The sequence below is a fragment of the Vallitalea maricola genome (assembly GCF_036985595.1).
Taxonomy (GTDB): domain Bacteria; phylum Bacillota; class Clostridia; order Lachnospirales; family Vallitaleaceae; genus Vallitalea; species Vallitalea maricola.
In genome coordinates this window covers 1-50,280 of the sequence record NZ_BTPU01000079.1, presented here as the reverse complement: position 1 = coordinate 50,280, position 50,280 = coordinate 1, and the positions used below count along the sequence as shown (strand labels likewise).

Annotated in this window: 49 protein-coding genes and 2 pseudogenes; 44 read left to right on the top strand and 7 right to left on the bottom strand. The window is 29.7% G+C overall.

Features of this window, described 5'->3' with window-relative positions; genetic code table 11:
• The 7 genes and pseudogenes from AACQ14_RS20295 to AACQ14_RS20265 all read left to right on the top strand — a co-directional run.
• A pseudogene (locus tag AACQ14_RS20295) lies at nucleotides 1-299 on the top strand (16S rRNA (cytosine(967)-C(5))-methyltransferase RsmB); the annotation flags it as partial.
• A 25-nt stretch (nucleotides 300-324) separates the two neighbouring features.
• Nucleotides 325-1,374 carry a dual-specificity RNA methyltransferase RlmN gene (gene rlmN / locus AACQ14_RS20290; RefSeq protein WP_339365407.1) on the top strand — a complete coding sequence of 350 codons (1,050 nt, stop codon included), beginning with the start codon at nucleotides 325-327 and terminating at the stop codon, nucleotides 1,372-1,374.
• A gap of 39 nt (nucleotides 1,375-1,413) precedes the next feature.
• Nucleotides 1,414-2,136 carry a Stp1/IreP family PP2C-type Ser/Thr phosphatase gene (locus tag AACQ14_RS20285; RefSeq protein WP_339365406.1) on the top strand — a complete coding sequence of 241 codons (723 nt, stop codon included), beginning with the start codon at nucleotides 1,414-1,416 and terminating at the stop codon, nucleotides 2,134-2,136.
• An 11-nt stretch (nucleotides 2,137-2,147) separates the two neighbouring features.
• The gene (pknB, locus tag AACQ14_RS20280; protein WP_339365405.1) at nucleotides 2,148-4,061 is read left to right on the top strand and encodes a Stk1 family PASTA domain-containing Ser/Thr kinase; all 1,914 of its coding nucleotides are present in this window, start codon (nucleotides 2,148-2,150) and stop codon (nucleotides 4,059-4,061) included.
• The gene (rsgA, locus tag AACQ14_RS20275) at nucleotides 4,061-4,939 is read left to right on the top strand and encodes a ribosome small subunit-dependent GTPase A (RefSeq protein WP_339365404.1); all 879 of its coding nucleotides are present in this window, start codon (nucleotides 4,061-4,063) and stop codon (nucleotides 4,937-4,939) included. The genes pknB and rsgA overlap by 1 nt, the downstream gene beginning before the upstream one ends.
• 1 nt (nucleotide 4,940) lies before the next feature.
• A complete protein-coding gene (rpe, locus tag AACQ14_RS20270) occupies nucleotides 4,941-5,597 on the top strand; it encodes a ribulose-phosphate 3-epimerase (protein WP_339365403.1) in 657 nt (218 codons plus the stop codon).
• A 2-nt stretch (nucleotides 5,598-5,599) separates the two neighbouring features.
• Nucleotides 5,600-6,241: a thiamine diphosphokinase gene (locus AACQ14_RS20265; protein ID WP_339365402.1), complete on the top strand. Its 642-nt coding sequence runs from the start codon at nucleotides 5,600-5,602 to the stop codon at nucleotides 6,239-6,241.
• Between the two features lie 322 nt (nucleotides 6,242-6,563).
• On the opposite strand, the gene rpmB is transcribed toward AACQ14_RS20265, so the two are convergent.
• Nucleotides 6,564-6,749 carry a 50S ribosomal protein L28 gene (rpmB, locus tag AACQ14_RS20260; protein WP_113674750.1) on the bottom strand — a complete coding sequence of 62 codons (186 nt, stop codon included), beginning with the start codon at nucleotides 6,747-6,749 and terminating at the stop codon, nucleotides 6,564-6,566.
• Between the two features lie 279 nt (nucleotides 6,750-7,028).
• On the opposite strand from rpmB, the gene AACQ14_RS20255 reads away from it, so the two are divergent.
• From AACQ14_RS20255 to AACQ14_RS20225, 7 genes and pseudogenes are all read left to right on the top strand, one after another.
• A complete protein-coding gene (locus AACQ14_RS20255) occupies nucleotides 7,029-7,382 on the top strand; it encodes an Asp23/Gls24 family envelope stress response protein (protein WP_339365401.1) in 354 nt (117 codons plus the stop codon).
• 35 nt (nucleotides 7,383-7,417) lie between these two features.
• Nucleotides 7,418-9,094 carry a DAK2 domain-containing protein gene (locus AACQ14_RS20250; RefSeq protein ID WP_339365400.1) on the top strand — a complete coding sequence of 559 codons (1,677 nt, stop codon included), beginning with the start codon at nucleotides 7,418-7,420 and terminating at the stop codon, nucleotides 9,092-9,094.
• A 232-nt stretch (nucleotides 9,095-9,326) separates the two neighbouring features.
• Nucleotides 9,327-11,381, top strand: coding sequence for an ATP-dependent DNA helicase RecG (gene recG, locus AACQ14_RS20245; protein ID WP_339365399.1), 2,055 nt, complete (start codon nucleotides 9,327-9,329; stop codon nucleotides 11,379-11,381).
• Between the two features lie 188 nt (nucleotides 11,382-11,569).
• Nucleotides 11,570-11,761, top strand: a complete 192-nt coding sequence (locus AACQ14_RS20240; protein ID WP_281818979.1) for an alpha/beta-type small acid-soluble spore protein — start codon at nucleotides 11,570-11,572, stop codon at nucleotides 11,759-11,761.
• Between the two features lie 206 nt (nucleotides 11,762-11,967).
• Nucleotides 11,968-12,540, top strand: a pseudogene (gene rsmD, locus AACQ14_RS20235) (16S rRNA (guanine(966)-N(2))-methyltransferase RsmD); the annotation flags it as partial.
• Nucleotides 12,541-12,566: 26 nt separating this feature from the next.
• Nucleotides 12,567-13,055, top strand: a complete 489-nt coding sequence (gene coaD, locus AACQ14_RS20230; RefSeq protein ID WP_339365398.1) for a pantetheine-phosphate adenylyltransferase — start codon at nucleotides 12,567-12,569, stop codon at nucleotides 13,053-13,055.
• Between the two features lie 25 nt (nucleotides 13,056-13,080).
• Complete coding sequence (locus tag AACQ14_RS20225; RefSeq protein WP_339365397.1) at nucleotides 13,081-13,602, top strand: hypothetical protein; 522 nt, start codon at nucleotides 13,081-13,083, stop codon at nucleotides 13,600-13,602.
• A gap of 6 nt (nucleotides 13,603-13,608) precedes the next feature.
• On the opposite strand, the gene AACQ14_RS20220 is transcribed toward AACQ14_RS20225, so the two are convergent.
• Nucleotides 13,609-14,562: a hypothetical protein gene (locus AACQ14_RS20220; protein ID WP_339365396.1), complete on the bottom strand. Its 954-nt coding sequence runs from the start codon at nucleotides 14,560-14,562 to the stop codon at nucleotides 13,609-13,611.
• Nucleotides 14,563-14,647: 85 nt separating this feature from the next.
• A complete protein-coding gene (locus AACQ14_RS20215) occupies nucleotides 14,648-15,910 on the bottom strand; it encodes a nucleotidyltransferase (protein WP_339365395.1) in 1,263 nt (420 codons plus the stop codon).
• A 324-nt stretch (nucleotides 15,911-16,234) separates the two neighbouring features.
• Between AACQ14_RS20215 and pta the strand changes: the two genes are divergently transcribed.
• The 29 genes from pta to AACQ14_RS20070 all read left to right on the top strand — a co-directional run bounded on the left by pta (nucleotide 16,235) and on the right by AACQ14_RS20070 (nucleotide 43,142).
• Entirely contained in the window at nucleotides 16,235-17,227 is a 993-nt protein-coding gene (gene pta, locus AACQ14_RS20210; RefSeq protein WP_339365394.1) for a phosphate acetyltransferase, read from the top strand.
• A gap of 42 nt (nucleotides 17,228-17,269) precedes the next feature.
• The gene (locus tag AACQ14_RS20205) at nucleotides 17,270-18,460 is read left to right on the top strand and encodes an acetate/propionate family kinase (protein WP_339365393.1); all 1,191 of its coding nucleotides are present in this window, start codon (nucleotides 17,270-17,272) and stop codon (nucleotides 18,458-18,460) included.
• Between the two features lie 134 nt (nucleotides 18,461-18,594).
• Nucleotides 18,595-19,095: a YceD family protein gene (locus AACQ14_RS20200; RefSeq protein ID WP_339365392.1), complete on the top strand. Its 501-nt coding sequence runs from the start codon at nucleotides 18,595-18,597 to the stop codon at nucleotides 19,093-19,095.
• Between the two features lie 12 nt (nucleotides 19,096-19,107).
• The gene (rpmF, locus tag AACQ14_RS20195) at nucleotides 19,108-19,284 is read left to right on the top strand and encodes a 50S ribosomal protein L32 (protein ID WP_113674763.1); all 177 of its coding nucleotides are present in this window, start codon (nucleotides 19,108-19,110) and stop codon (nucleotides 19,282-19,284) included.
• A 189-nt stretch (nucleotides 19,285-19,473) separates the two neighbouring features.
• Nucleotides 19,474-20,475, top strand: coding sequence for a phosphate acyltransferase PlsX (gene plsX / locus AACQ14_RS20190; protein WP_339365391.1), 1,002 nt, complete (start codon nucleotides 19,474-19,476; stop codon nucleotides 20,473-20,475).
• Nucleotides 20,476-20,508: 33 nt separating this feature from the next.
• The gene (gene acpP / locus AACQ14_RS20185) at nucleotides 20,509-20,745 is read left to right on the top strand and encodes an acyl carrier protein (protein WP_113674765.1); all 237 of its coding nucleotides are present in this window, start codon (nucleotides 20,509-20,511) and stop codon (nucleotides 20,743-20,745) included.
• 89 nt (nucleotides 20,746-20,834) lie between these two features.
• Nucleotides 20,835-21,521 carry a ribonuclease III gene (gene rnc / locus AACQ14_RS20180; RefSeq protein WP_339365390.1) on the top strand — a complete coding sequence of 229 codons (687 nt, stop codon included), beginning with the start codon at nucleotides 20,835-20,837 and terminating at the stop codon, nucleotides 21,519-21,521.
• A 190-nt stretch (nucleotides 21,522-21,711) separates the two neighbouring features.
• Complete coding sequence (gene smc / locus AACQ14_RS20175) at nucleotides 21,712-25,272, top strand: chromosome segregation protein SMC (RefSeq protein ID WP_339365389.1); 3,561 nt, start codon at nucleotides 21,712-21,714, stop codon at nucleotides 25,270-25,272.
• Between the two features lie 289 nt (nucleotides 25,273-25,561).
• Nucleotides 25,562-26,509, top strand: coding sequence for a signal recognition particle-docking protein FtsY (ftsY, locus tag AACQ14_RS20170; protein ID WP_339365409.1), 948 nt, complete (start codon nucleotides 25,562-25,564; stop codon nucleotides 26,507-26,509).
• A 136-nt stretch (nucleotides 26,510-26,645) separates the two neighbouring features.
• The gene (ylxM, locus tag AACQ14_RS20165) at nucleotides 26,646-27,017 is read left to right on the top strand and encodes a YlxM family DNA-binding protein (protein ID WP_339365388.1); all 372 of its coding nucleotides are present in this window, start codon (nucleotides 26,646-26,648) and stop codon (nucleotides 27,015-27,017) included.
• 27 nt (nucleotides 27,018-27,044) lie between these two features.
• Entirely contained in the window at nucleotides 27,045-28,388 is a 1,344-nt protein-coding gene (gene ffh, locus AACQ14_RS20160; protein WP_339365387.1) for a signal recognition particle protein, read from the top strand.
• A 64-nt stretch (nucleotides 28,389-28,452) separates the two neighbouring features.
• On the top strand, nucleotides 28,453-28,698 hold the full coding sequence (rpsP, locus tag AACQ14_RS20155; RefSeq protein ID WP_113674771.1) for a 30S ribosomal protein S16: 246 nt from the start codon (nucleotides 28,453-28,455) through the stop codon (nucleotides 28,696-28,698).
• Nucleotides 28,699-28,716: 18 nt separating this feature from the next.
• Nucleotides 28,717-28,947 carry a KH domain-containing protein gene (locus tag AACQ14_RS20150; RefSeq protein WP_113674772.1) on the top strand — a complete coding sequence of 77 codons (231 nt, stop codon included), beginning with the start codon at nucleotides 28,717-28,719 and terminating at the stop codon, nucleotides 28,945-28,947.
• A 50-nt stretch (nucleotides 28,948-28,997) separates the two neighbouring features.
• Nucleotides 28,998-29,507, top strand: a complete 510-nt coding sequence (gene rimM, locus AACQ14_RS20145) for a ribosome maturation factor RimM (protein ID WP_339365386.1) — start codon at nucleotides 28,998-29,000, stop codon at nucleotides 29,505-29,507.
• A complete protein-coding gene (gene trmD, locus AACQ14_RS20140; RefSeq protein WP_339365385.1) occupies nucleotides 29,504-30,235 on the top strand; it encodes a tRNA (guanosine(37)-N1)-methyltransferase TrmD in 732 nt (243 codons plus the stop codon). Before rimM ends, trmD begins: the two co-directional genes overlap by 4 nt.
• Before the next feature lie 89 nt (nucleotides 30,236-30,324).
• Entirely contained in the window at nucleotides 30,325-30,675 is a 351-nt protein-coding gene (gene rplS, locus AACQ14_RS20135) for a 50S ribosomal protein L19 (protein WP_293755243.1), read from the top strand.
• Between the two features lie 206 nt (nucleotides 30,676-30,881).
• Entirely contained in the window at nucleotides 30,882-31,418 is a 537-nt protein-coding gene (lepB, locus tag AACQ14_RS20130) for a signal peptidase I (protein WP_273323002.1), read from the top strand.
• Between the two features lie 98 nt (nucleotides 31,419-31,516).
• A complete protein-coding gene (ylqF, locus tag AACQ14_RS20125; RefSeq protein ID WP_339365384.1) occupies nucleotides 31,517-32,368 on the top strand; it encodes a ribosome biogenesis GTPase YlqF in 852 nt (283 codons plus the stop codon).
• Between the two features lie 129 nt (nucleotides 32,369-32,497).
• Nucleotides 32,498-33,202, top strand: coding sequence for an HD domain-containing protein (locus AACQ14_RS20120; protein WP_339365383.1), 705 nt, complete (start codon nucleotides 32,498-32,500; stop codon nucleotides 33,200-33,202).
• Nucleotides 33,203-33,277: 75 nt separating this feature from the next.
• A complete protein-coding gene (locus AACQ14_RS20115) occupies nucleotides 33,278-34,039 on the top strand; it encodes a ribonuclease HII (protein WP_339365382.1) in 762 nt (253 codons plus the stop codon).
• 44 nt (nucleotides 34,040-34,083) lie between these two features.
• A complete protein-coding gene (locus AACQ14_RS20110) occupies nucleotides 34,084-35,649 on the top strand; it encodes a hypothetical protein (protein WP_339365381.1) in 1,566 nt (521 codons plus the stop codon).
• 22 nt (nucleotides 35,650-35,671) lie between these two features.
• Complete coding sequence (locus AACQ14_RS20105) at nucleotides 35,672-35,944, top strand: EscU/YscU/HrcU family type III secretion system export apparatus switch protein (protein WP_212691790.1); 273 nt, start codon at nucleotides 35,672-35,674, stop codon at nucleotides 35,942-35,944.
• Between the two features lie 52 nt (nucleotides 35,945-35,996).
• Nucleotides 35,997-36,353 carry a YraN family protein gene (locus tag AACQ14_RS20100; protein ID WP_339365380.1) on the top strand — a complete coding sequence of 119 codons (357 nt, stop codon included), beginning with the start codon at nucleotides 35,997-35,999 and terminating at the stop codon, nucleotides 36,351-36,353.
• A 37-nt stretch (nucleotides 36,354-36,390) separates the two neighbouring features.
• Nucleotides 36,391-37,218, top strand: a complete 828-nt coding sequence (pgeF, locus tag AACQ14_RS20095; protein ID WP_339365379.1) for a peptidoglycan editing factor PgeF — start codon at nucleotides 36,391-36,393, stop codon at nucleotides 37,216-37,218.
• A gap of 26 nt (nucleotides 37,219-37,244) precedes the next feature.
• Nucleotides 37,245-38,558, top strand: a complete 1,314-nt coding sequence (locus AACQ14_RS20090; protein ID WP_339365378.1) for a DUF512 domain-containing protein — start codon at nucleotides 37,245-37,247, stop codon at nucleotides 38,556-38,558.
• Between the two features lie 13 nt (nucleotides 38,559-38,571).
• Complete coding sequence (gene der / locus AACQ14_RS20085; protein ID WP_339365377.1) at nucleotides 38,572-39,903, top strand: ribosome biogenesis GTPase Der; 1,332 nt, start codon at nucleotides 38,572-38,574, stop codon at nucleotides 39,901-39,903.
• Nucleotides 39,904-40,515, top strand: a complete 612-nt coding sequence (gene plsY / locus AACQ14_RS20080) for a glycerol-3-phosphate 1-O-acyltransferase PlsY (protein ID WP_339365376.1) — start codon at nucleotides 39,904-39,906, stop codon at nucleotides 40,513-40,515. It begins immediately after the preceding gene.
• A 30-nt stretch (nucleotides 40,516-40,545) separates the two neighbouring features.
• The gene (locus AACQ14_RS20075; RefSeq protein WP_339365375.1) at nucleotides 40,546-41,544 is read left to right on the top strand and encodes an NAD(P)H-dependent glycerol-3-phosphate dehydrogenase; all 999 of its coding nucleotides are present in this window, start codon (nucleotides 40,546-40,548) and stop codon (nucleotides 41,542-41,544) included.
• 164 nt (nucleotides 41,545-41,708) lie between these two features.
• Nucleotides 41,709-43,142, top strand: a complete 1,434-nt coding sequence (locus AACQ14_RS20070; RefSeq protein ID WP_339365374.1) for a hypothetical protein — start codon at nucleotides 41,709-41,711, stop codon at nucleotides 43,140-43,142.
• 123 nt (nucleotides 43,143-43,265) lie between these two features.
• Here the strand turns inward: AACQ14_RS20070 and AACQ14_RS20065 are convergent, their stop codons facing one another.
• Genes AACQ14_RS20065 through AACQ14_RS20050 form a run of 4 tightly spaced genes read right to left on the bottom strand, consistent with a single transcriptional unit; the run spans nucleotide 43,266 to nucleotide 48,374 of the window.
• Nucleotides 43,266-44,720: a M56 family metallopeptidase gene (locus tag AACQ14_RS20065; protein ID WP_339365408.1), complete on the bottom strand. Its 1,455-nt coding sequence runs from the start codon at nucleotides 44,718-44,720 to the stop codon at nucleotides 43,266-43,268.
• A 42-nt stretch (nucleotides 44,721-44,762) separates the two neighbouring features.
• On the bottom strand, nucleotides 44,763-47,120 hold the full coding sequence (locus tag AACQ14_RS20060) for a DUF3160 domain-containing protein (protein WP_339365373.1): 2,358 nt from the start codon (nucleotides 47,118-47,120) through the stop codon (nucleotides 44,763-44,765).
• 41 nt (nucleotides 47,121-47,161) lie between these two features.
• Nucleotides 47,162-47,983: a hypothetical protein gene (locus tag AACQ14_RS20055; protein ID WP_339365372.1), complete on the bottom strand. Its 822-nt coding sequence runs from the start codon at nucleotides 47,981-47,983 to the stop codon at nucleotides 47,162-47,164.
• Between the two features lie 16 nt (nucleotides 47,984-47,999).
• The gene (locus tag AACQ14_RS20050; protein WP_113674793.1) at nucleotides 48,000-48,374 is read right to left on the bottom strand and encodes a BlaI/MecI/CopY family transcriptional regulator; all 375 of its coding nucleotides are present in this window, start codon (nucleotides 48,372-48,374) and stop codon (nucleotides 48,000-48,002) included.
• Nucleotides 48,375-48,606: 232 nt separating this feature from the next.
• Between AACQ14_RS20050 and spoIVA the strand changes: the two genes are divergently transcribed.
• On the top strand, nucleotides 48,607-50,088 hold the full coding sequence (gene spoIVA, locus AACQ14_RS20045; protein WP_339365371.1) for a stage IV sporulation protein A: 1,482 nt from the start codon (nucleotides 48,607-48,609) through the stop codon (nucleotides 50,086-50,088).
• Nucleotides 50,089-50,280: the final 192 nt, after the last annotated feature.

The window sequence follows — 50,280 nt, the reverse complement described above, 5'->3', positions numbered from 1 at the left end:
ATGTAGAAAGAAAAGATATAGATGATTTGATTGACATTCAAAGGAATATATTAAAAGTTGTTTGCAAATATGTAAAAACAGGTGGTATACTTATGTATAGCACATGTACTGTTAATCCAGAAGAAAACATAAAGAATGTTAAGTGGTTCACTGATAATTTCCCTTTTGAATTAGTTGATTTTGAGGATAATTTACCTAATACAATCAATAATAATAACAAGGGGTATATTCAATTATTACCTGGATTTTATGACACAGATGGTTTCTTCATAGCTAAGCTAAGAAGAATTGGTAATTAGAACATAATGGAAGGAATATTAGAATTTGAATGATAAGGTTGATATTTTATCAATGTCCATGGATGAATTGATAGAATTTATGGAAAAAATAAGTGAAAAGAAATTTAGGGCTAAGCAGATATATGGATGGTTACATGAAAAAAGAGTATCCTCTTTTTCTCAGATGACCAATATATCTAAGGCATTACAAGATAAATTAGCTGTTAACTGTGATATAGTAACGCTTCGTGAAGTTAAAAAATTAGAGTCAAAAGATGGAACTAGAAAGTATCTGTTTGAATTAAATGACCATCATGTAGTTGAGAGTGTTTTCATGTCTTATAAGCATGGTAATTCAGTATGTATATCTTCTCAGGTTGGATGTAGGATGGGATGTAAATTCTGTGCATCAACTATTGGGGGATTAAAAAGGAATTTGACAGTTTCTGAGATGCTCGGACAAGTATATGAAATAAACAGAATAAGCGGTAATAGAATATCTAACATAGTTATTATGGGGACAGGTGAGCCTTTAGATAATTATGATGTTCTGATAAAGTTTATTAAGATTATAAACTCAGAAGAAGGAATGAATATTAGTCAAAGAAACATTACTGTATCTACTTGTGGTATCATTGAAAAGATTAATGAGATAGCCGATGAAAATTTAAAGATCACTTTGGCTATATCATTACATGCTCCCAATAATTCAATTAGAAAAACCATGATGCCTATTGCTAATGCATATGACTATGATTTATTAATTGAGGCATGTAAAGATTATGTTAAGAAAACAAAGAGAAGAATTACATTTGAATATAGTTTGGTAAAAGGTGTTAATGATGGGATTGAATGTGCTAAGGAACTATCAAAAGTGTTAAAAGGAATTTTATGTCATGTCAATCTAATACCAATTAATCAAGTAGAAGAAAGAAGCTATAGACATAGCAGCAAAGACACTATACTAGCGTTCAAAAATGTATTGGAAAAACATAAAATACCTACTACTATTAGACGAGAATTGGGAAGCGACATTGATGCAGCATGTGGACAGCTTAGAAGAAGTTACACCAAAGACAAAAATAAGGAAGTATAAATTTATTTTAATAAACTGGTAATACTTATAGGAGGTTATATGAAAGCTATAGGGAAAACCCATAAAGGGAAAATAAGGAATATTAATCAAGATAGTTTTTACATTTCTAATGAAAAAATTGGAAACCTTCCTAATCTTTATATAATTGCTGATGGGATGGGAGGACATAAAGCAGGAGAGTATGCTTCTATGTGTGCTGTTGAAGAATTTGTTAGTTATGTTAAAACAAATGAATACCCACATATTTCAGATACTTTTATTAATGGTATAAATTACATAAATGAAATAATTCATAATAAATCATTGGCAGATGAGAATTTTTTCGGTATGGGCACAACATTTATTGTATGTTCAGTTGAAGATAATAAATTATTTGTTGCCAATGTTGGAGATAGTAGATTATATTTAATCAATAATGCTATTAATCAAATAACAGAAGATCATTCGTTAGTTGAAGAAATGATTAAATGTGGTAAACTTTCAAGAGGTCAAAGTAAAAATCATCCAAATAAAAATATTATTACTAGAGCTGTTGGTGCAGATGAAACTGTAAAATGTGATATATTTACCTTGAACATAACTAGTGAGGAATTTATCCTAATGTGTTCAGATGGTTTGACCAATATGTTAGAAGATGATACAATTCTCCAAGTGGTTGGTTCTGATAAAAAACTTGATGAAAAGCTTGATGAACTGATTGAACTTGCTCTTCATAATGGAGGAACTGATAATATAGCAGCTGTATTAATAAAAGGGGAATGAGGTGACATGGTATGTTGCAGCCAGGAGTAATTTTAAGTGGTAGATATAAAATAATTGAAAAAGTTGGTTCAGGCGGTATGTCTATTGTATATAAAGCTAAATGTAATAAACTAGAGAGATTTGTAGCCATAAAAGTTTTGAGAGATGAATTTTGCTTGGATGAAGAATTCGTTAGAAGATTCAAAGTGGAGGCTCAATCAGCAGCTAGTTTATCACATCACAATATTGTTAATATATATGACGTAGGAAATGATAAAAATATTTATTATATAGTAATGGAATTATTAGAAGGAATTACCCTAAAGGAGTATATTAAGAATAATGCTCCATTATCTGATGCTGAGACTATCAAAATTGCTGCATCTATTGCTTCAGCGTTAGAGCATGCACATGAAAATCATATTATACATAGGGACATCAAGCCACAAAATATCATCATTACAAAAGATGGTATTGCAAAAGTAGCTGATTTTGGTATTGCCAGAGTAGCTACAGATAAGACTATTGTAGCCCCTACTAATGCAAGTGGTTCAGTTCACTATATTTCTCCAGAACAAGCTAGAGGCGGTTTTTGTGACGAAAAAAGTGACTTGTACTCATTAGGTATCACTATGTATGAAATGGCTACAGGAACATTACCTTATCAAGCTGAAAGTCCAGTTTCAGTAGCTCTTCTTCATATAAATGAAGATTTACCAAGTCCAAGAGAGAAAAATCCTAATATTACTAAATGTCTGGAATCAATAATAATCAAGGCTACTTTAAAGAAAACTGAATTCAGATATTCCAGTGCAGATGAGTTGATGGAAGATCTAAAGAAAGCGAATATATCACCTGAAGAAGATTTTGTTGATATAAAGATAGTTGATGATTCACCTACGCTCTTTATGTCTGATAATGATATGAAAAAAATATGGAAAGAAAAAGAAAATAATTCTATTACCGAGAAAAAATCCAATCTTGAGAAAGTTGTGGTTTTTCTAGGAGTGGTTTCAGCTATTGTTTTGGTGTCAATAGTTTCTTATTTTGTATTTAATAGTATAAAAGCCAGATTGCAGCCAGTAGAAGTGTTAATACCTGATGTACAGGGTATGTTGCTGTCTGATGCAAAAAAATTGTTGGAAGACAAGCATTTAACAATTGATGTTACAGAAAGAACATATGATGATACTTATGATGTGGATAAAATTATTTCACAAATTCCAGAAGAAAATACAGTTGCTGAAAAAAACCAGATTGTAAAATTAACTGTAAGCAAAGGAATAGAGACTTTTGAAGTTCCTGATGTTCTGAGTGTAAAATTTACTACAGCACAAAGTATTATACAGGGAAGAAATCTTACTTATAAGATAGAAAGAGAATATCATGATTCTATACCTCTTGGTATTGTCATTAGGCAATATCCAGATAAGGGAACCAAATTAAAAAAAGGTGAAGTTGTCACTATCTTTGTAAGTAAAGGTAAAGAAGAAAAAACAGTTTTTGTACCTAATTTGAAGGACTTAACTGAACAGCAAGCCAGAAATAAGTTAACCGAGGCTAATCTAGAAATAGGAAATGTAACTAAAATTAATCATGATACAGTGGCTAAAGGTAAAGTTATCAGTCAGACTGTTGATCCAGGGGAAGAAGTAAAGGAAAATTATGTTATAGATATTGCTGTAAGTCTAGGCAAAAAAGTTAGTTTTTTCCATACTGAAACTATAAATAATATATTTGACCCTGATCAGACTGAAGGGCAGTTAAAAGCAGTTCTAGTTATTAAAGACAGGGAAAGTGTTGTGTTCAATAAATTGGTTAAAAGTGAAGATTTCCCATTGCCAATTATTGTTTCTGGTGAGGGAGATGCAATCATTAAGATTTACCTTAATGATGTGTACCAGTATGAAAACCCTTTTGTTTTTACTAAAGAGGAGGCTAATTAATGGTAGGTAAAATCATTAAAGGAATTGCAGGATTTTACTATATACACGTACCTGAAAAGGGTATATATGAATGTAAGGCCAGAGGTGTTTTTAGAAATAAGAAAATAAAGCCTCTTATTGGCGATAATGTGGAGATTGATATATTAGAAAATGAAGATATGAAGGGGAATATATTAGAGATTCTACCTAGAAAAAATAGTTTGATTAGACCTACAGTCGCTAATATTGATCAAGTTGTTATTGTTTTCGCAGTGGAGAATCCAAAACCCAACTTTCATTTACTTGATAAGTTTTTAATAATGGCAGAAAGAGAAAATATAAGTGTAGTCATATGTTTTAATAAGGTTGATACTGTATCTGATGAAGACTTAGATGATATAAAAAGCATCTATAAAGATACTGGATATGATGTGTTATTGACTAGTGCAACAAAAGATATAGGAATATCACCACTGAGAGAAATATTGTATGATAAAACAACAGTGTTTGCTGGACCTTCAGGTGTAGGAAAATCATCTATACTTAATCTGATTCAATCAGTGGAGATGCTTGAAACTGGTGAAGTCAGTGAAAAAATCAAAAGAGGTAAGCATACTACCAGACATGCGACCCTTTTAGCTTTTGATAAGGATAGTTATGTTGTTGATACACCTGGTTTCAGTTCTTTATATATCGATGAGATTGAAAAAGATGATCTAAAGAATTATTTCATTGAGTTTAAAAAGTATGAAGATAACTGTAAATTCTATGGGTGTAATCATATAAGTGAACCTGATTGTGCAGTTAAACATGCATTAGAGAATGGTGAAATCAGTAAACTTAGATATGAAAGTTATAAAATGCTATATGATGAATTAAAAGATATTAGGAGATGGTAAAATGATTAAGATAGCACCTTCAATTTTGGCAGCGGATTTTGCAAATTTAGGACAAGATATTAAAAGAATTGATGAAGCAGGATGTGATTATGTACACATTGATGTCATGGATGGGTCATTTGTTCCTAATATTTCATTTGGTGTACCTATTATCAAGAGCATAAGAGAGTATACTGATAAAGTATTTGATGTTCATTTGATGATTGATGAACCAAGCAGATATATAAGAGATTTTAAAGAAGCAGGAGCAGATATAATAACAGTACATGCAGAAGCATGTAAACATCTTCACAGTACTATTTCTTTAATTAAGAGTTATGGTCTTAAGGCAGCGGTATCACTAAATCCTGCTACTTCTATCAACGCTTTGGAATATATTATCGATGAGCTTGATATGGTGTTGGTTATGTCAGTAAATCCAGGTTTTGGTGGTCAAAAGTTCATAGAATCCTCACTACACAAAATAAGTGCCATCAAAGATGTTATTTGTGGTAGAGGGTTAAAATGTGATATTCAAGTAGATGGTGGAATATCCTTGGATAATGTGAAAAAAGTTGTTAATGCTGGAGCTAATGTGATTGTTGCAGGTTCAGCAATATATAATTCAGAAGATATAAGTAGTACAATTAAAGCTTTTAGAGAGGTTTGTGAGAATTAGATATGAAAACACTAATTGTTACAGGGGGAACTGTAGATTTAGCTTTTCTGAAGAGTTTTATCACTTGTAACGAATATGATTATATAATAGGTGTAGATAAAGGAGCACAGTACTTGTCTGATGCAGGGATACAACCTAATCTGATAGTTGGAGATTTTGATTCAATTAGTCCTGTAGTTATTAATGAATTGACTAAGGATTCTAGGATAAAAGTGAATAGATTTATTGCGGAAAAGGATGAAACCGATACTCATCTAGCAATAATGGAAGCAATTGATATGGGGAGTACCCATATTGATTTATTTGGTGGAATTGGCACTAGAATTGACCATACTATAGCAAATATTCATATTCTGATGATACCCCTTGAAAAAAGAATCAAATGCAGGATTATAAATAATAATAATATCATAAGTCTTATTGACAAGACTACTTGTTTTCAGAGAAATGATTATAAATACATATCATTGATTCCATTAACCAGTACAGTTACAGGGATATCCACCCAAGGATTAAAGTATGAACTTAATGGCTATACTATGAGACAAGGGATTTCAATAGGAATTAGCAACGAATTTATCAAGGATAAGGCTACGGTTAGTCTTACTGATGGTATTTTGATGGTAATACGTTCGAGAGACTAATAATATATAATACTGCATTGACTATACTGCATTGACTATTTTTCCCAGAGATAATTGATAAGTTAATACAGTATTTTAGTTATCAAATATATATTTTAAACATATAATGTAATAATAAGTTATGTATGGTGAAAGAAATGTGCTTCCGAACTAAATTGATAGGAGTAATTCTAGTATCTATATCTTTAGGAATGCTTTTAATATCTATATTACCTAAAGGAGCTGTAGGTGTTATTCTTTCACTTACTAGTTTATGTATAGGTATTTGGTTGTTAAAATGTTAAAATAAAATAAAAAAAATAATCCCCTATTGGGGATTGTTTTATGCACGTTCTACCGCACCAGATTTTAAACACTTAGAACAAACATTAAGTCTTTTTGGTTGACCATTAACAATTGCTCTAACTCTTCTAATATTAGGTTTCCACATTTTATTAGCTCTTTTATGGGAATGGCTTACTTGAATTCCAAAAGAAACGCCTTTATCACAAATATCACACTTAGCCATACTTGCACCTCCTTATATACGTACATGTTTACAACAAAACAATTTTAACAAAAAAGTGGACATAATGCAAGCATTAGATTATAATAATTTAAAGAAAAGAAAATAATATTGTAATAATAGTATAAAAAATGGTATAATGCTTAGTGATTTAATCAATAGATTAATTAACAATTATATTATGTGAAAGCATGTTTTAGGTTATTATTAAACTATCAAAATACTTTATTAAGGATTAATAAGGGAAATTAAAATATATAATATAAAAAGGAGGTTTGTTTTATGACTGGAAGATTCGGAACGAATATTGGTGATATTACCATTGATAACGAAGTAGTAGCTAAAGTTGCTGGATTAACAGCTATCGAATGCTATGGGATAGTTGGTATGGCTTCAATAAATGTAACTAACGGTTTTGTTAGATTGCTTAAGAGAGAGAGTTTGACAAAAGGTATAAAAGTAGATATAGAAAATAATGTTATTACAATAGATTTTCATGTAATTATTGAATATGGAATTAATATAAGAGCAGTTGCAGATAATTTAATTAGTACTGTAAAATATAAAATTGAAAAATTTACTGGAATGGATGTTGGAAAGATTAATATCTTTGTAGAAGGCGTTAGAGTTGAGTAAGCCTTATGGAAGTATTATATTAAGGAGGAAAAGTTGTGGCTATAGAATATATTGATTCAAGTACTTTAAAGAAAATGTTTGTTTCTGGAGCTAAGCATTTAGAATCTAAGAAAGCATATGTAGATAAATTAAATGTTTTTCCAGTTCCAGATGGAGATACAGGTACAAACATGTCTTTAACAATATTATCAGCAGCTAAAGAAGTAAGTAATTCTAATTATAATAATATGAAAGAGGTAGCGGGGGCAATTTCATCTGGTTCATTAAGAGGAGCTAGAGGAAACTCAGGGGTTATCTTATCACAATTGCTCAGAGGTTTTGCTAAGGTGATTGCAGAACATGATAAGATAGATACCTTAATACTTGCTAAGTCTTTCCAAAAAGGCGTTGAAACGGCATATAGGGCTGTTATGAAACCTAAAGAGGGTACTATCTTGACAGTAGCAAGAGAGACTGCAGAAAGAGCCGCTATGCTGGCAATTGATTCAAATGATATTGAATTTGTTATTAGCGAGAGTATCAATTATGCAAAAGAAGTTCTTGAAAAGACTCCAGAAATGTTAGATGTATTAAAACAAGCAGGTGTTGTTGATGCAGGTGGTCAAGGATTATTATATATTTTTGAAGGTGCATTCATGTCACTTCAAGCTGGAGTAGAATTAGATTTTGATGTAGTTACTGATATTGATGCAGATGATGAAGTAGATAATTCAAATCTAGCAAAAATCCCAACAGAAGATATAAAATTCGGTTATTGCACAGAATTTATTATAAACGTTAATAACCCAGATACTACTGAAGAAGATAGTCTAGTTTTTAGAAATTACTTAGAGACTATTGGTGATTCAATTGTTGTAGCAGGTTATGATGATATTATTAAAGTCCATGTACATACTAATGATCCAGGACTTGCAATTCAGAAAGCTTTAGAGCTTGGAGAATTAGTAAACATGAAGATTGATAATATGAGACAACAGCATACATCAAAGGTGATTGCAGAACAGAATGATGTTAGTGCCCATAATAACAAAGATGTATCAGAAGAGCCAAGAAAAGAAGTTGGTTTTGTCGCTGTTTCAATTGGTGATGGCTTAAAAGATATTTTTAAGAGCCTTGGTGTAGATTATATAATCCAAGGTGGACAAACAATGAATCCAAGTACAGAGGATGTATTGAATGCAATAAAACAAGTAAATGCTGATAATGTATTTGTTCTTCCAAATAATAAAAATATTATATTAGCTGCTAAACAAGCAAGCGAATTATGTGAAGATAAAAATGTAATAGTTATCCCTTCGAAATCAATTCCTCAAGGTATATCAGCTATGATTAGCTATGAACATGAAAATAGTGTTGATGATAATATAACTAATATGGAAGATTCAATGACGGATGTTTCAACTGGTCAACTTACTTTTGCTGTAAGAGATACCAGCATTGATGAGAAAGAGATCAAAGAAGGAGATATACTTGGAATAGGTAATGATAAAATCCTCACTGTAGAAAAAGAATTAGATACTGCTGCAAAAGAATTGGTGGAGCAGTTGGTTGATGACAATAGCGAATTAGTTATTATTTATTACGGTGAAGAAGTTGATGAAAACGTAGCAGATAATTTTGGTAAATATATAGAGGAAAAATTTGAAGACTGTGATGTTGAAGTGCATTACGGTGGTCAACCTTTATATTACTATATTTTATCAGTTGAATAGTTAGGAACAATTGAAGACTATAGTTGATTAATTGCAGATGGCTGTCTCACAATAATTTTTTTACAGCAATCGATTTCCATAAGATAGCAATCTATCTTACAGGTTATTGAAGTAAAATGTATTGTGGAACAGTCTCTTTATTTAATTATAAAACTTATTTAAGAAAAGAGGTTATGCCTCTTATGAAGGAACTTTCCAATAAGATAAAAAAGAGTTAAAGGGTGACTTTTTTATGAATACTAACTTACCTGTTGTTGTTTTGAAAGGTATAGGAGACAAAAAAAGTAAATTATTAGATAAAATGGGTATAAGAACTATAGAAAATCTATTGAACTATTATCCAAGAGATTATGAAAAAAACATGCCAATAACAAAAATATCAGAAATTAAAATGGACGAGATTAATGTTATAGAGGGAACCATATGTTTTCCTACACAAAATATCAGAAAAAGAAATATGGTATTGACTAAAACTAAGATCAGGGATAATACGGGAGAAATATTTGCAATTTGGTTTTCTCAGCCTTATCTTAAAAATAAATTAAAAATAGGGGCTAAATATATTTTCAAGGGTAAGATACAATACAAATATAATATAGTTCAGATGAGCTCTCCACAGATAATAGAGATTAGTAAGTACAGTGAGAGTATTAATCATCTAAAACCCATTTACCCTCTTATAAAAGACATATCAATGAATTTTATGACTGGTATTATTAAGCAAGCCATTGAGTATACTAGAAATCAATTAAAGGAATTTCTACCAAATGAAATTAGAGAGAAATATAACTTGGCAGAATATAATTATTCTATAAGGCAAATTCATGACCCAGAGGACTACGAATCATTAGAGACTGCAAAAAAAAGACTTATTTTTGATGAATTCCTATTATTTGCTTTAGGGATAAATCTCATAAAAGAGCATACTAATGATGTAATTAATGAATTTAATATCAACGATATACCTAACGAAAAAAAACTGATTGAATCATTGCCTTATAATTTAACAGGTGCTCAGCAAAAGGTCTGGAAAGAAATAAAGGATGAACTAAAATCCAATAAAGCTATGAATAGATTAGTGCAAGGTGATGTTGGTTCAGGTAAGACAATAATAGCAGCTCTAGCACTTTTATACGTAGCAGATAATAATTATCAAGCATGTATGATGGCACCTACTGAGGTATTAGCTAAACAGCATTATAATTCAATAACCCAGCTCCTTAATCCTATGGGTTTAAAAGTTGAGCTTTTAGTGGGTTCAATGACTAAAAGACAAAAAGATGAAATTTATAAAAAATTAAAAAATGGCGAAATAAGTATATTGATTGGTACACATGCTCTGATACAAGAAAAAGTTGAATTCAATAATCTGGCATTAGCCATCACTGATGAACAACATAGATTTGGTGTTAAGCAAAGAGAAAATTTGTCAGATAAAGGAAAATATCCTCATATACTTGTTATGAGTGCAACACCGATTCCACGAACACTTGCACTTATAGTATACTCAGATATGGACGTTTCAATCATAGATGAAATGCCACCCGGTAGGCAAAAAATAGAAACTTATGCAGTAAATACTTCTTATAGAGAACGTATATATTCTTTTATTGAGGGAGAAATTAATAATGGTAGACAAGTATATATTATTTGTCCTATGGTTGAAGATTCCGAAACACTAGAACTTGAATCAGTTGTTTCATATACTGAGAAAATAAAAGAAAGAATCGATAATAAAATAAAAGTAGAGTATATGCATGGTAAAATGAAAGCCAAAGAAAAAAATGATATTATGGAAAGATTTAGTAATGATGAAATTGATATCTTGGTTTCAACTACTGTAATAGAGGTAGGAGTAAATGTACCGAATGCTACTTTGATGATTATTGAAAATGCTGAAAGATTTGGCTTGGCTGGATTACATCAATTAAGGGGAAGAGTAGGTAGAGGAGAATATAAATCCTACTGTATATTGATTACTGATTCTAAAAATACAATTACTAAGAAAAGAATGGATATAATGTGCAAGTATACAGATGGTTTTGTCATATCAGAATATGATCTTAAGTTAAGAGGTCCAGGAGATGTGTTTGGGTTAAAACAACATGGTCTGCCAGAGTTCATCATTGGAGATATATTCAGGGATATAGATATATTAAAAGAAGCCAATGGATTAGCGAAACAGATATTATCCAATGATAAGTATTTGGAATCAGAAGTAAATAAATATTTGAATCATAAAATGAAGAGATATTTTACAAAAAGAATAGAACAGATATCTTTATAATGGAAAATTATTACAATAATGTAATATTATAGATTTAAATTGAATTACTAGAAAAGATTAGATTTAAAAACAATATTTGCTAGTGTATTATTATTAAATATACACATAATAATATCGTAACCTAATTAAACAACTCTTCGAAGAGGTGTTACAAAAAAATAGCATTGTAAGAATTGGAGGGTCTAGTAATGGCTAAAAACGTAGTTCCAGAAGCAAGAGAAGCTTTATCAAAATTTAAATATGAAGTAGCAAACGAAATAGGAGTACCTTTAAAACAAGGATATAATGGTGACTTAACATCTTACCAAAACGGTTCAGTTGGTGGATACATGGTTAAAAAAATGATTGAAAAAGCTGAACAAAATTTAATGGGTCAATAATAGCAGATATTTAATATTATCTACAATATATGAAAGATGGGCTAGTGCTCATCTTTTTATTTTAACATATTTTGATAAAAATTTTGATTAAGACATAATACTTATTGACAATTATTGTTAATAGGTTAAAATAATAATGTGTAACTTTTTTTATTTTAAAAGATAATCCCTTTTAGGGGAACGAGGCACAGCTTCATCAGGAAGGATTACATATGAGAGTAATAGCAGGAAGAGCAAGAAGAATTAATTTAATGACTCCAAAAGGTTTAGATGTTAGACCAACTACTGATAGAACAAAAGAAACCTTATTCAATATAATTAATGTTGATGTATATGATAGTAGATTTCTAGATTTATTTAGTGGGAGTGGAGCTATTGGTATAGAAGCTCTAAGTAGAGGAGCTAGCAGTGCGGCTTTTGTTGAAAAGAGTATAGATTCGTTGAAATGTATCAAAGATAATTTGGAAAAGACGAAATTAAGTGATATGGCTGGGATTTATAAAATTGATGTAATACATGCCCTTAATAAATTTTGCACTAATAAAGAAAAATTTGATATAATTTTTATGGATCCACCCTATGATAAAGGTTGGGAAAGTAAAGTGATTTCACTAATAGAGCAAAATGATTTACTTGACAAAGATGGTATGATAATATGTGAAAGTTCTATAGGTACTACATTTGATTTTATTGATGATACAGAGTATGAAATATCAAAGGAAAAACTTTTTAGAACTAATAAATTTACATTTATTAAGCATAGTCATAAAGTAAATTAGAAATTATTTTAAGGAGTGGTCTAATAGTGAGAATTGCAGTTTATCCAGGAAGTTTCGACCCTGCAACCAATGGACATCTAGATATAATAAAAAGAAGTGCTAAACTAGTTGATAAACTTATAGTTGGAGTTTTAAAAAATAATTCTAAACAACCTTTATTTTCAACGGATGAAAGAGTAGAGTTATTGAAAAGATTGACAAAAGATATGGAAAATGTAGAAGTTGATAGTTTTTCTGGACTTTTAGTAGATTTTTTAAAGGAAAAGGACGCAACAATTATTGTGAGAGGTTTTAGAGCTGTGTCAGACTTTGAATACGAGTTGCAAATTGCTCAGACAAATTATAGTCTAGATAATAATATAGAAACAATATGCCTGATTACCAGAGTAGAATATTCATTTTTGAGTGCCAGCATAGTAAAAGAAGTTGCTATGTATGGTGGCGATATAAGTAAAATGGTTCCGCTGGAAACAGCTGAATATATAAATAAAAAATTCAAAGACAATAAGTCCTAATTTATATAAGAGGGGGTATGATAAAGTGAGCAGCATAATGGATTTAATAAATGAGATGGAAGATTATTTTGAAAGTTGTAGTAAAGTGCCTTTTTCTAATAAAATAATGGTAAATCCAGAAATCATATATGAATTGATGACGGATATGAGATTAAAGTTACCAGAGGAAATTAAACGATGTCAGAGAGTCATAAATGAAAAAGATAAGATAATAATGGATGCTAAGAAGAATGCTGAAAATGTGGAAAAAGAGACTGAGAATAAGATGCTTGAATTGATTAATGAGCATGAGATAATGCAACAGGCTTATTCTGAAGCAGAGATCATCCTTACAGAAGCAAAAAATACTTCAAGAGAATTGAAATTAGGTGCGTATGAATATGCAGATGAAATAATAAGTAAGATTGAAGAAACTACGAAGGAAACATTATTTGAAACACACAAAGTATACGAACAGCTGGAAGAGTTCATGAAGATTCAGCTAGAAACATTAAATGAAAATAGACAAGATCTTCAAAATCGAAAAGTAAAGAAAAAAAGTACATAGTATAGGTTAGATTATTAATGGAGTTATCAAAAGTGCTGTAATAAATGTTATTACAGCATTTATTATTTTGGATAAAATATATTTACCTATATTTAATTTTGTATCAGAAAGTACGCTTGCTGTTTGAGCATGAACGGAAAAAGAACCGAAGGATACTAATGTACATAATAAAACAAAGGTAACTTGTATTGAAGAATTACAATTTACCAATATTTTAGCACCATTAGAAAGTTCTATCAAACTGAACAAAAAGTTTTTGACTATGCTGTCTCTTGTAGGAATAAGGTAGAAACAATTTAGTATTATTGAAAAGAATATTATATAACCACCTATTTTTACTATAAGGGTTATTGCATTCATTATACAATCATCAAAAAGAGAAAAGTTCATTGATTTATTTACTTTTGATTTAAAGGTGGATTTCTTTATGGTAGGTAAATTTTTTTCATAAATTGCTCTATAAATAAAAGCAGTTATTAGGTTTGCTGCATATATAGTTATTAACATGAAGATTCCAATACGGGAATTATCCAACAAACCTGTGGCTATGAATCCAATGATAAACATGGGGCTTGCATTATTGCAAAAAGTTAACATATACTGTGCTTGAGTTGTATTTATAGCCTTTTTATTCAATAGATCAGCAGTTATCTTAGCTCCTACTGGATAACCAGATAATAATCCTGTAATTAAAGCATAGCCTGCCACTCCAGGTAGATTAAACAATCTAGTCATTATTCCAGTAAATATATAATTTATATAATTTATTATATTAGTATTTATTATCAAATTAGATAAAAGAATGAAGGGAAACAAAGTTGGGATTATAACATTAAACCATAATAATAAACCGTTTTTAGCAGCTTCCATTGAAGTTTTTGGAAGTACTAGAATGGTCAATAGTAGTATAATAAGTATTATATTCATTATAAAACTTTTTGATATTTTTTTGGTTTTCATATATTACCCTTTATAGTACATTATTAATACAAGTATATTTACAATATATATTTTTTAGAATAAAAAATTCACGTAAAATTATATCTCACATTATTATTATTGGATGAGAATAATCATTTTTGCATGACTTACCATATTTATCACCGATTATGATATTATATATATCACTGCACTTGATTTCATCTTTTAGCATCTTAAGACTAGTATCATTAAGGACACTAATACTATCTTTTACATTAGAAATGATAGGCAGATTACAATTGCTCTTTAATGATTTCAACAAATCACTGCTGTCTTTTCTGAAACCAAGTATTTTTACATATTGGGTAAAACCATTTTCAACAAATTTCCAGAAATCTTCTTTGTGGAGAGATAATAAAATGTGAAGTAGTGTTCTTTGTATTCTAGATATTGGGTATCTCCTAGTACGTGTATAACCAATAATATCACTTATTGTACTATAATTAATAACCGCTTTCTTGAATCTATTTTCGATTCCTTCGCTTACATCAATACAATTTTCCATCTGAGCTTTTGTTGAAACTTTTAGTTTATAATTAATTAATGAGGAATAATCATCAAAAAATATAGGACCTTCTTGATTTTCTATTGATGTTTCTAGTAGGTCATAAGCTGATGAAGGCATATATTTAGTAAGTGTATTTAATTCGTTAGGTGATTTTTTCAATATTCTTCTGATAGCAGAAGCAGAAGATAAATTATCACTTGTTTTATCTCCATGATATGAAGCACCAACTCTTTTTATGGCATAAGGTTTAATTTTACTGTTTAATTTTAATAATGATTTCATATATTCAATACCCAATATATTATTTGGTGATTTGATTATTTGGGTTAATTCATCTTTTGGCAAATCTAATATATTATGGCCAGTCAGATAATCAGTTAAGGCATGAGAACGTGCTGTTGCAAAACTAAATCCTTCTTTCAGATAATTGCTTAATTTCTCTTTGAAGTATATTGGTTCCTTGCATAGTATTGATGCTATTTTTTCTAATTCATAAGTATTTCCAAGTTCACTTCCAAAACATAGGTTATCAATGATACCAAGATCATTTAATAATTTTACTGAAGCAAAAGAAAAAAATTCAGCACTGGATGTAGAAAAATGAACTGGTAATTCAATTACAAGATCAGCTCCATTTAGAAGAGCCATTCTAGTTCTTGTCCATTTATTTACTATGGACGGTTCTCCTCTTTGAACAAAGTTGCCGCTCATTATGATAACTGAGTATTGGGAATTCGTTATTTTCTTTGCCTCTTCTAATTGATAAAGATGACCATTATGAAATGGGTTATATTCTGCGATAATACCTACTGTATTCATGTGTAATATCACCTGCTTAAATTTTATAATAAGAGTACTATATAGGATAGTATTATTAAGTACTCATTTTAATATTAAAGTAAAATATGTGTTAAATCAAGCCTAATAGAAAAAATAAATTTATTCTAATATTTATGGGGTGTTTGTGGAAGGATATAATACAAATTAGTTTATCTCCTTTAGTTCACTTTGATAAGTTTTTAAGAAAAAAAACAAAAAAACTTAAAAAAACACAAAAAACATATTGTATACAATGAACAATAATATTATAATAGAGTAAAGTAGATAATTTTTTAGTTAGAGAACTGAAAGGAGTTTATTAAATTGAGTTTTATAAACAACATTAAAAACAGAGCAAAAAGTTTAAATCAAACAATTGTATTACCTGAATCATTGGAAAGAAGAACAGTAGAGGCTACAGCAAAGATTCTTGATGAAGAAATAGCAAATGTAATTCTTATTGGTAATAAAGAAGAAATAGAAAAAGTAGCAGAAGGATTGGATATATCAAAAGCTATCTTTGTTGATCCTAATTCATTCGAAAAAATGGATAAATACGTTGGCGATTTAGTAGAACTTCGTAAAAATAAAGGAATGACTGAAGAAAAAGCAGAAGAATTATTGAAAAATGATCCATTATACCTAGGTGTCATGATGGTTAAAGAAGGAATGGCTGATGGTATGGTTGCTGGAGCAGTTAATGCAACAGCAAATGTTCTAAGACCATCATTGCAAATATTAAAAACAGCTCCAGGAACAAAATTGGTTTCTGCATTCTTTGTTATGGTAGTACCTAATTGTGAATATGGTGCAAATGGAACTTTCTTATTTGCTGATTCTGGGTTAAATCAAAATCCTAATTCAGAAGAATTAGCATCTATAGCACTTAGCTCAGCTAAATCATTTGAAGATTTAGTACAAGTAGAACCTGTAGTAGGTATGTTATCACACTCAACAATGGGTAGTGCAAAACATGCTGACGTTGATAAAGTAGTAGAAGCAGTTAAGATTGCAAAAGAACAAAACCCAAATGTCAAGTTAGATGGAGAATTCCAATTAGACGCTGCCATCGTACCAAGTGTTGGAGCTTCTAAAGCACCAGGTAGTGAAGTTGCTGGAAAAGTTAATGTACTTGTGTTCCCTGATCTTGATTCAGGAAACATTGGATATAAACTCACTCAAAGACTAGCTAAGGCAGAAGCTTACGGACCAATTACACAAGGTATCGCAAAGCCTGTTAATGATTTATCTAGAGGATGTACTGCGGATGATATTGTAGGAGTAGTTGCTATTACAGCGGTACAAGCATCATTATAATAACAAAAATAAAAAAATTACAATTAAAAGGAGATTGTTAAGGTGAATATATTAGTATTAAACTGTGGTAGCTCATCACTTAAGTACCAATTAATAAGTATGGAAAATGAAGAAGTATTAGCAAAAGGTATCTGTGAAAGAATTGGAATTGACGGTTCAAGAATTAAGCATACTAAAATTGGTTGTGATACTATAATAATTGAAGGGGATATGCCAAGCCATAAAGATGCGGTTAAATATGTTATTGATGCTTTAGTATCTAAAGATCATGGTGTAATTGAAAGCATGGATGAAATAAACGCAGTTGGACATAGGATTGTACATGGTGGAGAAGAATTTGCAAGTTCAACAGTAATTAATGATAATGTAATAGAAGCAGTTAAGAAATGCTCTGATTTAGCTCCTTTACATAATCCAGCTAATTTAATTGGTATAGATGCATGTAAACAAATTATGCCTAATGTTCCAATGGTGGGGGTATTTGATACAGCTTTCCATCAAACAATGCCTGCAAAAACATATTTATATGCGTTACCATATGAATATTATAGAAAATATAAACTAAGAAGATATGGATTCCACGGTACATCTCATAAATATGTATCTAATAGAACTGCTGAATTCTTAGGCAGAGATATTAAAGATATGAAAATAGTCGTTTGCCACTTAGGTAATGGTGCTAGTGTTTGTGCTGTTGATGGTGGAAAATCAATTGACACTAGTATGGGACTTACACCATTAGAAGGATTAGTAATGGGAACAAGATCAGGAGATATGGACCCAGCTATCGTACAATTTTTAGCCGATAAAGAAGGATTATCAATTAACGAAATTAATACTATTTTAAACAAAAAATCAGGTGTTCTTGGTATCTCTGAAATATCAAGTGATTTTAGAGATTTAGAAAATGCTATAGAAGAAGGTAATGAAAGAGCTAGACTTACAATGGATGTATTTTCATATAGAGTCGCAAAGTATATTGGCGCTTATGCTGCTGCAATGAATGGAATTGATGCTATAGCATTTACAGCTGGACTTGGAGAAAATAATGCAGAGGTAAGAGAAGATATCTGTTCATACCTTACATTCTTAGGTGTTGAAGTTGATAAAGAAGCTAATAAATGTAGAGGCGTAGAAAAAGATATTTCAACAAAAGATGCAAAAGTTAAGACAGTTGTCATTCCTACAGATGAAGAAATGACAATAGCTAGAGAAACAGCAAGACTTATTTAATTAAAAATTAGATTAATGAATATTCTACCATAAATTTGTTAAAAATGTTGACAAAAGTATATTTGATATGTATAATTACATGTGGTTATTTTATACGTTTCCCTTTCAAAATAATTTGTGATTGGGGTGTTAATATGGAGTTTAATTTAACTGATTTATTATCCAATGATGGGATGAATAAAAAAATATCTACTGATGTAAGCATCAAACAATTTAATTTTGGTGGAATTACTTACCGAATAGTTGACATTATTCATATTGATCTGGAGTTAACGAATCTTGGTCATAGAAAAGTCAATTTAAAGGGTTTGGTTAAAGGAACACTTAAGATTCCTTGTGATAGATGCATGGAAGAAGTAGATTATAAAATCGAAACTAATTTTTCTAAAGACATTAATTTTGATGATGTTAATGAAGAAAAAATTCAGTATATTGATGGATATAATCTTGATTTAGAGAAATTAGCTTTAAATGAATTAATCATTGATTTACCTATGAAAGTATTATGTAGTGATACGTGTAAAGGAATTTGTAATCAATGTGGAGCTAATCTTAATAAGGTTACTTGTAGCTGTGATAACAGTGATATTGACCCTAGATTAGCAGTATTTAAAGATTTATTTAAAGAGTTTTAAGGAGGTGTCAATATGGCAGTACCAAAAAGAAAAACATCACAAGCTAGAAGAGACAAACGTAGAGCTAACTGGAAATTAACTGCTCCTAATTTAGTGAAATGTAGTAAGTGTGGGGAATTAATTATGCCTCATAGAGTTTGTAAGTCATGTGGAACATACAAGAATAAAGTAGTTATTGAAACTGAATAATTAGAAGGCAGCGTATGCTGCCTTTAATTATTTAATCTTTAGTTAAATTAGAATGCGTGAATATTACAAAAATTATATATATAGTTGCCTCAAATACTATAAGCTATTCTAGAAATTTTAAAATATATATTGAAAATATGGTAAAAATTTAGTATAGTATTTTTAGAATGTAGATTAGAGGGTGTAATGATGCAAGAAATGATAACTGTTGTAGTAGATGCAATGGGTGGCGATAATGCCCCAAATGAAATAATTAAAGGCTGTATAGAATCAATTAATGATGATAATAACATAAAGATTTATTTAGTTGGTAATAATATTATCATAAATGAACAACTTACTAAGTACACATATAATAAAGAACAACTAGAGGTAGTGGATGCGAAAGAAACTATTGATACTTGCGAGTCTCCAGTAATGGCTATAAGAAGGAAAAAAGAATCTTCATTAGTAAAAGGTCTCAATCTGGTAAAAGAAAAAAAAGCTAATGCTTTTGTTTCTGCTGGTAGTACTGGTGCAATACTAGCTGGAGGAACTTTTATCGTAGGAAGAATCAAAGGTATTGAAAGACCAGCTCTTGCCCCACTTATCCCTCATAAAAAAGGTGTATCATTATTAATAGATTGTGGTGCTAATGTAGATTCGAAAGCAAGTTATTTAGTTCAATATGCTAAAATGGGTTCTATCTATTTTGAAAATGTATTAGGTGTTAAGAATCCTAGGGTTGCACTAATTAACATTGGTGAAGAGGAATCCAAAGGCAATAGCTTAGTAAAAGAGGCTTATTCATTACTGAAAAACGAGGATATTAATTTTATCGGTAATATCGAGGCTAGAGATATACCAGATGGTAAAGCAGATATACTTGTTTGTGATGCATTTGTCGGTAATATTATTCTAAAGTATACTGAAGGTTTTGCTTTAACTATGCTTAGTATGCTCAAGAAGTATTTATTACAGAATGTTAGATCTAAGATAGGGACATTTTTATTAAAGCCAGCATTGAAGAATTTTAAGAAGAGCTTTGATTATTCTGAGTATGGAGGCGCTCCATTGCTTGGATTAGAAGGCTTGGTTGTTAAAACACATGGTAGTTCAGACTCAAAAGCTATTAAAAATACCATACTGCAATGCAAGAAATTTTCAGACCAAAAAATTAATGAAAAAATAAAGGAAAACATAAAAATTTAAGTAATGAGTATAAGAGAAAAGGGGGCATTAAAAATGGAATTTGAAAAATTAGTTTCAATTATATCTGAATTTACAAACGTGGATGAGTCGCAAATCACAAAAGACACTAAATTTGTAGATGATTTGAACGTTGATTCTTTAGACTTAGTTCAAATAATTATGGCTCTTGAAGAAGAATTTGATATTGAGATTGATAATGATCAGGCAGAAAATATTGTAACAGTTAATGATGCAATTGAAGCTATAAACTCAAGGATTAATAACGACTAATGGAAGCCCTTACATTTAAGGGCTTTGCTTTTTAGAATAATAAGGTTTTTCGCTTTTATTAGTAAACCTTAACGAAGGAGGAGAACATATTGAGAAATAAATACAAAAATTTAAACGAATTCCAAAAGATTATTAACTACAAGTTTAAAAATGTAAAGTTATTATCTCAAGCATTAACACATAGTTCATATGCTAATGAACATAAGATGTCTAAGTTTGAAAATAATGAAAGACTAGAATTTTTAGGTGATGCAGTTCTTGAAATCGTAACTAGTGATTTTTTATTTAGGAATTATACAGAAATGCTTGAAGGAGAGCTGACTAAATTTCGGGCAAGTATTGTATGTGAACCAACATTAGCAAATTTTTCTAACGAAATAAAATTAGGGGAATTCATTAGACTTGGTAAAGGTGAAGAAAATTCAGGTGGTAGATTTAGAGCTTCAGTACTATCAGATGCTGTAGAGGCTTTGATTGGATCTATTTATCTAGATGGTGGTTTAGATGCTTCAAGACAATTTATTTTGAATACATTATTAAAAGATGTAGAAAAAAGAAAATTATTTATTGATAGTAAAACACACTTACAAGAGATCATACAAAAGACAAGTGAAGAACCAATAGAGTACATAATTGTTAAGGAAAAAGGACCTGATCACAACAAATTATTTATAGTAGAGGTAAGACATGAAGGGAAAGTAATAGGTTATGGAAGAGGTAGAAGTAAAAAATCTGCTGAACAAGATGGAGCATATGATGCAATTAAGAATATCTAGTTATATTCAATTGACAGTGTACAATTGACAACTATCAAAAATAATAAATTTGAATTAATAATTGTCCATTGTTCATTGCCAATCATTTTTACAGTATAGTTTTAACATAATAGATTAGAGAAATTTATCTTATTGAATAAATCTTTGGTACGAAAAGCATTAATGATTTTGTACAAGGTAAGGAGATAGTATGTACTTAAAAAATATTGAATTACAAGGATTCAAATCCTTTGCTAATAAGATTAATTTTGAATTTAATGAAGGAATAACTGGGATTGTTGGACCTAATGGTAGTGGCAAAAGCAATATTGCAGATGCAGTACGATGGGTACTAGGGGCTCAGAGTGCTAAACAGCTTAGAGGTTCTAAGATGGAAGATGTCATTTTTGCTGGTACTGAAAACAGACGTCCTGTTGGTTATTCTCAAGTGGATATAACCATTGATAACCATGATAAAAGAATGGCTATTGATTATCTTGAGGTGACTATTTCAAGGCGTGTTTATCGTTCGGGAGAAAGTGAGTTCTACATAAATAAAACTCCTTGCAGACTAAAGGATATTCATGAATTATTCTTGGATACAGGAGTAGGTAAAGAAGGTTATTCAATAATAGGACAAGGTCAAATAGATAAAATATTAAGTACTAAACCAGAAGATAGAAGAGATCTATTTGATGAAGCGGCTGGTATTGTCAAGTTCAAAAGAAGAAAATCAGAAGCTTATAAGAAATTAGAGCAGGAAAAACAGAATCTTCTTAGGATAAATGACATAATTAAGGAATTAGAAGGACAAAAAGGTAATCTAGAAGGACAAGCAGAAGTAGCTAAAAAATATCTGTCACTAAAAGAAGAATTGAAAAAATATGAGGTAAACATTTTTATCTTAGAATATGAAAAACTTGATAAGAATGTAGAAGATATCAGCAAAAAAGAAAAAAATACCAATGAAGAAATTGTCTCAGTGAATAATAAGTACGAAGAAATCAAATTAAAATATAATGAATTGAATAATGATTTGCAGGATATAGGTATTAAGATAGATAATAAAAAAGACGAAATATCCACAAATAATCTTGAAAAGGAAAGAATAGAAAATAATATTAAAATCAATAATGAACGAATTAGTTCTATTAAGGTAACTAATGAAAGAATAGAGCAAAATATTAATGAGATAAATTCTAAACATGACCTTAACCTTACGGGTGTTAAAGTCATAGAAGAAGAAATTGTTAATCTAAAATCAAGTATAGAACTATTAACATCACAACTAAAGGAAAAAGAAGAACGTCTAACATCAGTTTCTGAAGAAATAAGTACTGGTGAAACAACTATTGAAGAAATTAAAACCAACATAATTGAAAGACTCAATGAAATAACAATAGTAAAGAGTAAGATACAAAGATATAGCACTATGCTTGAAAATATTGAGAATAGAAGAAATTTCTTAATTGATAAAATTAGCAAAGTAAAGAATGAATCCATTATACTGAACAATAAAAAGGACCAATTAGAAGAAAAAATAACTTTTGTTGAAGAAGATTTACAACAAACAAAGAGCGAGACTATTAGCACTACTGATAAGATAAAAGAAATTAATGAGTCAAAACATAATATTGAAGAAAAATTAAATATCTATAATCAACAAATAAATCAATATAAATCTAAATATAATGCTTTAAATGACATAACTGAACATTATGAAGGTTATAATTATAGCATAAGAAAAGTAATGGAATTAAAGACAAAAAATAATATTGATTCAGTATTAGGCGTTGTTGCGGATATAATAAAAGTAGATAAGAAATATGAAATTGCCATAGAGACAGCTCTTGGTGGCGGTGTGCAGAATATTATTACTAAGGAAGAAGAAACTGCAAAAAAGATGATTAACTACCTGAAGACCAACAAATTTGGTAGGGCCACTTTTTTACCGTTAACCAGTATTAAAATAAGTAAAAACTATAATCCAATCAATAATGAAAAGGGTTTTATTGGATATGGAAATGATTTAGTCAGATATGACAATATGTATGATAATATTATTAAATATCTCCTTGGCAGAGTTGTTATAGTTGATAATATTGATAATGCTGTAACACTGGCAAGAAAATACAATTATAAGTTAAAGATAGTTACTCTATCTGGTGAAGTATTAAATCCAGGGGGTTCTTTAACTGGAGGTAGCTATAAGAATAAGGCAAATAATTTTCTTTCTAGGAAAAGGGAATTAAATGAATATAAGAACAAGATACAACAAATTACAGAAGAAATCAAAATAGCTGCAAATAAAAGAACCAAGATAGTCGAAGAAAGAAATAACCTATCTGACAAGTCCAAGGAATTAATATCAAAAGAACATAATCTTAATATTAAAATGAATTCATTACAAATTAATATGAATCAAATTATTAAGGATATAAACCAGAAACAACAAGAGATAAATGACAGTAAAGTCGAATTAAATGAATTAGATAATCAAAATACTGAGTTAATGGCTACTACAGAAAAATATAATGAAGAACTTTTTGGAACTGAAAGTGAAAATACAGATGCAGAAGATAAAGTGTTAAGCCTTACTGAAGTAATACAAAAAAAGAAGGCAACTAAAAACACTTTAACTGAAGAAATTACTAATCTGAAAATAACAATGACATCAACTAAACAAAAATTAAATAGTTCCAATCAGAATATAGAGAGATTAGATAATGAGCTACAAGATATTAAGAGGCAAAAAGAAAAGCTAAATGAAGAACTGCAAAATAATAAAAGTGATATAGGATTGAAGATCAGTTTAATAAACAAGTACCAAAAGGATGTTAAAGAGGTTCTTGATGGTATTGGAGCTAAACATGCTGAATTAGAAATATTGAATAAGAATAAAGAAGAGATTTCATTAAACCAAAATGCTATATTTGAAGAGAGAGAAAGTCTAAGTGAAAAATCTAATCTCTTAGAAAAAGAAATCATGAGACTTCAGAATGTTAAAATGAAATATGACCTGCAAAAAGAAAATATTACTGATTATATGTGGGATGAATATGAGTTAACTTTTAATATGGTAGCTGAATATAAAGATGATTTAGGTACTATCTCTCAGCTTAAGAATAGGGTTAAGGAATTAAAGGAAACAATAAAAGCATTAGGTGATGTTAACGTTAATGCTATTGAAGAATATAAAGAAATTATTACTAGATATGATTTTCTATCAGAACAAAAAGAAGATTTGATAGGGGCTAAAGAAAAATTAATAGGAATTATTAATGAACTTGATAAAGAAATGATTAAACAATTCAAAATTAAGTTTAAAGAAATCAAGCTCCAATTTGACTTAGTTTTCAAAGAGTTATTTGGAGGAGGCAAAGGTTTACTCTATTTAGTGGACGAAGAAAATGTATTGGAATCAGGAATTAACATTGTTGCACAACCACCTGGAAAGAAATTGCAGAGTATGATGCTGTTATCTGGTGGGGAGCGAGCTTTTACTGCAATAGCTTTACTGTTTGCAATACAAAGATTAAAACCTTCTCCATTTTGTGTTCTTGATGAGATAGAGGCAGCACTTGATGATGCTAATGTGGAAAGATTTGCTAAGTACTTACAAAAGCTATCAGGTAATACCCAATTTATTATTATCACTCATAGAAGAGGAACTATGGAAGCCGCAGATGCATTATATGGTATTACTATGCAGGAAAAAGGTATATCCACAAGAGTTTCAGTAAAATTAATTGAAAATGAATTAACAGGATAAATACAGACATACGTATGTGAAACTAGAGTTTGACATATGGATAGGAGGAAATATAACTATGGGCTTATTTAGCTGGAAGAAAAATAAAACAAAAGAAGAACAAAAAGAAAATACTTCAGAGAATGAACAAGAATTGGTTGATACCAAAGAACAACAAGAAATAGAAGAAGATGTAATAAAAGAAGATAATAATATTAATGTACAAGAAAATAATAGTAATGAAAATGCTGACATAACAAGTAAAGAGGAAGTTATTGAAAATATTGATGAGGTGGAAGATGAAAACGAGATTCCACAAGAACAAGAAGAAGAAGGTAAGAAAAAAAGAGGATTTTTTGGTAAATTAGTAAAAGGTCTTACTAAAACAAGAAATAATATACTTGGTGGAGTAGATCAAGTACTAAGTTCATTTACGAAGATAGATGAAGATTTTTATGAAGAACTTGAGGAAGCACTAATAGTTGCTGATTTAGGGGTTAATACTGCTATGACTATTATTGAAGACCTAAGAGAAAAGGTGAAAGAGAACAAAATTAAGGACACAGCTGGTGTTAGAGAGTTATTGATGGAAGAATTAAAAGAACTTATGAAAAATGAAGATGACCTCTATGAATTTACAGAGAAAAAATCAGTAGTTCTTGTAATTGGTGTAAATGGAGTAGGTAAAACTACTACTATTGGTAAATTAGCTAATCAATATAAGCAAAAAGGGAAAAAAGTAATTCTTGCTGCTGCTGATACTTTTAGAGCAGCTGCTATAGATCAATTAGCTGAATGGTCTAACAGAGCAGGAGTAGAACTTATATCTCAACAAGAGAATTCAGATCCTGGAGCAGTTGTATTCGACGCTGTTCAAGCTGCTAAAGCAAGAGAAGCAGATCTATTAATATGTGATACAGCAGGAAGGCTTCACAATAAGAAGAATTTGATGGAAGAATTAAGAAAGATATTTAAAATTATTAATAGAGAATATCCTGAGGCACATAAGGAAGTTCTATTAGTCCTTGATAGTACTACAGGTCAAAATGCATTACAACAGGCTAAGCAGTTCAAAGATATAGCAGATATTACAGGTATTGTTCTTACTAAGCTTGATGGTACAGCAAAAGGTGGTATCGCAGTTGCAATTCAAACAGAACTTAATATTCCAGTTAAATATATTGGTGTTGGTGAAGGAATAGATGATATGCAGCAGTTCAATTCAGAAGAATTTGTTAGTGCTCTATTTGAAGAATAGGAGTCAAATATATTTGTTGGGCATAAATATAATCAAGAAATTTTAATCTATCAAGTAAAAAAGCTTGACAAACATATTAAAATATCATATAATACCACCTGTAAAGTAAATAACCTTTACAGGTGGTGATTTAATTTTGAGTAATATTTTTAAGAAAACATTACTATACGATTTCTACGGTGAATTATTAACAAAACACCAGAAAGAAATATATGAATTATATCATTTGAATGATTTTTCTCTAGGAGAAATATCTGAACAGTTGAAGATTAGTAGACAAGGTGTTCATGATACATTGAAAAGATGTGAGAAACAGCTTGAAAATTATGAGAACAAGTTGCAATTGGTAGATAAATTTCTAATAAATAAGCAGAACGTAGAAAAGATTTATAATTATGCAAGTGAAATTTTAGATAGTTTTAATGAAGATAAACAAAGCCAAGACATAGTGGCTAATAGAATAGTTAGTATACAGGAAACTTGCAATAGAATATTAGAAGATTTATAGAAGAATTTATGAGTGGGAGGTTAGTGTATGGCATTTGAAAGTTTGACAGATAAGTTTCAGAATATATTTTCTACCCTTAAGAAAAAAGGAAAACTTAGCGAGCAAGATGTAAAACTAGCGTTAAGAGAAGTTAAACTAGCATTACTTGAAGCAGATGTTAATTTCAAAGTAGTTAAAAAATTTGTTAAAGATATAAGAGAAAGAGCTATTGGACATGAGGTAATGGAAAGTCTGACACCAGGTCAACAGGTTATTAAGATTGTTAATGAGGAATTAGTTAAGTTGATGGGTGAAGAAAAATCTGATTTAACTTTTTCAAAGGAATCTCCAACAGTATACATGATGGTTGGTTTGCAAGGGGCAGGTAAGACAACCACTACTGCAAAACTTGCAGGTAACCTTAAGAAAAGTGGTAAAAAGCCTCTATTAGTAGCTTGTGATGTATATAGACCAGCAGCTATTAAACAGTTACAGGTTGTAGGTGGGCAGATTGATGTACCAGTATTCACAATGGGTGATAAGAACAAACCAGTCGATATAGCTAAAGCAGCTATCGAATCAGCAGGTAAGAATGGCAATAATGTAGTTATAATCGATACAGCTGGTAGACTTCATATAGATGAAGATATGATGGGTGAACTAATAGAAATAAAAGAAAACATAAATCCTCAAGAAATATTGTTGGTAGTTGATGCTATGACAGGACAAGATGCTGTAAACGTGGCAGAAAACTTTAACGATAAAATAGGTATTGATGGTGTAATTCTAACTAAGTTAGATGGTGATACTAGAGGTGGTTCCGCACTTTCTGTAAGAGCAGTAACCAATAAGCCTATCAAATTTGCATGTATAGGAGAAAAACTTACAGATATTGAAGTATTCCATCCAGAAAGAATGGCATCAAGAATTCTTGGAATGGGTGATGTTCTTACACTTATTGAAAAAGCTTCTGAAGCTATTGATGCTAAAAAAGCTGCTGAAATGGAAAGAAAGTTTAGAAAAGCTGAATTTACTTTTGATGATTTTCTTGAACAAATGCAGCAAGTAAAGAAATTAGGTTCCATTGGTGATATCATGTCAATGATTCCTGGCATGAATAAGCAAATGAAAGATGTTGAAATAGATGATAAAGAGCTATCAAAAGTAGAATCAATGATATATTCCATGACACTTGAAGAAAGAGCTAATCCAGCACTTATCAATCCTTCAAGAAAAAGAAGAATCGCTAATGGTTCAGGTAATCATATCCAAGATGTAAATAGATTCATTAAACAATTTGAACAATCCAAAAAAATGATGAAACAGTTTAGTGGTATGATGAAAGGCAAAGGTAAAAAAGGATTATTTAATAAATTTCCTTTTATGGGCTAGTTAGAATTTATATTCTTGATTAGTCTAATATAGATAATAATTAACTATGGGAGGTGAAACACAAATGGCAGTAAGAATGAGATTAAAAAGAATGGGTGCAAAAAAAGCTCCTTTTTATAGAATTGTAGTTGCTGATTCTAGATCACCAAGAGATGGTAAATTCATTGAGCAAGTTGGCTACTATAATCCAACAAAAAATCCTATTGATTTAAAGATAAATGAAGAAGTTGCTAACAAATGGTTAAGTAACGGAGCTCAGCCTTCTGATACAGTCAAAAGATTGTTAAAGCAAGCTGGAGTTGTAAAGTAATTGTTGGAGGTGTACAACATGAAAGAATTAGTGGAAGTTATCGCTAAAGCATTAGTTGATAATCCAGATGATGTTAAAGTAAATGAAATTGAGGGAGAGCGCTCAATTATATTAGAGTTAAAAGTTGCACCTGACGATATGGGAAAAGTAATTGGAAAACAAGGTAGAATTGCTAAAGCTATAAGAACTGTAGTTAAGGCTGCGGCAACAAAGGAAGAGAAAAGAGTTGTTGTAGAAATTCTACAATAAGGTTAGGGATTCCCTAGCCTTTTTTTAAAAAAATTTTTGTAGGTGAGTGTATGGATTACTTTAATATTGGAAAAATAGTTAATACACATGGTATTAGGGGTGAAGTTAAGGTAATACCTTTAACTGATGAACCTAAAAGATTTGAATTACTGGAATATGTGTATATTGATAATAATAGAAAAATACAAAAATATACTATTGATAGTATAAGGTATTTTAAGAATATGATTATTATAAAGTTTGAAGAATTGAAAGATATGACTAGTGCAGAGAAGTTGAAACAATCTATTATTAAAATACCAAGAGAATTAGCATTACCTTTAGAAGATGATGAATATTATGTACAAGATCTGATAGGCATAGATGTAAGTACTGATGCTGGTAAAAATCTAGGTACTATAAAAGATATTATATTTACTGGCAGCAATGATGTATATGTAATTGAAACTGATGATAAAAAAGAAATTTTGATACCTGCTATAAAACAATGTATAAAACAAGTAGATATGAATAATAAGACCATGGTGGTTTCATTACTGGAAGGATTGATTGATGAGTGAAATTTAACATAATGACGTTATTTCCAGACATGATTAAACAAGGACTTGGTTCAAGTATTATTGGTAAAGCTCAGGAAAAAAACTTGATTGAAATAGATACGATTAATATAAGGGATTATGCATACAACAAGCATAAACAAGTAGATGATTATCCTTATGGTGGTGGTGCAGGTATGGTTATGCAGCCAGAACCTATATATGAGGCATATAAGAGTATTACAAGTAAACTTAGTAATAAACCTAGGGTCATATATCTAACCCCACAAGGAAAGACATTTAATCAAGAAATGGCTATGGAATTATCTAAGGAAGAAGAATTAATTTTTTTATGTGGACATTATGAAGGTATAGATGAAAGGGTAATTGATATGATAGTTACAGATGAAGTATCCATAGGAGATTATATATTGACTGGTGGAGAACTGGCTGTAATGGTTATGATAGATGCCATATCAAGATTGATACCTGATGTTCTATCTAATGGAGTATCTGCCACGACAGAATCATTTGATGATAATTTATTAGAATATCCTCAATATACTAGACCAGCTGTTTTTATGGATAAAAAAGTTCCTGACATATTATTGTCTGGACATCATAAAAATATTGATCAGTGGAGAAGGGAACAATCATTAATAAGAACATACAATAAGAGACCTGATCTATTAGAGAAAGCAGAACTATCAGAAAAGGATAAGAAAATTTTAGATAAATATTGCAAATTATGATGAAGTATGATATAGTAATTTAATGTGAGTACGGATGGTCCTCTGTTACAATAATGTATTAAGAACATCTAGATATTAGGAGGAAACACATGAACGATATAATACGTAAAATTGAACAAGAACAATTAAGAGAAAATGCTTTAACAGATTTTAACGTTGGTGATACTATTAGAGTATATGCTAAAGTTAAAGAAGGAAACCGTGAAAGATTACAGATGTTTGAAGGCGTAGTTATCAAAAGACAAAACGGAAGTAATCGTGAGACATTTACAGCTAGAAGAATTTCATATGGTGTAGGTGTTGAAAAAACTTGGCCATTACATTCACCAATTATCGATCATATTGATGTTGTAAGACGTGGTAAAGTTAGAAGAGCTAAACTTAACTACTTAAGAGACAGAATTGGTAAAGCTGCTAAAGTTAAAGAGTTAATTAGATAATTAAGTTAATTATAATACGCAGTTTAACTAAAAATTAACTATAATGTTACATGGTATAGTTTACAAATGGCTGTTGTGATGATTAATTTGACTAGTGAGGGACTTAGTACTATGTATTAGTCCCTTTTTGTTTATTTAGTACGTTATATGCATATGATAAAACAACTTTATGCAATGTATTTAGTCTTATGAAAGAAGGGTTAAGCATGAAGAACACAACTTTGGGAAGAGAAATATTAAGTTGGGTACTTGATATAGGAATTGTATTAGTTGCAGTATTACTTATAACAACGTTTGTATTTCAGAAAACAAATGTTATTGGACAATCTATGGAACCGACACTTCATAATGGCGACCATGTAATTATAGACAAAATAAGCTATAGATTTACAAAACCAAAGCAGTATGACATTGTCGTTTTTCCTTATAAGAAGAATCCATCACAAAATTATATTAAGAGAATCATTGGATTACCTGGTGATGAGGTTAATATAATTGATGGACAAGTATATATTAATAAAGAAAAATTAGAAGAAGAATTTGATATAATTGATGATGGCAAGTTAGGTAACAGAGAATTTCCATTTGTTGTTCCAGAAGGCGAATATTTTGTAATGGGTGATAATAGAAATAACAGTTCAGATAGTCGTTATACTGATGTGGGAACAATTAGTAAGAAAGATATAATCGGTAAAGCTGGACTTAGAATATGGCCACTTAAAGATTTTGGATTTGTTAAATAATCTGATCAAAGAAGAAATAAATAAGGAGCAATATTGCTCCTTATTTTCCTATAAGAGAAAGAAAGTCTCAGTTAATGACAATGAAAGGATAGAATGATATGAATATACAATGGTACCCAGGACATATGACAAAAGCTAAACGTATGATGCAAGAAAATATTAAGCTTGTAGACGTCATAATTGAGTTAATTGATGCAAGAGTACCAATAAGCAGTAGAAATCCTGATATGGATAAAATAGCTAATAACAAGCCTAGAATAATTGTATTCAATAAAATTGATTTAGCAGATAGAAATAAAACAGAAGAATTTATAAAGTGGTATGAAAATAGAGGTATAAGTGTTGTATTGGTTAATTCTAAAAATGGAAAAGGAATTAATCAAGTGATTAATAAAGCATATGAACTTTGTAAAGAAAAAATTGAAAGAAATAAAAAACGAGGTTTAATAAATAAACCTATAAGAGCAATGGTAGCAGGTATACCGAATGTTGGTAAGTCTACTTTTATTAATAAACTGGTAGGAAAAGCAAGTGCGAAGACGGGAAATAGACCAGGAGTTACAAAAGGAAAACAATGGATTAAATTAAAAAAAGATATGGAACTTCTTGATACACCAGGAATTCTCTGGCCGAAATTTGAAGATCAGCAAGTAGGTATTAATCTAGCTCTGATTGGATCCATAAAAGATGAAATTCTTAATATTGAAGAATTAGCACTGATTCTAATAGATTACTTGAGGAATAATTACTTAGAGAGTCTGCTTACTAGATACAAATTATCTGATACGCATAATCTGGAATCTATCCAAATATTAGAGAATATTGCAAAAAACAGAAATTTGATAAAAGCTGGTAATGAATTAGATTTGAATAAAGCAGCAATAATTTTAATGGATGAATTCAGGAATGGAATACTTGGTAAAATTACTTTGGAAACAGTTGGATTATGAAATCTAGCTGTTTTTAAAATTTAATATTTTATGATTATATAATATCAATCCCATTTTTATATAAATTTACTTAATAATATATTTAAATAAGGTAAAAATATTAATAAATACATTATAGGGGTTGATTACATGAATAATCTTATAGAGCTATTTGAAGAGTTTGACTTACATTTATTGAATGATAAAAAGCCATCAGAATATTTTGATGGTTTGTTATTGCATGAGAAAGAGTATATTGATACTTATCCTTTAAAGATTCTATTAGATCTAAAAAAGGTTGAACAAAATCCTATGTATCATCCTGAAGGTAATGTATATAATCATACTATGGAAGTTGTTGATAGGGCTGCAGAGATAAAAGAATTAAGTGAAGATAAGAAAGTATTCATGTGGGCTGCCCTTCTACATGATGTTGGTAAAATAACCACAACAAAAATCAGAAAAGGAAGAATTACTTCATATGATCATGATAAACAAGGGGAAGAAATTGCAAGAAATTATTTGTTGACATTTATAGAAGATAATTTGTTCGTAAATGAAGTTGTTAAATTAGTTAGATGGCATATGCAGCCATTATTTGTTTGTAAAGAGTTACCTTTTTCGCAAGTTGGTGCAATGATTAATGAAACTTCAATAACTGAAGTAGCATTATTATCTTTATGTGATAGGACAGGAAGAGGTAGAATATCTAAAGATGAAAAAAATAAGCAGATGCTTTTTATTATAAAATTTTTAACTATATGTAGAAAGAAAGTTAACGATAAACAAGAAATAAATAGAATAGACGAAATTAAGAGTTACTTAATTAATGAAATTGATAGAAATAAAGATTAATAGTAATGGCTATTTTGGGTAGAGTTATGGTAGAATAAAGTAATAGTTTTCGGTAGAAAAGGAGAATAAGGTATAATGACAAATATGACAATTTCCGATATAAAAGATATGTTGAGTAATGTTCCCGTATGTTATTTAGAAGACAAACTAGATGAATTAAAGTCTGATGAAAGATTGGGAGTTATAAAATTAATAGATAAGTACGAAAAAAAGATAGAAGCTTATGAAAAAGAAGTTGAACGTATTATTCAAATGAAAGCTTATGAAAATAAGTATCCTGATAAAAAATACATATGCGGAATAGATGAAGTTGGTAGAGGACCTCTATCTGGACCAGTTGTTAGTGCCGCAGTAATTCTCCCCAAAGATGTGAATATACTATACATAAATGATTCCAAAAAATTAACAGAAGCTAAAAGAGAAGAATTATACGATATTATAATGGAAAAGGCTATAGCTGTGAGCATAGGTATGGCTAATGTAGATGTTATTGATGATATCAATATTCTTAATGCTACTTATGAATCTATGATATCTGCTATTGATAGTCTAGAAATAAAACCAGATATGATATTGGTTGATGCAGTAACAATCCCAAGAGTTAAAATACCTCAAGAGCCTATTATAAAAGGCGATGCCAAAAGTATTTCAATTGCAGCTGCAAGTATAATTGCTAAAGTATATAGAGATAGATTAATGAAAGATTATGATCAGCTTTTCCCAGAATACAAATTTGCTAAAAACAAAGGATATGGTACACAAGAACATATAGAAGCACTGAAAGAACATGGACCTTGTCCAATACATAGAAAATCTTTTATTAAATCTATATTATAAATAACATGCTGCAAAACCACTTTTATGTGAGAGGATGAGTGATTATGCGGATTAATTATAATAAACAAATAAACAAAAGGATAGATATTTCTAAAATTTCTAAAGTCAATAGTAGAGATTTTAACAAAGGTCAAACCATAAAAGGAGAAATACTTGATATAAAACAGAAGAATATTATTATTAGGTTAGCAAGTGGTGCTGAACTTACAGCTAAATTAACTGATCAGATGGAGTTTAATATTGGTCAGAAGGTTTTATTTCAAGTAAAGGAATCCAATCTGGAACAAGTTCTTCTGAAGCCTATATTAGATGAAGCTTATAGTCCTAAGAGTAATAAATTATATCAAATATTAGAAGAAGCGGGCGTACCAATAAATGAAAAAAATACTGAAATAGTAGAAAAACTTTTAAATAATAATATGCAGGTTGATAAGGAATTCATAAATAAGATTCTAACATTATCAAGGCAATTTAAAGATACTAGTGTTGATAAATTAATTCTACTAGTAAAAAATAATATACCTGTTACTAGTGAAAATATTAATCAGCTGTATAATTATTTAAATAATAATCATTTCATCAAGCAGGAGATAATTAGTTTAGCTAATCAAATAATTGATGGTAAAGGTCTTGATATTGATATCAAACATCAATTAATTAATATTCTGATGAATAATGAATCGGATAATGTTAGTAATGATAAAATTATTAATGTAATAGAAAATAACTCTTCAAAAGAACAGGAATTAAAATTTGACATTCCTGTTATTAATAAGAATGCTAATGATGTAGTCGATTTTAGATTAGGATATATTTTATCTGGAGAGGGTATTGAAGAATTAAAAAAAGAATTAGATAATACATATTTGTTAAAAGACAATAATACACTGAATCTATCAAAAGATTTATCATTGCAGAAATTGCTTGGGGATATATTTTCCCTTGAAATCGGAGAAAAAGATAAAGAAACTCTTAATAATATTATCACTAACAAATTATTAAAAAACGCAGTAGATAAAAACATCTTCCTTGATAGGGGTGCTTTAGAAAACCCAAAATTGATTAATGATTATTTTAACGATGTATATGAAAAGATTATTAACATAATTAAACTTACTCAAGGATTAACTGAAGGTAAACAAAGCAATATATCAAAAGATGCTACGAAAGTAAAAAATAATATTGAGTTTATTAACAACCTTAATAATAATTTTAACTATGTTCAATTACCTTTCAAATTTGGAAATAAGTTATTAAATAGTGAATTGTACATTTTCGAGAATAAGAAAGAATTAAGAAAAAGAAGTAACCCTAATTCTATATCGGCATTACTCAGACTTGACTATGTTAATCTCGGTCATATTGATGTCTATATTAACAAACAGGTCAATAATGTTGAATGTAAGTTCTATGTTGAAGATGAAGAGAAGAAAAAGATTATTGATGATTATATTATAAATTTACATAAGAGATTAAGGAGTTTCGATATAAATGTAACTGGACTTATTGTTATTAATAATAAAAAGGATTTTAATTTTGTTGAAGATTTCTTACAAAGAAAAAATAATGCCAATAGTGTTAAAAGATATTCATTTGATATGAGAGTATAGAACGAATTGAGGTTGGTTGTAAGTGGATAGAAGAAAAATTAAAAAAGTGGCTGCATTAAAATATGATATTAATGAAACTGCTCCAACAGTTATTGCTAAGGGTAAAGGAATAGTAGCTGATAAAATTCTTGAAAAAGCTGATGAACAAGAATTGCCTATCTATAAGGATGAGAAATTAGTTGAAAGTCTGACTAAATTAGATATAGGGGATATGATACCACCAGAGCTCTATCAAATAGTAGCGGAAATTTTAGTGTTTGTTAGTGATCTAGATGATATTTATAAATCTATTTAATCTATACAGAATGAGGCGTACCCACTTTTGTATAGTTGGTTAGGTGGTTTTTATGGAAAACAGTAATAATAGAGCTATAGGCAGCAAAGGTGAAGAAATAGCTGCAAAATTTTTAGAAAAACAAGGCTATAAGATTATTGATAGAAATTATAGATGTAGATTCGGTGAAATAGATATAATTGGAATGGATTCAGATTATCTGACATTCATTGAGGTTAAGTATCGAAGAAACATCAATACAGGATATCCCATAGAGGCAGTTGGATACTACAAACAGAAACGGATAATAAAAACAGCTATGTACTATACAAAAGTCAAACGGTTGTATAATGCGGATATCAGGTTTGATGTAGTAGAAATAGTTAATAATAAGATAAGGGTAGTCAAAGACGCATTTAAATGTAATTAACACTTTAATTCGGCACATGGATGAAAGGTTGTGTGATATGAAATCAGAGGTTTTTAAAGTTAATAGAATAGACGATTTAGAATATTTGACAATTCCTGCTTTTGAAAGGGCAGGAATCACTAACCATTGTTTTAGTACTAGATTAGGCGGTGTTAGTAAAGGAATATATGAAAGTATGAATCTTGGGTTTAATAGAGGAGACTTAGACGAAAACGTTAGAAAGAACTTTGAGATATTGTGTAGTAGTGTAGGTATTAATTATAAAGACTTGGTTTTTTCTGACCAAGTACATAAAGATGTTATTAAAGTTGTTACAAGTAAGGATAAAGGCAAAGGTATTTTTAGAGAGAGTGATATTGAAGGTGTTGATGGATTAATAACTAACGAGTCTAAGGTTCCTCTAGTAACTTTTTATGCTGATTGTGTACCTATTTACTTTTTAGATCCAGTGAAAAAAGTAATAGGGCTGTCACATTCAGGATGGAGAGGCACAGTACAGAAGATAGCTTCTAAAACAGTTGAAAAAATGGTTAGTGAATTCAGTTCAAATGTTGATGATATACTTTGTTGTATAGGTCCATCTATTGGACCTTGCTGTTTTGAAGTAGAAAGTGAAGTAGTTTATGAATTCAAAAAGATATTCAATACTGAAGAACAAGATAAAGTAATTAAGAAAAAAACAAAAAATAAATATTTAATTGACTTATGGACAGCAAATAAGTTAATATTACTAGATGTAGGAATTAATAATGAAAATATCACTATTACAGATATCTGTACTAATTGCAACAAAGATCAGATGTTTTCTCATAGAGGAACTGGCGGTGAAAGAGGTAGTTTAGCAGCGATAATGGAACTGAAGTAGTGCTATGACTGAAGGGAATGTTTTTAATGAAAGATAAATTTCATAAGGTTATGCATGTGAAAGACGGCAGCATAGCTTATGAACTTGGAATACAGCAAGGAGATCAATTGATTTCAATAAATAATCAATTGGTGGAAGATGCCCTTGATTATCATTTTCTTGTAGATGATGATTATCTGGAAGTTTTAATTTTAAAAGATAATGGCGAAGAATGGCTTCTTGAAATAGAAAAAGACTATGATGAGGAGCTTGGTATAGATTTTGAAAATGATTTAATGGATGAGTATAAGTCTTGCAGCAATAAATGTATATTTTGTTTTATTGACCAGTTACCAAAAGGTATGAGAGATACACTATATTTTAAAGATGATGATTCCAGGTTGTCATTTTTACAAGGCAATTATATAACTCTAACCAATATGAAAGATAGAGATGTTAACAGATTAATTAAATACCACTTATCTCCAATCAATATTTCTGTACATTCAATGAATATGGAACTTAGAAAGAAAATGCTCCATAACCGTTTTGCTGATAGATTAGTTGGGTATATGAAGAAATTTTATGATGCTGGTATTACAATGAATGGGCAGATTGTACTTTGCAAAGGAATAAATGATGGTAAGGAACTTGATTACTCCATAGATAATCTAAGAAAATTCATTCCACATATGCAAAGTGTTTCAGTAGTTCCAGTAGGTTTGTCTAAATATAGAGAAGGACTTTTTGAACTAGAATTATTTACAAAAGAAGATGCTGTAGAAGTACTTGATATTATTCATAAATGGCAAGATATTATCTATGAAGAGACAGGTACACATTTCATTCATGCAGGGGATGAATTTTATCTGTTGGCAGAAAAACCATTTCCAGATGAAGATAATTATGACGGATATCTACAATTAGAAAATGGTGTAGGGATGTCAAGGTTATTGCTTGATGAGTTTATGTTATGTTATAATGAAATAAATACCAATGAAGAATTGGTAAGAAATGTATCTATAGTTACTGGGACATTAGCGTATAACATGATTAAAGATATGATAGATAAATTAGAAGAAAAATTCCCTAATGTAAAAGTAAATATTTATCCAATCATTAATAATTTCTTTGGGCATAATATAACTGTATCAGGATTACTTACAGGAAAAGATATTATTGAACAGCTAAAAGATAAAGAATTGGGAGAGAAATTACTTTTACCTTGCAATTTACTTAGAAGTGGAGAAGAAACTTTACTGGATGATATTACTGTAACTGATATAGAAAATACTTTACAAGTAAAAGTTACTGTTGTAAAATCAACTGGACAAGAATTTATTAGAAATATATTAGGATAAGGAGTACTTATTTATGAGTAGAGAAGTAGTAGCCATAGTAGGAAGACCCAATGTTGGAAAATCTACTTTATTTAACAAACTAGCAGGAGCTAAGATTTCTATTGTAGAAGATACACCAGGTGTTACAAGAGACAGAATATATGCTGATGTAGAGTGGCTAAATTATAACTTTACTATAATAGATACAGGAGGCATTGAGCCTACTACAGATGATAAAATGCTTTCTTATATGAGAAAACAAGCTGAAGTGGCTATTGATACCGCTAGTGTTATTGTTTTTGTAGTTGATGTAAAGTCTGGTCTTACTGATGCAGATTATAAAGTTGCAGATATGCTTAGACGTGCACATAAGCCTGTTGTATTATGTGTCAACAAAGTTGATAATAGAGAAAAATTACAATATGATGTATTTGAATTTTATAATCTTGGACTAGGTGAACCTTTTGCTATATCTTCAGCTCAATCAACAGGTATAGGAGATATGTTAGACGAGGTTGTATCGCATTTTTATGAAAAAAATACTGATAATGAAGAGATTGATTTACCTAGAATAGCAGTAATAGGTAAGCCGAATGTAGGTAAGTCTTCATTAATCAATAAGCTTCTTGGAGAAGAACGTGTTATAGTTAGTGATATAGCAGGAACAACAAGAGATGCAGTAGATACAATTGTCAAGTACAACGGAAATGAATATATTTTTGTTGATACTGCTGGGCTTAGAAGGAAGAACAAAATTGAAAAAGAAGGACTAGAGAGATACAGTATAATAAGAACGGTATCAGCTATTGAAAAATGTGATATTGTTGTATTGCTCATTGATGCTGTTGAAGGTATAACAGAGCAGGATGCAAAGATTGCAGGAATAGCCCATGAAAGAGGTAAAGGTGCTATTATAGCTGTAAATAAGTGGGATGCCATAGAAAAAGATGATAAAACTATGTACAAGTATCTGGGTAATGTAGATACAACACTAAGCTATATGACTTATGCTCCCAAAATATTTATTTCAGCATTGACTGGCTTAAGGATTAATAAACTATTTGAAAATATTGATATTGTAATTCAAAATCATGCTCTTAGAGTTTCAACTGGTGTCCTTAATGACGTTTTATATGATGCAACTGCAATGAATCAACCTCCTTCTGATAAAGGTAAGAGATTGAAACTATATTATATGACTCAAGTTTCTATCAAACCACCTACTTTTATCATATTTGTGAATGACAAAAGCTTAATGCATTTTTCATATAAGCGATATATTGAGAATAGGATAAGGGAATCATTTGGCTTTAAGGGGACGCCTATTCATTTTATTATAAGAGAGAGAAAGGAAAAGGGTAAATAGATGAAGATAATTGCTAGCTTATTAATAGGTTATCTTATTGGATGTTTTCAATCAGCTTATATTATTAGTCGTATAAAAGGACGATTAGATATAAGAAAGTATGGAAGCGGTAATGCAGGAACCACTAATGTTATTAGAGTTATGGGCTGGAAAGCAGGTATAATTACATTTTTTATGGATGTATTTAAAGCTGCTATTGGAGTATTAATTTGCTCCCTTATCTTTGATGATATCCTAATGGGATATTATGCAGGTGTGGGTGTTGTTATTGGTCATAATTGGCCTGTTTTCTTAGGATTTAGAGGTGGAAAAGGAATAGCTGCCACTATTGGATTATTAACTGTAGTTGATATAAAGATAGGTCTCATTGTTATTGGAATAATGGCTTTAGTGATCTTTATATCAAGATATGTTTCGCTTGGTTCAATCTTAATGGCAATTTCTATTCCTATACTAATGGCAATATTTTATACTGACAGACCACAATATATTGTATTAGGTGTTATACTAATGATTTTTGCACTGTATAATCATAGAGCCAATATTAAAAGATTACTTAATGGTACAGAAAATAAGCTAGGACACAAAAAGAATTTATCTGAAAATGAATAATAACTATCTAATTTATGTGAGGTGATAAATATGGCCACTGTATCTGTTTTAGGTGCAGGAAGCTGGGGAACTGCTTTAGCTATATTACTTAATAATAATGGTCATGAAGTTGCTCTTTGGTCAATTATAGAAGATGAAGTTAATTTATTGAATGACACAAGAGAAAATAAATCAAAACTTCCAGGAATACATATTCCTAATGAGATTAATATAACTAATAATCTTAAGGAAGCTATTTTGGGCAAAGATATGCTTGTTATGGCAGTTCCATCAAAGTTCGTAAGGAATACAGCAAATTTAATGAAAGAATATGTTACAAAAGATCAAATCATTGTTAATGTAGCAAAAGGATTGGAAGATGATTCACTCTATACATTAGCTCATGTAATAAATGATGAGATGCCAGATAATCCTGTGGCAGTATTATCTGGACCAAGCCATGCTGAAGAAGTATCAAGAAATATACCTACAACTTGTGTTGCAGGATCTAAAGATCATGATGTAGCCAAAAAAGTTCAAGATATATTTATGAACTCTGATTTCAGGGTATATACTAGTTCTGATGTAATAGGAATAGAAATGGGAGGGGCCCTGAAAAATGTTATTGCTCTAGCAGCTGGTATCTCAGATGGTATTGGTTTTGGAGATAATACTAAGGCTGCAATTATGACAAGAGGTATAACAGAAATAAGCAGACTTGGCGTTGCTATGGGAGCTGAGACACAAACTTTTGCAGGATTATCAGGTATTGGCGATTTGATCGTAACATGTACAAGTATGCATAGTCGTAATAGAAGAGCCGGTATCTTAATTGGAAAAGGTTATAGTTTACAGGAAGCTCTTGATGAAGTAAAGATGGTGGTTGAAGGTGTGTATACAGCAAAGGCAGCCCTAGATCTATCTGAAAAATATAAAGTTGAAATGCCTATCATAAGAGAAGTTAATGAGGTCTTATTTGAAGGTAAAGATACTAAAAAAGCTGTAGAGGATTTAATGATAAGAGATAAAAAGATCGAATATAAAAAGTGATATATATTAAAGAATAAATGTTAACATAGTATTACATTGTTTTGCTAAAATCTTATCTTAATATTAATTAATGTTAATTAGTATTAAAGATAAGATTTTTTTATTGTAATTAACTTTTTGAAGTGATATATTTAAAAGCAAATAATTAATGGGAGGGTGTTGTTATGAATAATATTTTGAAATTGCTTATATTAATATCTTTGATTAGTTGTATCCTAATAGGATGTGGGGAAACAAGCAATAAGACTAAAACAATTGATGGAATAAATGAGCAGGTTAATAATGAAGATGGGATTTTAGAAAATAATACTAATAATCAAAAATCCAATGAATCAAGTGTAAATCGTGAAGATGAATTAAATAATAGTAAAGAAGAGTTAGGAATTATTATAAAACAAGAATTAGATATTAAAAATTGTGAAGTAATAGATGAACAAATATTGAAGCCTAATAGAATACTAGTAGAATTAAATAGTTATACATGTACTAATTCAGTTAGTGTAACTTCACATGATTATATTGATAACAGTGATAATAATGATATACTGATGAATGAGATTAGCAATAAGGAGTTAGAACAGAAAAATATTAATTTAGAAAGATTAGATAAAGATATGTTTGATAAATATACCAATATATTATCTCCCAGATTAGCTAATGAAGGAATTGTTTTTTTGGTTAGGGATATAGCAAATAAAAACATTGTATATATAGTAAAGCAGCAATTTAATGATGAGAGTTTGGAAATAATATATACATTTGATTGTGATTTCAATGATAGGAATTCTAAGGGAAATAGTATATATGGATTAGGAATAAAGACAACTGATGAGAATATTATATATAAATTTAGAGACGAAGTTATTATATATAATATAGAAAATAATAATGTTATAAATCATATAAAGTATGGTGATATGAATTATGATGGATTTGATATTTCATCAGATGGAAGATTAATAACGTTTAGTGATGGAAATGGAAGCTTAATTGTTTCTGACATTATGTTGACTAATCCCAAAATTATAATGAAATGGTATACAGATGATGAAGATGAAATGAATGGTTCTATGCCTAGATACCCATCTTTTTCAATTTCGAGTCCCAATTTGTTAATTTTTCGATTAATAGGTTATGAATGGTCTTATGGTGATATGCTATATAATATATCAAAAGATAGTTTTGTAAAATTACATAATAATGAGGATGGAGAAATTCAATGGGATACTTCAGCAGAGTGGGTTGGTGAAAATTTATTTATGTTAATAGGTACTTATGATAACTACACTCATGCTTTTAATAGTAACAATGAGAAGTATGTAGATATAATTAGTCATAATAAATTTCTATATGATTATAATACAGATTATGGATTATCAAATATGGTAATTGGTACACCACTATATAATGATAATAATCAACTAGTTTTTATAGACGTAATCAATAAAAAAATAACCTCTATTAACAATATACAACCAGATGAAAAATATATTTCTATATCGCAAAATGGAGAATACCTAATTACATATAGCAATTATTCTAATGAATACCAATTATATAAGATTGATGTAAGTAATAATATGAGTAATAAAAAATGAATAATAATGGTTTTTATAGCAAGAACCATTAAAAAAGCTCAAGCTTTTTAAGTAATTGACAGCTTGAGCTTTTTTTCGTATGTATAACATATTATCGTATTTTGATATTGTACCTGAAAGATATTATTTCCAGCTAATATAGAATTTGTGTTTACCATCCATGATATGATTAATCTTATAATTGTCTATAATAGTTTCTTTTGTGTTATGCGAACTTTTAATGCTGCATTTTTGAGTTATAAAGTTTGTAATTTCATCATTATTAAATAATGAGTCCAGGATTTCTGTAAATAATGGCATATAGTGTTTTTTAGCTGAATTAGTATTTTCTAATCTGTCTAATTGTTCTATGTAGATAACACATTTTTTTGGAATACCATCAATGTCCATAAGTCTAATACTAAATAAATTAGTGTGTTGTTTTATTGAATTGGTTTTATAATCATATTTTATAAGAATATCATTATCAGTATGGGTGGTGGATATATAACCTGAATCATCTTTTGCTAATATATTGATTATATTTTTTGCTTCAGTATTTAATATGATTCCTGTTTCTTGTTCTATTCTATCCGCTAATAAAGAGGTATCTGTTTTAGCAGAAGTCATTAGAGTGAATGCCATAATAAAAGTTATTAAACATCCAATGATTCTAGTTTTATGATTCTTACTTTTTTTATAGGCTATATTCAATACTCTTTTTTTGATGTATTTTTTATTGTTTATGAAGCTGACTGCCTGAATTGGTAATCGAAAATCTTTATCATATGATGCTAAATCTATTATTAGATTTCCATAAACAATATTATCGTCTGAGTTAATAAAATTAACGACTTCATTATCACAGTATAATTCACCATCTTCATCTAACTTTTTCAGTCCTAACCATATTAATGGATTAAACCAATATATAGTTGTTAAAAGCAGATAGATACCTTTTATCACATTATGTCTAAGTTTCAGATGCATCAGCTCATGTATTAATAAAAGCCTGACTTCTTTTTCATCTTTATTAGTCAAGATAGATTTTGGCATAATTATAACTGGACGTATTATACCATATAGGGAAGGAACATTAATAAAATCTGAAACTAATAATCTCACATTTTGTGTAGGAGCTATAACTGATTTACAGCTCCTGAATAAATGTTCTAATTGTAAATCATTACATTTACACCTTTTGAATTTATGTATTAGTTTTAGGTTAAAAATTAAATAGTATATGGTTATAATGATAAACCCTATGAACCAAATAATATATATCAGCTTTCTAAGTGTAAGTACATTTTCTTGTTTAGACTGCTGATATGATTTAGTATCCGTTTCTAATGAATTCTTATTTATTTCATCAATTTCTATGGGTTTACTATAGTTGTTATTTAAATAGGTACTGCTGTCAAGATTATCATAGGTAAGAAGGTTATATATGCTTAAGTCACTTTTAATTGACATTGGAATAAGCAATTGGATAATTATTAACAGCCAAACGTAATAATTCCATCTTACAGATAATTTCTTGCCTAATACTTTTTTTGTTATCATAATTGTGACTATCAATATTGAAGATGTAATAGTCATATATAGTAATTTATTTATTATCCAATGAGACATTATATCACCTTATTCCCAATTTACTTCTTGTTGCTTACACTCAACATTATTTTTTTCTTTTGATTTGAAGGAATAAACCCACTCAGGTTGTTTTGGCAGAGAGGGGGATGGTTCACCAGTGTTAAGCATATAAAAGTCTATAGAATCTTCTCCATATTGTTCTTTTATTATACCTAGTTTTTCCTGCCATTCATCATCTGTAAGTCTAGTATCGCTTAAAAATTCATGATATCCATATACTGAACCTCTTGATAGATATAATTCTTCACCGTCTTTGATGACAACATAAATTTCATTTGGCAGTTCAGTACCAATTTCAAGACAGCTATTTTCAACTGTTGCGATATCAGCAATTAGTGCTGAACAACTTAATTCCTCACCGTCAACTTGGGCTAGTATAGCATAGTTTATAGAATCAATTTTTCCGCCTATAGTATTTAATTCACATTTTTCATCTTGAGTCAAAGTTTCATTATTTAGCTCTTTTATAGAACAATCTCTTAGTAATTCTAATAATTTAATTATTTTTATTGAAATTTGTTCAAACTCCTGTGACAATAATCCTCTTTCTTTAAGATTGGTAGAAGAATACTTAGTAAGCCATAATAATTTAGAGTAAACTTCAACATTAGGTTCTACATAATGATGGTATATAAAATCAGCGCCTCCACATTCAGCAACTGGTTGTTTAACATATAATATTGTATCATGTTTTAATTCTGCATAACTTCCTAGAGCAGAGCTGATAGATTTATCTGTCCAAGCTTTATTTTTCATGAACATTGGAGCACCTTCTACGTCTTCGAAAGGTTTTTGTATTGAGGATATGGTATCCAGCCACCCATTATACATATTTGATTTCCAGTCTTTGTCGTCTACTTTTGATATTTTTTCTTTCATTGCCTTAAACTTATTTTCATATTCTGGCCAAGTTTTTTGTGGTTCGTAATATTTATCTAATAAAGTTTTGGCACGTTTGCTGCCTAATACAGCTGCAACATCTAGTCCAGAGGGTACAGGTCTTTTGTAAGGTTCCATTAACTCTTGAAGTATTTCTCCATCAAAAGTATATCTCTGTCCCATAAATCTAAATTGTTTTCCCACATGAACATTTTGTAAGGTTATTTTATTTTTGATACCAGGATCAGGCATTTTTTTTGCTTCTTCCAATAACTTATCATAGTATTTCTCATTTCTAAAATCATTTAAATTCACGTTTTCTCCAAAAACATTAAGAATCAAATCTTTGTACTGAAATAAATTCAGATCATCTGATTGACCAACATAAAAATTAGTTGGCATATAAATTTTATCCCATGATTTTAGGTCATTATCATTATTACTTTGCATAAAAGCAGTATATGTCATGATTAAAGCTTTTACAGTTTCATCTTCGCATAATACCGCTTCTTCATTAACTACTTCGGTAAGTGGAAGTGCAATTTGTCCATACCACATCATTGCTCTAAAATAAGATTCAAGTTTATCATCATTGGTATAGTGACCTCTTACTTTATATTGACTGTAATCAATATCCCGTGGGGCTAATAGAGCAGATTTTTTATAACCATCTGCCTTTAGAATGTTTGAGACTTCTTCGTCTGCAATTACTTTTAATTCTTTTGGTAATGCTCCATATTCATTAGTCAATAGTTTTTTTGCAACAGCAAAGAAGATTACGTTGAATTTTAAATCTTCTTTAATTGGTTCATAGCTATTATCATTATATAGATAAACAGTTTTCTCCAACATACTGTTTGTAAGTTTAATAAGTTCGTCATATAAACGATCTCTTTCTAAAATCTTTAATGAACTATTGAAGAAGTTATGATACACGTGCATAACACTGTCAACAGTAACAAAATTAGGGATACCTTTGTATTCATTAACTTCATAGATAGTATTCATTTTCAAAAATGCATCATTACTATTACTAGGTAATACTACAAATCCATTATCAACGATTTTGTTTAGTTGTTCATTAGTAAAACCAGAAAAACTATCCATATTTTTGATATTTGACAAATCAGCTTTTATAGTGTAATTAGGTACCTTATAACTTGCTTCTGGTATTATGTAAGGTATGTCAATTGGTGAAATTTCATTTTTGTCTTGCCATACAAGGTTATAGTTGGTATTGTTATTAATACCTTTTTTCACATCTTGATCTTTAGGGTTAGTAATAGATTCTGCCTGTAGATTGCTGTCGTTATCATCAGCCTTATTTTTGTCACTTGGATTAGATTTTTCATCCTTCGTTATATCAGATTTTGCAACTTCTTCAGGTTTGTTATTACAACCAGATAATAGAACCACTATTATCATACTTATTCCAATACATCTAAAAATTATATTCTTATATTTCAATTTATACCCTCCTAATAAATTTCATCATATTGAATTATTGATTAGTCTAAACTAATGTTTTCAATGAATTTATTTCCCTCTAAATGTAATTTTATATGTTTCTTTCTACCTAGATTTAGTGATATATATTTTATGTCATCTTGTGTTGTTAAGCTAATATCTTCAATGTTATAGTAACTGTTGCTTTCGGCAAATTTGATAAAACCGAAATTGAACCAATAATAAATACTAATAACCTCTTTGGTGTTCTCAAGTTTTTCTACAACTATCATTTCTTCCTTGGAATCACCTATGATATCATAGAAATGTACGCTCTTTAAAGGATGTTCTAATTTTGAACCGGTCCATTTCTTTGTAAGTATTTTGCCATTCCAGTTAAAGAAAAAAGGTCTGTTTTCCACTTTGTCAAACATGGGCGTTGATTTGTATACTCCTACATATATATCCTTATTATTATCACCATCCAGGTCGCATAATTTTATTTCCCAAGGCTTAACATTTGTAAAATCATTTTTGTAAATTTCGCCACATTTAATTGTTTCATTTTCTATAACCATTGAATAGATTATTAAATCATTGCCATACTTTTTTCCTTTTGCTGAAGAAAGCAGTAGTATTTCATCTGTGCCATCATCATCTAGATCACCTGTAGTCATACATAATATAGTTTTATCGTCAGGAATTTTAATATTATCACTATAATGTTTATCTTCTTTTTCATCATATAAAAAGATTGTATTATTTTCAAAACCATATTTATAAGACTTTTTACTAATTATAATTTCTGATTCTAGATTATTAGTAGGTTGCTTCATATTTAGACCAAGTAAGAAGATAAAAATTAAAATTAATATTCTCTGCATGTTTGACCTCCTGATATTACTTTTGCTCTTTAGGATTATTATTGATTATTGATTTTAATTCAGCAATTTCTTCTTTAGATAGATGTTGATTCTTAACAAAGTTGGTTAGGAACATTTGTAGAGAACCATTATATACTTTTTCTAAAAAAGTTTTTGTCTCTTCTATTTGACAATCTGATTTTGAGATACAAGGTGAATATTCATAGTATTTATTTTTCTTTGCTACATTGATTACACCTTTATTAGCGAGCCTGCTAATAAGTGTATGGACTGTTTTTCTGCTCCAATCATTTTCTTCTAAGACATAATCAACAATCTCTTTGGAAGTCAAGGGACTTTTATCCCATAAAATTTTCATTACCTTCCATTCGGATTCTGATATTTTAGCCATTTTATTAACCACCTTCCTACATTTGTAGTACACAAACCATCTTACAACTGTAGTACGCATTTGTCAATAAAATATTTATTAATTAAGTATTAAATAATATTACAAAACAATGTGTAACATATTTTTTGCTATTTGTAAATTACTTTTAACATTAAATTAGATATATAGGCTGTCATATTCCAATATCTATATCATATATTTATATATAAGAATACTTATAGGGAGGATATAGATGTTAGGAGAATACGATATTTATAAAGATATTAGAGCTAGAACAAACGGAGAAATTTATATGGGAGTGGTTGGACCCGTTAGAACAGGTAAATCTACATTCATTAAGAGATTCATGGATTTATTAGTGTTGCCTAATATAGAAAATGTACATAGTAAAGAAAGAACATTAGATGAGCTTCCTCAAAGTGCAGCAGGAAAGACAATAATGACAACCGAACCAAAATTCATACCTCAGGAAGCCGCAAGAGTAACATTATCAGAGGATGTAGAATTTGATGTTAGAATGATTGATTGTGTTGGTTATATGGTAGAAGGGGCTACAGGTCATTTAGAGAATGATGAAGAAAGAAAAGTAAAAACACCTTGGTTCAATTATGATATTCCATTTACTCAAGCAGCTGAAATAGGAACAAAGAAGGTTATTAATGACCATTCAACAATAGGGATTGTTGTGACAGCTGATGGTTCATTTGGTGAAATACCTAGAGAAAATTATATTGAAGCAGAAGAGAGGACAATTAATGAATTAAAGAAACTATCAAAACCATATGTTGTGATACTTAATTCACTTAGACCTTATTCTGACGATACCATCTTGACTGCAACTGAATTGGAAGATAAATATAATGTTCCTGTTTTGCCAGTGAACTGTGACCAGTTGAAAAAAGAAGATGTAATTAAGATTCTTGAGAGTGTATTACTTGAATTTCCATTATCGGTAGTTAATTTCAATGTACCAAAATGGATTGAAATGTTAGATAATGACCATTGGTTGAAATCCTCATTGATTGATTCAGTAAAAGATATCATGGATTCAGTTGATGCTATTAGAGACCTTAAGAAAGAAGATACATTAACTGTTGAAAATGATTATATCACTAAAGTTAAATTAGATAGAATTGATCTTTCCACTGGTTGTGCTAATGTTGATATCAATTTCAATGATGATTACTATTATAATATTCTAAGTGATTTGATGGGAACTGAAATAAAAGGTGAATATCAATTTATGTCACTGATCAAAAAACTTGGTAGAGTAAAAGAAGAATATGACAAAGTTTCTGCAGCATTAAATGAAGTTAAGGCAAAAGGCTATGGAATTGTTACACCTATGATTAACGAATTATCCTTGCAAGAACCAGAGATTGTAAAACAAGGTAATAAATTTGGAGTTAAATTAAAAGCAAGTGCACCAACTATTCATATGATTAAATGTGATATCCAGACAGAAGTGTCTCCAATAGTAGGAACTGAAAAACAAAGTGAAGAACTCCTTAACTATTTAATGAGTGAGTTTGAGAGTGATCCTACGAAAATATGGGATACTAATGTATTCGGCAAATCATTACATGATTTAGTCAATGATGGACTTCAAAACAAGATATATAGAATGCCAGAGGATGCTAGAGATAAACTACAAGAAACATTACAGAAAATAGTTAATGATGCTAATGGAGGGCTTATCTGTATTATTATCTAAATTATGGGGTATAATAATAAATAACAATGTACTTATTTAATCAATAAACACTTGAAACTTAAGGTGTCAAATTGAGTGAGATAGTTTAGCTGTTAATTTATAACAAGTATTTTCTTGCAAATTAGATGTTTAAGTGGTATAATAGTTTCAGAATTAATAATGAGTACTAGAAAGAGTGGGCGAAAGTCCACT

Coding starts and splice junctions, on each gene's coding strand:
- AACQ14_RS20285 (WP_339365406.1), top strand. CDS start 1,414: ATGAAAGCTATAGGGAAAACCCATAAAGGGAAAATAAGGAATATTAAT.
- pknB (WP_339365405.1), top strand. CDS start 2,148: ATGTTGCAGCCAGGAGTAATTTTAAGTGGTAGATATAAAATAATTGAA.
- rsgA (WP_339365404.1), top strand. CDS start 4,061: ATGGTAGGTAAAATCATTAAAGGAATTGCAGGATTTTACTATATACAC.
- rpe (WP_339365403.1), top strand. CDS start 4,941: ATGATTAAGATAGCACCTTCAATTTTGGCAGCGGATTTTGCAAATTTA.
- AACQ14_RS20265 (WP_339365402.1), top strand. CDS start 5,600: ATGAAAACACTAATTGTTACAGGGGGAACTGTAGATTTAGCTTTTCTG.
- rpmB (WP_113674750.1), bottom strand. CDS start 6,749: ATGGCTAAGTGTGATATTTGTGATAAAGGCGTTTCTTTTGGAATTCAA.
- AACQ14_RS20255 (WP_339365401.1), top strand. CDS start 7,029: ATGACTGGAAGATTCGGAACGAATATTGGTGATATTACCATTGATAAC.
- recG (WP_339365399.1), top strand. CDS start 9,327: ATGAATACTAACTTACCTGTTGTTGTTTTGAAAGGTATAGGAGACAAA.
- AACQ14_RS20240 (WP_281818979.1), top strand. CDS start 11,570: ATGGCTAAAAACGTAGTTCCAGAAGCAAGAGAAGCTTTATCAAAATTT.
- AACQ14_RS20220 (WP_339365396.1), bottom strand. CDS start 14,562: ATGAAAACCAAAAAAATATCAAAAAGTTTTATAATGAATATAATACTT.
- AACQ14_RS20215 (WP_339365395.1), bottom strand. CDS start 15,910: ATGAATACAGTAGGTATTATCGCAGAATATAACCCATTTCATAATGGT.
- AACQ14_RS20200 (WP_339365392.1), top strand. CDS start 18,595: ATGGAGTTTAATTTAACTGATTTATTATCCAATGATGGGATGAATAAA.
- rpmF (WP_113674763.1), top strand. CDS start 19,108: ATGGCAGTACCAAAAAGAAAAACATCACAAGCTAGAAGAGACAAACGT.
- plsX (WP_339365391.1), top strand. CDS start 19,474: ATGCAAGAAATGATAACTGTTGTAGTAGATGCAATGGGTGGCGATAAT.
- acpP (WP_113674765.1), top strand. CDS start 20,509: ATGGAATTTGAAAAATTAGTTTCAATTATATCTGAATTTACAAACGTG.
- smc (WP_339365389.1), top strand. CDS start 21,712: ATGTACTTAAAAAATATTGAATTACAAGGATTCAAATCCTTTGCTAAT.
- ffh (WP_339365387.1), top strand. CDS start 27,045: ATGGCATTTGAAAGTTTGACAGATAAGTTTCAGAATATATTTTCTACC.
- rpsP (WP_113674771.1), top strand. CDS start 28,453: ATGGCAGTAAGAATGAGATTAAAAAGAATGGGTGCAAAAAAAGCTCCT.
- AACQ14_RS20150 (WP_113674772.1), top strand. CDS start 28,717: ATGAAAGAATTAGTGGAAGTTATCGCTAAAGCATTAGTTGATAATCCA.
- rimM (WP_339365386.1), top strand. CDS start 28,998: ATGGATTACTTTAATATTGGAAAAATAGTTAATACACATGGTATTAGG.
- rplS (WP_293755243.1), top strand. CDS start 30,325: ATGAACGATATAATACGTAAAATTGAACAAGAACAATTAAGAGAAAAT.
- lepB (WP_273323002.1), top strand. CDS start 30,882: ATGAAGAACACAACTTTGGGAAGAGAAATATTAAGTTGGGTACTTGAT.
- ylqF (WP_339365384.1), top strand. CDS start 31,517: ATGAATATACAATGGTACCCAGGACATATGACAAAAGCTAAACGTATG.
- AACQ14_RS20120 (WP_339365383.1), top strand. CDS start 32,498: ATGAATAATCTTATAGAGCTATTTGAAGAGTTTGACTTACATTTATTG.
- AACQ14_RS20115 (WP_339365382.1), top strand. CDS start 33,278: ATGACAAATATGACAATTTCCGATATAAAAGATATGTTGAGTAATGTT.
- AACQ14_RS20110 (WP_339365381.1), top strand. CDS start 34,084: ATGCGGATTAATTATAATAAACAAATAAACAAAAGGATAGATATTTCT.
- AACQ14_RS20100 (WP_339365380.1), top strand. CDS start 35,997: ATGGAAAACAGTAATAATAGAGCTATAGGCAGCAAAGGTGAAGAAATA.
- pgeF (WP_339365379.1), top strand. CDS start 36,391: ATGAAATCAGAGGTTTTTAAAGTTAATAGAATAGACGATTTAGAATAT.
- AACQ14_RS20090 (WP_339365378.1), top strand. CDS start 37,245: ATGAAAGATAAATTTCATAAGGTTATGCATGTGAAAGACGGCAGCATA.
- der (WP_339365377.1), top strand. CDS start 38,572: ATGAGTAGAGAAGTAGTAGCCATAGTAGGAAGACCCAATGTTGGAAAA.
- plsY (WP_339365376.1), top strand. CDS start 39,904: ATGAAGATAATTGCTAGCTTATTAATAGGTTATCTTATTGGATGTTTT.
- AACQ14_RS20075 (WP_339365375.1), top strand. CDS start 40,546: ATGGCCACTGTATCTGTTTTAGGTGCAGGAAGCTGGGGAACTGCTTTA.
- AACQ14_RS20070 (WP_339365374.1), top strand. CDS start 41,709: ATGAATAATATTTTGAAATTGCTTATATTAATATCTTTGATTAGTTGT.
- AACQ14_RS20065 (WP_339365408.1), bottom strand. CDS start 44,720: ATGACTATTACATCTTCAATATTGATAGTCACAATTATGATAACAAAA.
- AACQ14_RS20055 (WP_339365372.1), bottom strand. CDS start 47,983: ATGCAGAGAATATTAATTTTAATTTTTATCTTCTTACTTGGTCTAAAT.
- AACQ14_RS20050 (WP_113674793.1), bottom strand. CDS start 48,374: ATGGCTAAAATATCAGAATCCGAATGGAAGGTAATGAAAATTTTATGG.
- spoIVA (WP_339365371.1), top strand. CDS start 48,607: ATGTTAGGAGAATACGATATTTATAAAGATATTAGAGCTAGAACAAAC.